Here is a 55478-nt window from a genome sequence, read left to right as displayed (position 1 = left end):
AGCCCCGCCGCGAAGCCCGTCTTCGAGAAGCAGGGCTTCACGGTGCTCAACAAGGCCGCCAGCTCTTCGTGATCGCCGCTTCGTGACCGACTGGCTATCCCTTTCGCCTGAAGAATGGACGGCGGTGAGGCTCAGCCTCATCGTCGCAACGACCGCCATGATCGCGAGCCTCCCGCTGGGGCTCGTGGTTGGCTTGTTGCTGGCGCGCGGGCGCTTCTGGGGCAAGTCCCTGCTCGACGCCATCGTCCATATGCCGCTGATCCTGCCGCCGGTGGTGACAGGTTATCTGCTGCTCGTCGGCTTCGGCCGGCGCGGACCGATCGGCGAGTTCCTCTATGACTGGTTCGGGATCGTGCTGTCCTTCCGCTGGACCGGCGCGGCGCTGGCCTGCGCCGTGATGGGCTTCCCGCTGATGGTCCGTGCCATCCGCCTCTCGATCGAGGCGGTCGACCGAAAGCTCGAATCCGCCGCCGGCACATTGGGTGCGAGCCCGATCTGGGTTTTCCTGGTCGTCACCCTGCCGCTCTGCCTGCCCGGCATCATCGCCGGCATGATCCTGTGCTTCGCCAAGGCGATGGGAGAGTTCGGCGCGACGATCACCTTCGTCTCCAACATTCCCGGCGAGACGCAGACCCTGCCCTCCGCGATCTACACCTTCACGCAGGTTCCGGGAGGCGATGCCGGCGCAATGCGCCTGACGCTGATCTCGATCGTGATCTCGGTCGCGGCGCTCTTCCTGTCCGAACTGATGGCCCGCATCGTCGGCCGCAGGATCAACGTCGAATGACGGATGTCCTCGACATTGCCGTCCGCCACAGGCTCGGCGACTTCACGCTCGATTCGAGCTTCATCTCCGATGGGCGCCTCACCGCCCTGTTCGGCAGCTCGGGCTCGGGCAAGACCTCGCTGGTCAATGTGATCGGCGGGCTGATCCGCCCCGATTCCGGTCATGTCCGCGTCGATGGCGAGACGCTGGTCGATACCGGGCGCGGCGTCTTCCTGCCGAAGCATCGTCGGCGCATCGGCTATGTCTTCCAGGAGGCGCGGCTCTTTCCGCATCTGACCGTGCGGCAGAACCTGCTCTTCGGACACTGGTTCGTGCCGCGCAGCCAACGCAAGCCGGCCGAGCTCGACAAGGTGCTGGAACTGCTGGGGATCGGCCATCTGCTGCGCCGGAGACCGGGCGGCCTTTCCGGCGGCGAGAAGCAGCGCGTCGCCATCGGCCGTGCCTTGCTGGCGCAGCCCCGCCTCTTGCTGATGGACGAGCCGTTGGCGGCGCTCGACGAAGCCCGCAAGGCCGAGATCCTGCCGCATATCGAGCGCCTGCGCGACGAGGCCGGCATTCCCATCGTCTATGTCTCGCATGCGCTGGCCGAGGTCGCGCGCCTCGCCACCACCGTCGCGATAGTCGAGAACGGGCGTGTTGCGGCTTGCGGCCCGACGGCCGACATCCTGTCCCGGCCCGATCTGGCCGCACGGCCGGGCGCACCGGAAGCGAGCACGCTGCTATCCGCCGAAGTGGCCGGTTTCGAGGAGGCTTTCGGGCTGGCGCGGCTGACGACACCAGCCGGACCGCTGACGATCGCGCGTGGCACGCTGCGGCAGGGCCAGCGGATCAAGATTAGCATCCTCGCCAGCGACGTCATGCTCAGCCTCGGCCAGCCGGCCGAGATCAGCGCGCTCAACGTGCTGTCGGGAAAGGTCTCCGAGATCGGCGAGCGCAGCGGCACCGGCGGCAGCACCGTGCATCTGCTCATCGCTTGCGGCGAGGCGAAGCTGGCGGCGCGCATCACTGCGAAATCTCTCGCCCTGCTCGGCCTTGCGCCCGGCAAACCGGTCCATGCGGTGATCAAGAGCGTCTCCGTCGAGATGCCCTGAACCGGGCGCCGTGCCACCCTCTCAAAAACTCATGGGACCAACCTTGACCTTCCCATAATGGGAAACCTTATATCGCCTGTCATCACCATGAAGGAGACGGCGATGACGGTCATCGACAGAAGCTGGAACGACCTCGAAACCCTCGATCTGGGCGTCGAGGGCATGACCTGCGCGAGCTGCGTCGCCCATGTCGAGCGCGCCATCGCGGCGGTGCCGGGCGTCGATGCGGTCTCGGTCAATCTCGCGACCGAACGGGCGCATGTCAGCTTCGCCAAGGGCGGCACCGACCTGAAGCAGGTCGAGGCGGCGGTCCGCCAGAGCGGCTACACCCCGGTCGAGAATACAATCGAACTGTCGGTTTCGGGCATGACCTGCGCCTCCTGCGTCGGCCATGTCGAGAAGGCCCTGCGCGCCGTGCCGGGCGTGGTCGAGGCCACCGTGAACCTCGCGACCGAGCGCGCCAGTGTAAAGACACTCGCCGGCAACGAGATCGTCCCGGCCCTGGTCAAGGCCGTCGCCGGCGCCGGCTATGAAGCGAGCCCGATCGCCGCGGCCGATGACGATGCCGACACGCGCCGGCAGGCTGCCAAGGACGAGGAGCAGGGCAAGCTGCTGCGCTCCGTCATCCTCGCCGGCCTGCTGACGCTGCCGTTGCTCGTGGTCGAGATGGGCAGCCACATGTTTCCCTCCCTGCACCATTGGCTCGCCGGCACCTTCGGCGAGTGGAACGTGCGCGTCTTCTCCTTCGCGCTGGCGACCATCGTCCAGTTCGGGCCGGGACTCGTCTTCCTGCGCAAGGGTTTCCCGGCGCTGCTGCGGCTGGCGCCCGACATGAACTCGCTGGTCATGCTCGGCACCGGCGCGGCCTATCTCTATTCGAGCGTCGCGACCTTCCTGCCGGACCTGCTGCCAGCGGGCACGGAAGGCACCTATTTCGAATCCGGCGCGGTGATCGTGACGCTGATCCTGCTCGGGCGCTGGTTCGAGACCCGCGCCAAAGGCCGCACCGGCGCTGCCATCCGCAGCCTGATCGCGCTCCAGCCCAAGACCGCCCGCGTGCTGCGCGACGGCGCCGAGAGCGATGTCGCGGTCGACAGCGTCCGTCCCGGCGATATCGTGATCCTCAGGCCGGGCGAGCGCGTCCCGGTCGATGGCGAGGTCACCGACGGCTCTTCCTTCGTCGATGAATCGATGATCACCGGCGAGCCGGCCCCTGTCCGCAAGGAAGCCGGCAGCACCGTCACGGGCGGTACCGTCAACGGCTCGGGCGCCCTGCGCTTCACCGCGCAGAAGGTCGGCTCCGACACGCTGCTCGCCCAGATCGTGCGCACCGTTCAGGCGGCGCAGGGCGCCAAGCTGCCGATTCAGGCATTGGTCGACCGCGTCACGCTCTGGTTCGTGCCGGTGGTGATCGTGCTGGCGATCCTGACCTTCGCCGTCTGGCTGAGCTTCGGCCCGAGCCCGGCTTTGTCGCATGCGCTGGTCAATGCCGTCGCGCTGCTGATCATCGCGTGCCCCTGCGCCATGGGCCTGGCGACCCCGACCTCGATCATGGTCGGCACCGGCCGGGGCGCCGAGCTCGGCATCCTGTTTCGCCAGGGCGACGCCCTGCAGGCGCTGAAGGACGTCCAGATCGTCGCGCTCGACAAGACGGGCACGCTGACCAAGGGCAAGCCCGAGCTCACCGATATCGAGCCGGCGAACGGCTTTGCCGCCGACGATGTGCTGCGCCTCGTCGGCTCGGCCGAGAACCGCTCGGAGCATCCGCTGGCGCTGGCGCTCGTCGCAGCCGCCAAGGTGCGGAACCTCGAGCTCGCCGAGCCGGCCGATTTCACCAGCGACCCCGGCCGTGGCGTCACCGCGACGGTCGAGGGCCGCAAGGTCGCGATCGGCGGCCACCGGTTGATGGAAGAGGCCAAGCTCGACATCGCGCCCTTCGCCGCCCGCGCCAAGGCGCTGGCCGAGGCCGGCAAGACGCCGCTCTATGCCGCGATCGACGGCAAGATCGCAGCCGTCATCGCGGTCGCCGACGCGGTGAAGGAGACCACGCCCGCGGCCATCGCAGCATTGCACAAGCTCGGCCTCAAGGTCGCGATGGTGACCGGCGACGACCGGCGCACGGCGGAAGCGGTCGCGCGCGGCCTCGGCATCGACGAGGTCTGGGCCGAGGTGCTGCCAACCGACAAGGCCGAGGTGGTGAAGCGCCTGCAGGGCCGCGGCGCCAAGGTCGCGTTCGTCGGCGACGGCATCAACGACGCCCCTGCCCTCGCTCAGGCCGATGTCGGCATTGCCATCGGCACCGGCACGGATATCGCGATCGAAAGCGCCGATGTCGTGCTGATGTCCGGCGACGTCATGGGTGTGCCCCGTGCGATCGCGCTGTCGCAGGCGGTGATTTCCAACATCCGCCAGAATCTCGCCTGGGCCTTCGGCTACAACGCCCTGCTGATCCCGGTGGCGGCCGGCGTGCTCTATCCGGCTTTCGGCATCCTGCTCTCGCCGGTCTTCGCCGGGCTCGCCATGGCGCTGTCGAGCGTCAGCGTCGTCAGCAATGCGCTCAGGTTGAAGCGCTTCCAAGTTCCGACCTCGCATGGACAGGAGGCCTGAGATGAATATCGGCGAAGCCGCAACCCGCTCCGGCGTCAGCGCCAAGATGATCCGTTATTACGAGAGCATCGGCCTGATCACCGCACCGGCCCGCACCGCCGCGCAGTACCGGGTCTATGCCGCCGAGGACGTGCATACCTTGCGCTTCGTGCGCCGCTCGCGCGATCTCGGCTTCTCGCTGGAGGAAACGCGGGAGCTGCTCGCGCTCTGGCGCGACAAGAGCCGGGCCAGCGCCGATGTGAAGAACCTCGCCATGGCGCATGTCCGCGAGCTTGAGGAAAAGGCGGCCGAGCTCAAGGCGATGGCCGACACGCTGCGGCATCTGGCGACGCATTGCCATGGCGACCACCGGCCGGATTGCCCGATCCTGGCGGACTTCGCCGCCACACCATCGGCGCAGGCCAAAGCCTGAGACGCTGCTCCGCCATGCACTGAATGTCTGGACGGGGCGGTATGAGATTGCTCATATGCCGCTGCCCACCAGAGGCGGGTCCGGCCCGGCCGCATCGGCCCCGTCGGGGAATCCGCCTCTCAACGAAAGACGGGGAGCGCCAAGGCGTTCTCCAGGCGGAACGACAATGGACAATCGAAACGATCTCTGGCGGCATGTCGATGCGAACAAGGAGCGCCTGATCGCGCTCTCCGACCGGGTCTGGGGCATGCCGGAGGTGTGCTACACCGAGAAGCGCTCCGTCGCCGAGCATATCGCCGAATTGAAGCACCAGGGCTTCAAGATCACCGAGAATGTCGCCGATATCCCGACCGCCGTGATCGGCGAGGCCGGCGAAGGCGGCCCGGTCATCGCCTTCCTCGGCGAATACGACGCCCTGCCCGGCCTGTCGCAGGAAGCCGGCGCTTCCGAGCACAAGGAAATCGAGACCGGCGGCCACGGCCATGGCTGCGGCCATAACCTGCTCGGCTCCGCCGCGATGCTCGCAGCGGTGGCGATGAAGGAATGGCTCGCCGAGAACAAGATTCCCGGTCGCGTGCGCTACTATGGCTGCCCGGCCGAGGAAGGCGGCGCCGCCAAGGCCTTCATGGTCCGCGCTGGCGCCTTCGACGACGCCGATGTCGCCATTAGCTGGCACCCGTCGAGCTTCTGGGAGGTCGCTCCGGCCCTCGCGCTCGCCAATACCCGCGCCGATTTCGTCTTCACCGGCCGGGCCTCGCATGCCGCTGCCGCGCCGCATCTCGGCCGCTCGGCGCTCGACGCCGTCGAATTGATGAATGTCGGCGTCAACTACATGCGCGAGCACATGCCCTCCGACGCACGCGTCCATTACGCGCTGCTCGATACCGGCGGCATCGCGCCGAACGTCGTCCAGGCCCATGCCCGAGTGCGCTACTCGATCCGCGCCCGTGATCTGCGCGGCATGCTGGAGCTCGTCCAACGCGTGAAGAAGATCGCCGAAGGCGCGGCGCTGATGACGGAAACCAAGATGGAGATGCGCATCGTCAGCGCCGTCTCCGACCTCGTCGCCAACACGCCGCTCGAAGAGGCCATGCACAAGGTGATGGGCGAACTCGGCGCGCCGCATTTCGACGAGACCGACAAGGCCTATGCCGAGAAGATCCGCGGCACGCTCTCCCCGCAGGAGATCGCCTCGATCTGGCGCACCATCGGCATGCCGGACAGCGGCGCGCCGCTCGCCGACTTCCTCGTGCCGCGCGACGCCCGGCGCAACCCGGCGATCGGCTCGACCGATATCGGCGATGTGAGCTGGGCGGTGCCGACCGTGCAGGCCCATGCGCCGACGGTCGCGATGGGCACGCCGTTCCACACCTGGCAGGTGGTGGCGCAAGGCAAGTCCCCCGCCGCGCACAAGGCTATGGTCCATGTCGCCAAGGCGATGGCCGCGACCGGCGCCGCGGTGCTGAGCGACCCGGCCCTGATGGCGGCCGCCAAGGCCGACCATAAGGCCCGCCTCGGCAAGGAAGGCTACACCTCGCCGCTGCCGCCCGAAGTGAAGCCGCCGCTGACGATGTCGCTGGGCTGATCGCGACGGCTTGCCGTCATTCTCGGGCGCCGCAGCGCGGTGACCCGAGAATGACGCGCCGACAGAGGCGCGCTTCCTTCCTGAGATGCTCGGGTCAAGCCCGAGCATGACGGCTGCGGCTGCGTTGCCTTGCCGATTGAATGAACACATATGATCCGGGAGAATGAGCCTCTGCCGACAGCGGCAGAATCGCCACCCGGAGCCAGCATGGATCGCGCAGAGGAATCGGAAGACGGGCTCGGCCGGCATCACCGCTCGGCCAGCGGCCCGGCCGATTCCGCGATGCCTGAACCCATCGACCTCGCCGGCTATGCGCTGGACGAGCAGTTCGGCTTCCTGCTGCGGCAGATGCAGCAGCGCTATGTCGCGATGTTCCTGGAGATGATGGGCGCAGACGGGCCGACGCCGCCGCAATTCGCGGTCCTCTGCCGGCTCGCCGTCGACGGACGGATTTCCCAGAACCAGCTCGGCCGCATGACGGCGATGGACCCGGCCACGATCCGGGGCGTGGTGACGCGCCTCGCCGAGCGCGGGCTGGTCGAGCGCCTGCACGATCCCGACGACAAGCGCCGCGTGCTGGTACAGCTCGGCCAGCGCGGCCGCGAGCTGTTGCCGGATTATGTCGTCCGCGCCAAGGCGATTACCATCGCGGCGCTGGACCCGATGGCGGAGCGCGAGGTCGAGCCGCTGCTCGACGTGATGCGGCGCCTGCTCTCAGGCTTCAGACCGCCAGATACTGGCTCCGCGCCGCCTCGTCGGCCTTGAGCGCGGCCATCGTATCGTCGAAGCGGATCAGCCCCTTCTCGATGATGACGGCGCGGTCGGCGATGCTGCCGGCGAAATGCAGGTTCTGCTCGGAGAGCAGCACGGACAGCCCCTCGCCTTTCAGCACGCGGATCGTCTCCGCCATCGCCTCGACGATCACGGGCGCAAGCCCTTCCGAGGGTTCGTCGAGCAGCAACAGGCGCGGATTGCCCATCAGCGTGCGGGCGATGGTCAGCATCTGCTGCTCGCCACCGGACATGGCCCCGCCCGGCCGGTCGCGCATGCGGCCGAGATTGGGGAAGAGGTCGAAGAGCCGCTCCGGCGTCCAGTGAGGCGCGCCGTGACGGGGCGGCTGGCGGCCGACTTCGAGGTTGTCCATCACGGTCAGTTCGGAGAAGACGCGCCGATCTTCGGGGACATAGCCGATGCCGAGCCGGGCGATCTGGAAAGGCTCGCGGCCGGCGATCTCCTTGCCCTCGAAGCGGATGGAGCCTTGCGGCTCAGGCACCAGCCCCATCACCGTCTTCATGGTCGTCGACTTGCCGGCGCCGTTGCGGCCCATCAGCGCGACGACCTCGCCCTGTCCGACCGAGAAGCCGACGCCATGCAGGATCTTGGCGCGGCCATACCAGGCCTCGACGCCGGAGAGTTGGAGGAGCGCCGTCATCAATGCCCTCCCGAGGTCGCGCCGGAGCCGAGATAGACCGCGCGCACCTGCGGGTCGTTGCGGACTTCGGCACTGGTGCCGGCGGCGATCAGGCGACCCCGGTCGAGCACCAGAACACGGTCGGCATGGGCGAAGACGACATCCATGTCGTGCTCGGTGAAGAGCACGGCGATACCGCGCTTCCGTGCGATGCGGGCCGTCAGCGCCATCAGGGCGATGCGCTCCTGCGGCGCCATGCCGGCGGTGGGTTCGTCCATCAGCAGCAGCTTCGGCGCGTTGGCGAGCGCCACCGCAAGCTCGACGCGCTTGAGATCACCATAGGCGAGCACGCCGCAGGCACGCTCGGCCTGCTGGGCCATGCCGACTTGAGCGAGCAGCGCATCGGCCGGTTCGAGGCGGCGCTGGTCGGCGCGTCCGAACGGGCGCCAGCTCTTCCCGGCATGGGAGATCAGCGCCATCTGGACGTTCTCGCGCACGGTCATCGAGGCAAAGGTTGCAGTGATCTGGAAGGTGCGGCCGACGCCGAGGCGCCAGATCTTGCGCGGTTCGAGCCCGGTGATCGGCTTGCCTTCGAGCAGAACCTCGCCGCGATCGGGCTTGAGTTGCCCGTTCAGCATGTTGAAGCAGGTCGTCTTGCCTGCCCCATTGGGGCCGATCAGCGCGACCAGCTTGCCGGCCTCGACCGAGAAGGACACGCCATCGACCGCCTTCACGCCGCCGAAGGATTTGGCGAGATCGCGGGCTTCCAGCACGGGAGGCATGGACGCACTCATGCCACGGCCGTCGCCTGCGCGGCGCTCTCGCGCCGGGCGCGCCAGTACAGCCAGGTGCCGACGAGGCCGCGCGGGAACAGCACGACCAGGAGCACGATCGACAGCCCCAGCCCGAAGCGCCAATAGGCCGTCATCTTCGCGAGCTGTTCGTTCAAACCCATATAGGCGAAGGCGCCGACGACCGGCCCGGCGACCGTCTGGACGCCGCCGAGCAGCACCATCAGCAAGGCATCGACCGAGCGCGGGATCGCCATATAGGTCGGGAAGACCGAGCCCTTCGAGAAGGCGAAGAGCCCGCCGGCGATGCCGGCTGCGACCGCGGCGATGGTGAAGGCCGCCCATTGCAGGCGCCCGACATCGAGCCCGATCGCCTCGGCCCGCAACGGGCTGTCGCGGCCGGCGCGCAAGGCGTAGCCGAAGGGTGCGAAAATGATCACGCGCAGCGCCACGATGACCAGCACGGCGATGGTGAGCGCGAGATAGTAGAATACCGTCTTGGGCACCGCCCAGGCCGAGGGCCAGACGCCGAGGATACCATTGTCGCCGCCGGTGAGATCGACCCACTGGAAGGCTGTGGCCCAGGCGATCTGGGCGAAGGCGAGCGTCAGCATCGCGAGATAGACGCCGGAGAGCCGGACGCAGAACCAGCCGAAGATCGCGCCCGCGATGCCGGCCATGAGCGGCGCCAGCATCAAGGCCTCCTCCATCGGGCTGCCCAGCCATTTCACCGCCAGCGCCGCGCCATAGGCGCCGAGCCCGAAATAGGCGGCATGGCCGAAGGAGGTGATGCCGCCCGGCCCCATCAAGAGATGCAGCGAGGCGGCGAAGACTGCGAAGATCACGAGATCGGTCAACGTCAGGACGACATGATCCGGCACGACCAGCGGCGCGAGGATCAGCAGGCTGAGCGCGACGGCTCCGAACAGCTTCGCCGCGCCGTCTGCGGGACTCAGCAGGAAGAGCTGGCCGGCATGGCCGCGTGGCTCGACGGAGGCCTTGCCGAGTAGGCCGTGCGGCCGGACGATCAGCACCGCCGCCATCACCAGGAAGACAAGCACCAGCGTGATCTTGGGCAGGATCAGGATGCCGAAGGCGTGGAGCACGCCAATCAGCACGGCCGCGAGATAGGCGCCGGTCACGCTGCCGAGCCCGCCGACCACCACGACCACGAAGGCCTCGGCGATCATCGACAGGTCCATGTGAAGGTTGATCGCCTCGCGCGGGAGCTGGAGCGCGCCGCCGAGCCCCGCCAGCGCTGCGCCGAAGGCGAAGACCGAGGTGAAGAGCAGGCGCTGGTTGACGCCAAGCGCGCTCACCATCTCGCGGTCCTGCGTCGCCGCCCGGATCAGCACGCCCCAGCGCGTCCGGTGGAACAAGAGCCAGATCAGGCCGAGCACGACCGGCCCGACGGCAATCAGGAACAGCTCGTAGCTCGGGAAGCGGTTGTCGAACAGGATGACGAAGCTGCGGAAGCCCGGCGCGCGCGGGCCGAGCTTGTCCTCCGGCCCCCAGGTCGCCAGCGCAATGTCCTGCAGCATCAGCACGACGCCGAAAGTCGCGAGCAACTGGAACAGCTCCGGCGCCTGATAGATTCGCCGGAGGATCAGGACCTCGATCAGCACGCCGGCGAGGCCGGTCAGAAGCACGGCGAGGATGACGCCGCCCCAGAACCCGAGCGGATCGGCCGGGCCGAGCCAGGTCACCAGCGTGAAGGCCAGATAGCCGCCCAGCATGTAGAGCGAGCCATGGGCGAAGTTCACGATGCGCGTGACGCCGAAGATGATCGACAACCCGCACGCCACCAGAAACAGCGACGACGCCGAGGCCAGGCCGTTCAGGGTCTGGGTGAGGACGAGATCAAGCATGTCGTTTCGGGCGCAAAGCTACGACCTTCAGGCCGTAGCGCCGTGCTCCATCTCAGGCAAGGTCAGACGGCTGGGCGCAGCTTGCGGACCTCGTCGTCGCTCGGCAGGTATTTGGCGCCGTCGCGGTAGCTCCAGTCGACCATCATGCCCTTGCCGTCCTTCTGCGCGCTCTTGCCGACATAGGCGCCGAGCGTCGACTGGTGGTCGATCTTGCGGAACTCGATCGGACCGAAGGCCGAGCCGAACTTCAGCCCCTCGAAGGCATCGACCAGTTTCTCGTTATCGGTCGATCCGGCCTTCGCGAGTGCCGCGGCGATGGCCTGCACCGTCTCGTAGCCGACGACCGAGCCCAGCCGCGGATAGTCGTTGTACTTCGCCTTGTAGGCGTCGCGGAACTTGACGTGCTCCGGCGTCTGCAGGTCGGCATGGGGATAGCCGGTGATGATCCAGCCCTCCGGCGTCTCGGCGCCGAGCGTGTCGAGATATTCCGGCTCGCCGGTCAGCATCGAGACGACCTGGCGCCCCTCGAACAGGCCGCGCGTGTTGCCGGCGCGGACGAAATTGGCGAGGTCGACGGCGAAGGTGACGTTGAAGATCGCCTCCGGCTTGGCCGCTTCCAGCGCCTGCACGGTGGCGCCGGCGTCGATGCGGCCGAGCGCCGGGAACTGCTCGGCGACGAAGGTCACGTCGGGGCGTGCCTTCAACAGCAATTCCTTGAACCATTTCACGGCCGATTGGCCGTATTCGTAGTTCGGCGCGACGATCGCCCATTTCTTCGCCGGAAGCTTCGCCGCTTCCTCGACCAGCATCGCGGCCTGCATGTAGGTCGAGGGCCGCAGGCGGAAGGTGTAGCGGTTGCCCTTCGACCAGACGAGCGCATCGGCCAGCGGCTCGGAGGCGACATAGAGCCGCTTGTTCTGGTTGGCGTAGTCGGCGAGCGCCAGTCCCACATTGGAAAGGAAGCCGCCGGCGATGATGTCGACCTTTTCGGCCGTGGCGAGATCGGCGGCATGGCGCACCGCATCCTCCGGCTTGCCGGCATCGTCGCGGAACACCGTTTCGAGCTTGCGGCCGAGCACGCCGCCCGCCGCGTTGATCTGCTCCTGCGCCAGTTCCCAGGCCTGCCGATAGGGTTTCAGGAAGGCCGGCTGCGCGGTATAGGAGTTGATCTCGCCGATGCGGATCGGCCCCGCGCCCTGGGCGCGCGCCAGCGAGGGAACGCCGAGGGCAAGCGTGCCCGCGACGAAGCTGCGACGATCGATCTGCATCGGGTTTAAGTCCTTCGCCCTGCTGCGGCTGCAATCCGCGCCGATACCGCTCGCGCCGGGTCGGGCGAAGCGGAATTCATTTGCATGCATATGAATGAATAGATCCGGGCGCCTGTCAATCTGCCATTCTTGCAATGCAGCAGATGAGCAGGCGACTGACGGCAGCTCGCACGATCTTGCGGGAATCGCCCGAAATCCTTTGATTTCATTTGAGAAACGAGGCGCCTAAAAATAAGACAGCGATGCTGCCCTTTTGGCCTTGCAGGCGTCACCTGAGCTTACTATTTAAAGTGCAGCGCAGCAGAGATGTTGCGCCGCCCTCCTTGGGCGTTTCCTCCCTAGACTTGGGCTGCGCTTCTGGCGTGGCCCTTTTTTCTTGTCGGGATGCGCCCTTACCAGCGCCGGCCGTAGCCCCAGGGCCCGCCGACGGAGGCGTCGAAGCGGTCGAAGCGATAGCGCCGCTCGGCCGCGCGATCGAGATCGAGCTGCATCAGGCAGTTCGAGAACGCCTCGCCCGGCGCGCGAAAACCATAGGAGCGGCAGCGCTCCTCGTCGATCGCGCGATACTGCGCCTCCGTGGTCACGCAGCCGCTCAATGCGAGGGCCAGCATCGCGCCGGCGGCAAGCCTGATGATCGTCATCGCGCTTCTCCTCTCGCTCATAACCATCCTACGCGCAGACGATAGCTCCGGTTCCCGGGCCAGCCTAGCGCGAGAACTTGATCGGCACGCTCAGCGAAATCGCTCCGCCGCCGAGCCCATCCGGCGGTGCCGGGACGGGGCTGGCGCGACGGATCATCGCGACCGCCTCCCCGTCCAGCGCCGCATCGCCCGAGCCCCGGACGAGACGGGCCGAGAGCACACGGCCGCCGCGGTCGATGCTGAAGGCGACCTGGACCGTGCCGGGGCTGGCGCCTCCGGGGAAGCGCTTGTAGCGGTTGAGATGTGCCATCAGCGACCCGCGCCAGCTCGCGGTCGCGGCCGGAGACGGCGATGAAGCGCCGGAATTGGGAGCCGCGGCGCGCGGAGCGGCCTGCGCCTGCGCCACCGGCGCCGAGGTCTGCTCGGCCTTCGGCTTGTCCGGGCGGATAGGCTTCTTCTTCTCGACGACCTTGGGTTTCGGCTTCGGCTTCTTGGGCGGCGGCGGCTTCGGAGCCTCCTTCGGCGGCGGCGTCAGGATCGCCGCAGCATCGGGCAGCGGCGGCAATTCGGGAATCCTGATCTCGGGCTCGGGGATCGCGACGGGCTCCGGTTCCGGCGGAGGCGGCTCGACTTCCTTGGGCGGCTCGACCGGCTCGGGTGGCGGCGGTTCGGGCTCGGGCTGCGCTTCGGCCATCTCGGGGCCGGGCGCAACCTCCTGCGGCGGCGCCTCGGGGGCGACGGCGAGCGGCGCGAGTTCGATCATCACGGCGGCCGGAGGCGCGCCCATCGCCGCCTCGGCGCGCTGCCAGTTGGCGATGACCCAGCCGGCCGTGCCATGGGCGCTCGCGACCACCAGGGCCGCAAGACTCCAGCGCAGGGCCGCCGGCGCGAAACGCGACAATGACGGGCGCTCGAGGCTCATGGCTTCGGCCCCGCAGCAGCCCCCTGCCCGGTGTCCTCAAGGCCGACCAGCGCGATCTTGAGATAACCGGCGTTGCGCAGCAGGTTCATCACGTTCATCAGCTCGCTATAGGCGACGCTGCCGTCGGCCCGCAGGAAGACCCGCTGCTCGCGATCGCTGTTCGTCTTCTGGTCGAGTGCCGTCTGCAGGGCCTCGCGCGGCACGGGATCATTGCCGAGCGCGAGCGTGAGATCGCCCTTCACCGTCAGGAACATCGGCGTGTCCGGCCGCGGCTGCGGCTGCGCGTTCGAGACCGGCAGGTCGACCGCGACATCGACGGTCGAGAGCGGCGCCGCCACCATGAAGATGATCAGCAGGACGAGGATGACGTCGATGAACGGCGTCACGTTGATGTCGCTGACCTCGCCGAGGTCGCCGTCCTGCGGCTCCTTGAGGGAAACGCCCATGATTCACTCCGCCGGAACGAGCGGCGCGGCCGCCACCGCCGCGGCTGAAGCCGAGGACGAATAGGCCGAACGCGGGGCCGGTGCGACGGCGCGCTGGCGGCGTTCCAGGTCGCGCGAGAGATGGCGCAGGATCTCGCCCGACGCATCGGAAAGCGTGGCGCGGTAGCCGGTGATCGCGCGGGCGAAGACGTTGTAGATGATGACGGCGGGGATGGCGGCGACGAGGCCGATCGCGGTCGCCAGCAGCGCCTCGGCGATGCCGGGCGCGACGACGGCGAGATTGGTCGTCTTGGCCTGGCTGATGCCGATGAAGGAATTCATGATGCCCCAGACCGTGCCGAACAGGCCGACGAAGGGGGCGGTCGAGCCGATCGTGGCGAGCAGGCCGGTTCCGCGCGCCATCGAGCGGCCGGCGCGCGCCTCGATCCGCGAGAGCGCGATGGCGACGCGCTCCTTGATACCGTCCTCGCCGAGGTCGGCCGAGCGGCGGGTCTCGGACAGGGCAGCGGACAGCAACAAGCCGACGGCGCCGCGCAGCTTGCCGTTCCTGCCCGCCGCAGCTCCGGCTGCCTCGCCCAGGTTCTCGGCCGCCTCGATGCGGCGCAGCGCCCGGCCGGCCGAACGCTTGGCAGCGGCCAGCTCCATCGCCTTGGCGAGCCAGATCGTCCAGGTCACCAGCGAGGCGAAGGCAAGCCCGAGCATCACGCCCTTCACGACGATATCCGCCGCCATGAACATGCCCCAGGGCGACAGGTCATGCGGCAAGGTCGCCGTCGCGGCCGGGGCCGGAGCCATCACAGGTGTCGCGGCCTCGCTGGTGGTCAGCGGCGGGTGAGCGGCGCTCGGCGGATTGATGCCGAGCTGAGGCAGCGCAGACGGCAGCGGATTGGTCGGCGTCGCGGGCTGGGTCGCGGGCGCCGGCTGAACCGGCTGGGTCTGTGCCGCAGGCGGGGCCGTTTCGGTGGGGGCCTGTGGGGCGGACTGCCCCGGCGCCTGGGCCTGGGCCGCGACCACGGACAGGCTCATCGCAACAAGAGCCAGACGAAACGCACGCATCATCACAAATCCAGCCTTCTCCGGAGGAGCGCCGCCCCGGCTCCAGCCGGTTCCAGCACCTGCTGCCGGGCACCAAGGGCCGGCAGCTTCCTCATTGGAATCATTACAAAAAAAGACTTGCAGCGGCGTTGCTGCATATGCGATACGCCTGTTCGAATCGGGCGGGCATGTCAAGGAAAAGCGGCTCGCCGGCTCTGCCCTCCGATGGGCCTCGGCCACGCGAAATCAGGCCAGCCCGCGCTTCCGGACGACCCTCACATATCCGCTATTCGATGAATGCAGGGCGCTGCCGACGCGGTGCGCGCGACAGCGATTCAGCCGCGCTCGGGCCGGTCGATCTCGGCCTGTAGCGCCGCGAGATGAGTCGCGGCAGCCTCGGTCGCAGCCTGCTCGACCGCGCGGAAGCGCAGGATGAGCGCTTCGCCGAGCGGAGTCAGTCGTGCCCCACCGCCATTGCGCCCGCCGACCTGGCGCTCGACCACCGGCTTGCCGAAAAGCACGTTCAGTTCCTCGACCAGTTCCCAGGCGCGCCGGTAGGACATCTCCATCGCCCGGCCGGCCGCCGAGATCGAGCCATGCGTCGCGATGTTCTCGAGCAGCGCGATCTTGCCGGGGCCGATCCTGCCTTCGGGGTCGAGCTGTATCCGCAGGCTGAGCGAGGGCACCGCCGCCTCAGGACGCTCTGGCCAGGGCAGCCTTGACGCCCTCGCCGCAGGCCGCGAGCCAGATCGCCGCGATGCGCTCGATGCCGGCCTGGTCGTCGGCATCGAAGCGCGCCGGTGACGGGCTGTCGAGGTCGATCACGCCGATGACGTCATCGCGTCCGATAAGCGGCACGACGAGTTCCGAGCGCGAGGCCGCATCGCAGGCGATATGGCCGGGAAAGGCATGGACGTCCTCGACCAGCATCGATTTCCGCTGCGCCACGGCCGCGCCGCAGACGCCCCTGCCGACGGGAATGCGGACGCAGGCCGGCTTGCCCTGGAAGGGGCCGAGGACGAGTTCGCCTGATCGCATGATGTAGAAGCCGGCCCAGTTCAGGTCCGGCATCATCTGGAACAGCAGCGCGGAGGTGTTGGCGGCGTTCGCGATCGGGTCGCGTTCGCCCATGAGCAGCGCTTCGAGCTGCGCCGCGAGCTCGCGATAGAACTCCGGCTTGCTGCCGGCGGCGATGCTGCGTGCCTCGAACATGATCCTGACGCCTTGCTTGCGTTCGCTCTCGAAATCCAGCGCCGGTTCCTACCACCATCCTCCCGGCCGCGCCATCGAAGAGGCCCCTTCCCCGTTCCCTGCGGATCGTGCCAATCCTCCCCTGCACCAGCCTGAGAGGAGTCGGTCGTGAGCGAGGATACCCGGCAAATCCGCATCGCGGCCGCGCTGCTGACCGACGCGCGCCAGCGCCTCCTTCTGGTCCGCAAGCGCGGCACCGCCTGGTTCATGCAGCCGGGCGGCAAGATCGAGCCCGGCGAAGGGCCTTTCGACGCGCTCACCCGCGAACTCCGGGAGGAGCTGGGACTTACTGCTTCGCTGGAGGCTGCACGCCATTGCGGACGCTTCGCGGCACCGGCCGCCAATGAGCCGGGCTTCACCGTCGATGCCGAGCTTTACGCCCTGCGTCTCGATGGAAAGCCAGCGCCCGCAGCGGAGATCGCGGAGATCGCCTGGCTCGAACCCAACACGGCCTCCACGCTTCCACTCGCCCCGCTGACACGCGACCACGCCCTGCCGCTCTGGCGCTCCATGCTGACGGAGATATCCCGATGAACGACATGAGTTCGAGCCCGCGCCGCGCCGATGGCAGCGCCGGCGATGCCGATTACGGCCGCATCGGACAGGGCTATGCCTCCTATCGCCAGCCCGAGCCCGCCATCGCCGCGCTGATCGAGGCCGCGCTCGGCCCGGCCCGGCGGGTGCTCAATGTCGGCGCCGGCGCCGGCTCCTACGAGCCGCGCGGCCGCGACATGATTGCGGTCGAACCCTCTGCCTCGATGCGGGCGCAGCGCCCGGCGGATATCGTCGCGGCGATCGACGCCACCGCGGAAGCCCTGCCCTTTCCCGACGGGTATTTCGACGCGAGCATGGCGACCTTCACCGTGCATCAATGGCAGCATCTCGATGCGGGCCTGCGCGAGATGCGCCGGGTGACGCGCGGGCCGGTCGTGATCCTGTCCTGTGATCCCGATCTGGTGCAGGCCTTCTGGCTCAACCACTATGCGCCGGAGGTGCTGGCGACCGAGGCGCGGCGCTATCCCTCGCTCGGTCATATCGGCACGGTTCTGGGCGGCGATGTCGAGATCGTCGCGGTGCCGATCCCGCTCGCCTGCCGCGACGGCTTCAACGAGGCCTATTACGGCCGGCCGGAACTCTTCCTCGATCCGGGCGCGCGCTCGGCATGCTCGGCCTGGAGCTTCGTCGGCGAGACCCAGAACGCCGCCTCGATCGAGAAGCTGCGCCAGGACCTGGACTGTGGCGCCTGGGACGATTGCTACGGCTTCCTGCGCAACCAGCCGAATTTCGACGGCTCGCTGCGCCTGGTCATCGCGCGGCCTTGAACCGAAAACGGAAGGGCCGGCCCCCTTGCGAGAACCGGCCCTTCTGAAAACATCGATACCATTCCGGCCTGAAGCCGGAACCAGGCCCTAGAACGGGATGTCGTCGTCGAGATGGCTGGAGGACGAACGCCCGCCGCCGCTACCACCGCCCGACATGGCCGGCTGGCGCGAGCCGCCGCCACCGCCGCTGCCCATCGCGCTGGAGCGGCCGAACGAGCCGCCGCCGCCTGAGCGGTCATCCGCGTAGCCGCCGCTGCTGCCACCGCCCTCGCCATATTCGTCGGAGCCGCCCTGGCGGCTGTCGAGGATGGTGAGCTCGCCGCGGAAGCGCTGCAGCACGATCTCGGTGGTGTATTTCTCGACGCCGGACTGGTCCTGCCATTTCCGGGTCTGGAGCTGGCCCTCGATATAGATCTTCGAGCCCTTCTTCAGATACTGCTCGGCGACCTTCGCCAGGTTCTCGTTGAAGATCACGACCGAGTGCCACTCGGTGCGCTCCTTGCGCTCCCCGCTCTGCTTGTCGCGCCAGGTCTCGGAGGTGGCGATACGCAGATTGACGACAGGCTCGCCGCTGCCGAGGCGGCGCACTTCGGGATCGCGCCCGAGATTGCCGACCAGAATGACCTTGTTGACGCTACCAGCCATGACAGGCTCCATTTCCTGCGCACTTCACACAAACCGGCCGCTCGACCGGAGCCGAACCTTATCGGCCGATGAAGGCATTATCAAGAATGTTCTTGTTTTGTTCAAGTGCCTGTTTCGAGGTTGTCCCCTGCTGATACGGTGGTGTCTCACCGCGGCGTCTGCCTTGCCCCGAGGATCGCCTGCGCCATCCGGTCGAGCAGCACCGCGAGCAGCACGATGCCGAGCCCGCCGACGAAGCCGAGGCCGGGATCGGCCCGCTGCAGGCCGAGCAGCACGACCTCGCCCAGCCCCTTGGCGCCGATCATCGAGGCGACCACGACCATGGCCAGCGCCATCATGATCGCCTGGTTCAGCCCCTGCAGGATCACCGGCCGGGCAAGCGGCAGTTCGATCAGCCAGAAGGCTTGCCGAGGCCTGAGGCCCAGTGCCCGCGAGGCCTCGACCAGTCCTGCATCGACGCCACGCAGGCCGAGTTCGGTCAAGCGTGCGAAGGGCGGCAGCGCGTAGACCAGCGTCGCGACGAGAGCCGGCGCGCGGCCGAGCCCGAGCAGCATCGCCACCGGGATCAGGTAGACGAAGCTCGGGATGGTCTGCATCAGGTCGTAGAGCGGCGCCACCGCCCGGCCGAGCCGCGGAATCCGGGCGGCTGCGACGCCGAGCGGCAAGCCCAGCAACCCGACGAACAGCACGGCGACAGTGACGAGGGCGAGCGACTGCATCGCCTCGCCCCAGATGCCGAGCCCGGCCAGCGCCAGCGGCAGGGTTGCCATCGCGAGCGCGAAGCCGATCCGCCGCGTCGCGAGCCACGCCCCTGCAGCGACTGCGAGGACAAAGGCGGGCACCGGGACATGCTGAAGCAGCGTCTCGACAAGGCGCACCGGCGCCGTCAGCACGGCACTAAAGCCGTCGAGCCTGTCGCCATAGCCGGTGACGAGCGCATCGACCGCCCGGTTGACGGCGCCCTGCAACGCCTTGCCGAAATCCGGCACCAAGGCAGTGGTCACAGGCTCGACGCGACCTTGCTGGCGACATCGGCCGGCAGCCACTTCTTCCAGATATCGCCTTGAGTCTTCAGGAAGACGAGCGCCTGCTGCTCGGGCGTGACGCCCTTCTCGCGCGCCTCGGCCAGCATCTTCGAGGTCACGTCGCTGGTCGTGCCATAGCTCTTGAAGAAGGTCGCGAGCTGCGGCGCCTTCTTGGCGAAATCGATATTCGCGCCGATCACGACCTTGCTCATCGGATAGGCGGTGGCGCGCTTTGGATTGTCGCTGGCCTTGAGATCGGCCCAGACCGCCGCATCGAAGGGCGCTTCCTCCAGCTTGACGAGGTCATAGGCGCCTAGCAGCCAGCTCGGCCCCCAATAGTAGAACACCACCGGGCGCTTGCGCTTGAGCGCAGCCTCGATCGCGGCGACCAGCGCCTCGCCCGAGCCGCCGCGCGTATTGGTGAAATCCTCAGCGAGCCCGTAGATCGCGAGCTTCTTGGTGTTGATGCCCTCGCAGACCCAGCCGGCGACGCAATTGTAGAAACGCCCCTTCGCCGGCTCCTCGGGATCGGCGAACAGCGCCTTGTAGCGCTTGAGATCCTCCGGCTTCTTGAGGTCCGGCGCCTTGGCATCCGGCCCGGAAACGAGATATCGCGGCACGAACCAGCCCTCACTCGCATCGGGGAATGTGGTGCCCAGCGGCTCGACCTTGCCGGCATCAGTCGCCTTCACCCAGGCATCGACCGGGTTGGCCATCCAGATCTCCATGACGATGTCGACATCGCCGCGCGCCAGGCCGTTGACCAGCGGGGCGATCACGCCCGGCACGCGCTCGACCTTGCAGCCGAAGCCGCGCTCGGCGATCGCGCTGGCGAGGGCGGTGTGGAAGGCGGCGGAATCATAGTCGAGCCCGGCCATCTTCAAGGGGCGGTCGAGCTCGCAGGCCATGGCCGGTGCACCGAACCCGAGGCCGAGCGCGAGGGTTGCTGCTCCAAGAAGGGCCTTCATCATCGTCGCTCCCCAAACCGATCATGGCAGAAGCCGCCGGGGCCGATCGCGCCGGCGGTTCGCGCTGTAACGCAGGGCCGGACGAATTGATCCGTTCTTCCGGGCTCCTTGTGCGGCAGCATCGCTCAATCGCGGCGGCGAGGCGAGGCCGATCCTGTCATCGCCGGTCAGCAGCCATGCAGGGCGATGCATCGGGGCCGATGTCGAAGCGGCGCCGGCCCGGACGATTCCGATCGCCCCGGCAGAGGCCATGAGCTAGGCTGGCGGCCGGCAGACGGCCCCGGCATAATGGACGACTTCCCCGTGACAGACAGCAATCGCATCGTCCTCTCCAGCGATCACGCCGCCATCCCGCTGCGGCAGGCCATCGCCAGGCATGTCGCCGCGCAGGGCTGGGACGTGGTCGATATCGGCCCGACGACGCCGGAGAGCACGCCCTATCCCCGGCATGGCGAAGCGGCGGCGCGGCTCGTCGCTGCCGGCGATTGCCGGCTCGGCATCATCCTGTGCGGCACCGGCCAGGGCATCATGATGGCGGCGAACAAGGTCAAGGGCATTCGCTGCGGGGTCTGCGCCGACACCTTCTCGGCCCGCATGATCCGTGAGCATAACGACGCCAACATGCTCTCGATCGGCGCGCGCGTGGTCGGCGAAGGGCTGGCGCTCGCGATCGCCGATGCGTTCCTGACCGCCGAATTCGAAGGCGGCCGGCATGCGACGCGGGTGGAGATGATCGCGGCGCTGGAGGGGTAGCCCGGGTCCGCTAATCCAGGGTTCCGGTTCCGACCCGTTGCCGAACTCTGATCCGGCTGTCAGGCTGCACCCCGGAGGTTCCCATGAGCGAAGACGGCAGTCGGGTTGAGCAGCGCATCCGAGCCAGCTTTGCGAAACAGGGCCTGATGACGACCCTCGGCGCAACCATCGCAACCGTGGAGCCCGGCGCTGTCGCCATCGAACTGGCGCCTGCTCCGACAATCTCTCAACAGCACGGTTTCGTTCATGCCGGCGCGGTAAGTGCCATTGCCGATAGCGCAGCAGGATATGCCGCCCTCTCTATGATGCCTATGGACCGCGGGGTGCTGACTACAGAGTTCAAGATCAACCTCTTGGCTCCAGCCGCTGGCGACCGGATCATCGCCCGAGGGAAGGTCGTGAAAGCGGGACGCACTCTGACTCTGGCCCAAACCGAGGTGTTCGCGGAGAAGGATGGTCGATCGCGATTGATCGCCCTGCTTACCGCAACGCTGATGGCCGTCGAGGGGCGGGACGGCATTGCCGACTGATGTCGGCTTCCGCCCCTTGGTCGACGCTTCGGGAGAAAATTCTCCCCAAGCGCTGGGATGTTGGACCGCGAAAATCCGGCGCGCCGACCGGAGGTTCACCCAACGGTAACCATCCAAGCCGATGTATCTCCTCAGCCTTGTCCGAGAGATACCCGATGCTGACCCGCCGATCGTTTACGTTTCCCGCCCTCTCCTTCGCCGCCGCAGGCCTGGCTGGATGCGGATCGAGAAGCATCGTCGCGCTGCCCGAGATCGACGCCGGCCAAAGCCCGAGAGGCCTGGTGACGCGCACGCTCTCCCGGCCGAACTATGCCGCGGTCTATGCCGAGTATCCCGGCGAGAAATTTCCGATCGCCGCCATCGACTATCAGCGGATCGATACCCGCTATCTCCGCCAGACCGTCGCGTTTCCGCGCGACGATAAGCCCGGCTCGATCGTGGTCGATCCCGCCGGCTATCACCTCTACTTCGTCGAATCCCCGCGCGTCGCGACGCGTTACGGCGTCGGCGTCGGGCGCGAGGGCTTCGGCTGGTCCGGTGCGGCCCGCATCAACATGAAGCGGGACTGGGCCGACTGGGTCCCGCCTCCGGAAATGATCGAGCGTGACCCCTCGATCCGATCCCAGCTCGAGATGACGCCGCGCGGACTGGGCGTGCGCGGTGGATCGAAAAGCCCGCTGGGCGCACGGACCCTGTATCTGTTCGGCGAGGGGCGAGACCTCGGCTATCGAATCCATGGCACGTTCGAGCCCTACACGGTGGGTACGAACGTTTCGTCGGGCTGCATCCGGATGATCAACCAGGACATCGCCCATCTCTATGCGCGCGTGGCGCCCGGCACTCCCGTGACGGTGCTGCCTGCGTGACTTCGGCCACCTGAACGGCAGCCAACGGATCGGTTCATGTTCTGTTGAGGCGCCGCGTGATCTGATCAGCGTCGAAAGGAGTTTGCCATGCGCAAGCTGTTGATCTTCACTGCGATTGCACTCGGCAGCGGGCTGGCCGTGCCAGCCATGGCCTCCGAGGCCGTGCCGAGGGAGCTCGCCCAGCGTCTCGACAAGGCGACGGTCGCGTATTCATGGTCGGCTGCAGCCGAGCGGCGGCACATGATCATCGAAGAGACCATGCGCCAGCAACGCTACGGTCGCGGCTATGGTTATGGTCGGGGCTACGGCCCGCCGCGCGGCTACGGCCCGCCTCCGGGTTACGGCTACGGTCGCGGGCCGGGCTGGGGGCCGCCACGTTATGCCCCGCCGCCTCCCGACTGGTGGTAATCTGTTTGGTGGTAACTCTGAGAGCGACGGGCAACCGTCGCTCTTTTCTGTTGCGTGGGCCTGCCTGCGCCACCGAGTGTCGGCGACCGGTCCAGATAGACGTGAAAACCCGACGAGATGACGTTTGGCATCTTGTCGAGCGACCGCCCCCCGCACGTCAACCCGATGCCGCGGATTGTCCCGGGGACGGTTTCCAGCTTCAATGTCATGCGAATAACGGAAGGCGAAAGCGGAGCTGTCCGAAGCTGCCTCTCGCACCGATTCCGGAATGCAGCGAGGAAGTCAGCCGTGTTGAAGCGATATGTCGCCGTGATCTTCATCCTTCTCGTGCCAACCGGCTGCGTCACACAAGATTCCGTTCCCAGAGCGCGAGCCGATGGGCCGGCCTATACGCAGCCAGGCATCGGCGCGCCTGCCCATCAGACGGATATGTTCGGGAGCGGCGTTCGCTGAGAATCGCCTCGGCCTCCTGACTCCCATCCGCAGCGTCGAGAACGCCGCATCCCGGCGACCAACAAAAAACCCGACAGGCCGAAGCCTGCCGGGTCGCTGCTGCGAGAGTGTCAGATCGCGTCAACCGCGCGGCGCAAAGGCCTTGAGCGCGGCGGCGGCCAGCGCCGATTTGAGGATGGCGCCGAGGATGAAGGGCGTCGCGCCGAGCGCAATCGCCTTGGACAGGCCGATCAGGGTGCCGAGCCAGGCGACGCCGATCACCAGGCAGAGCGCGTTGCCGGCGAGCATCGCGGCGAAGGCGAGGCCGACGCGGCTGCCGTTCCAACCGCGCTGCGCCAGCCAGCCGGCCAGCGCCGCAGCGAAGGGGAAGGCCAGCAGGTAGCCGCCGGTCGGGCCGGCGAAATAGGCCGCGCCGCCGACCGCACCGGCGAAGACCGGCAGGCCCATCGCGCCCTGCGCCAGCCAGGCGATGACGGTGACCGCGCCGAGGCGCCAGCCATAGAGCGCGCCGATCAGCGTCACCGCGAAGGTCTGCATCGTCATCGGCACCGGGTACATCGGCACCTTGATCTGCGAGGACAGCGCCAGCAGCAGGCTGCCGACGATCACGGCGCCGGCCTGCCAGGCGAGCGAGCGGCTTTCCAGCCGCAGCGGGCTGAACGGGCGGCTGAGGGCAAGATCGGTCATGGTCACTCCTTGGTCGCGATCAAGATTATCTATAATTTTGATCTTTGATCTATGAGGAAGTCCATATCTCGCCGGAAAAGGCAAGCGCACCTTTCGTGCGAAACCTCCCACGCCGGGGAAGGACAATGCTCAGCCGACGATGGCGAAGGCCTCTCGCGTCGCACCGGAGGCGGTGCGGACCGGGCGCTCGCCGATCCATTGGGCATGCCGCGCCAGCGTCGCGATCGCGGTTTCCAGATCGCCGTTGCGCAGGGCGCTCAGGATCGCGCGGTGGTCGTGGTCGGTCCGGGATTCCCATTCCGAGCGCCAGGCCGAGAACAGGAAACGCGCGCTCGCGGCATGGAGATCGTCGATCGTCGCAAGCAGCCGCTTCATGCCGCAGGGCGCGACCAGGATGCGATGAAAGCGGCGATTCGCCTCCTCCCAGGCCCGGACATCGGTGGCGGCGTCGCAATCGCGTCGCGCCTGTTCGGCCTTGTCGAGGATGGCGGCGGTGAGATGCGGCGCGGCATGGCGCAAGGCCAGCACCTCCAGCGCCGCCCGCATCGCGGCGACCTCCTTCACCTCCGACAGGTCGAAGGAAGCGACGCGGACGCCGCGACGCGGCTCGCTGATCGCCAGCCCCTGCGCCTCCAGCCGGCGGAAGGCCTCGCGCACCGGGACATGGCTGGTCTCGAATTCCTCTGCGATATGATCCTGCCGCAGGCGCGAGCCGGGCTCGATCGTTCCGGCGATGATCCGCTCGGCCAAAACTTTGGCGATGCGGACGGCGATGGTGTCTTCGGCAGGCTTCGTCATGATTTATAGATAATTCGAATGCGCCCCGAAGTCGATTGCGATCGGTGCGATGATCCCCACATGAGAGCCTCGCCGATCCTGACGTTTCCTGTCAGGAAGACGGCAGCAGCCGGGACGGCTGCGTGCTATTCATGCCGGGCAGATCGCCGCGAGGCTGGAAAGGCCCGGCATTTGCCCTACATCTAGCGCTTCACCGCAACGGACGCCCCGATGGCCCGCAAGACCGAATCCGCCGCTGCCCAGGCTGCTGCGCTGGAAGACATGTTCGACCGCAACCGTGCGGCCGACCCGAACAGCCGCGCCATCACTGTGCGCGGCGCGCGCGAGCACAACCTCAAGAATGTCGATCTCGCCATTCCGCGCGACAAGCTCGTGGTCTTCACCGGCCTCTCCGGCTCGGGCAAGTCCTCGCTCGCTTTCGACACGATCTATGCGGAAGGCCAGCGCCGCTATGTCGAGTCGCTCTCGGCCTATGCCCGCCAGTTCCTCGAGATGATGCAGAAGCCCGATGTCGACCAGATCGACGGGCTCTCGCCGGCGATCTCGATCGAGCAGAAGACGACTTCGAAGAACCCGCGCTCGACCGTCGGCACGGTCACCGAGATCCACGACTATATGCGCCTGCTCTGGGCGCGCGTCGGCATCCCCTATTCGCCCGCGACCGGCCTGCCGATCGAGAGCCAGACCGTGCAGCAGATGGTCGACCGCATGGTCGAGCTGCCGGAGAAGACGCGCGGCTACCTGCTCGCGCCTGTCGTGCGCGGCCGCAAGGGCGAGTTCAGGAAGGAGATGGCCGACTGGCTGAAGCGCGGCTTCCAGCGCGTCAAGGTCAATGGCGAGTTCTACGAGATCCCGGACGCGCCGCCGCTCGACAAGAAGTTCAAGCACGACATCGACGTGGTCGTGGACCGCATCGTGATCCGACCCGATCTCGGCGCGCGGCTGGCTGATTCGCTGGAGCAGGCGCTGGAGCTGACCGACGGCATCGCCGTCTTCGAATATGCCGACGAGAAGGAGGAGAACGGCGAGGCCAGGCGCGTCACCTTCTCCTCGAAATTCGCCTGCCCGGTCTCCGGCTTCACTATCCCTGAGATCGAGCCCCGGCTGTTCTCGTTCAACAACCCGTTCGGCGCCTGCCCGGTCTGCGACGGCCTCGGCCACGAGATGCGGATCGACCCGGACATGATCGTCCCTGACCATTCGCTGACGCTGAAGAAGGGCGCGATCGCGCCCTGGGCCAAGTCGACCTCGCCCTATTACGGCCAGACGCTGGAATCGCTCGCGAAGCATTTCGGCTTCTCGATGACAAAACCCTGGTCCGAACTGCCGGAGAGCGCCCGCAAGGCGATCCTGTTCGGCACGGGCACCGAGCCCGTGCGCATGGCCTATAATGACGGCCTGCGCAGCTACGAGGTGAAGAAGCCCTTCGAGGGCGTCATCACCAATATGGAGCGGCGCTGGAAGGAGACGGAGTCGGACTGGGCGCGCGAGGAGATCGGCCGTTTCATGTCCGAGACGCCCTGCGCCGCCTGCAACGGCTATCGCCTGAAGCCCGAGGCGCTGGCGGTGAAGATCGACATGCGCCATATCGGCGAGGTCTCGAAGCTCTCGGTCAAGGACGCGCTGGACTGGGTCACCGCCCTGCCCGCTAGGCTTTCGAAGAAGCAGAACGAGATCGCCCCGCGCATCCTCAAGGAAATCCGCGATCGCCTGACCTTCCTGCTCGATGTCGGCCTGGAATACCTCACCCTCGCCCGCGCCTCCGGCACGCTCTCCGGCGGCGAGAGCCAGCGCATCCGCCTCGCCAGCCAGATCGGCTCGGGCCTCACCGGCGTGCTCTATGTGCTGGACGAGCCTTCGATCGGCCTGCACCAGCGCGACAACGAGCGCCTGCTCGGTACGCTGCGCCGGCTAAGAGACCTCGGCAATACGGTGATCGTGGTCGAGCATGACGAGGACGCGATCCTGACGGCCGACTACGTCGTCGATGTCGGCCCCGGCGCCGGCATCCATGGCGGCGAGATCGTCGCCAAGGGCACGCCGCAGGACATTCTCGACGACCCGAATTCGCTCACCGGCAAATACCTCACCGGCGAGATGTCGGTCGCGGTACCGGCCAAGCGCCGCAAGGCCACGAGCGGCCGCAGCCTCAAGATCGTCGGCGCGCGCGGCAACAACCTGCGCAATGTCGATGTCGAGATCCCCTTGGGGATGTTCACCTGCATCACCGGCGTCTCCGGCGGCGGCAAGTCGACGCTGGTGATCGACACGCTCTACAAGGCGGTGGCGCGCAAGCTGAACGGCTCGATCGACCATCCGGCGCCGCATGACCGCATCGAGGGCATCGAGCATCTCGACAAGGTCATCGACATCGACCAGTCGCCGATCGGCCGCACGCCGCGCTCGAACCCGGCGACCTATACCGGCGCCTTCACGCCGATCCGCGAATGGTTCGCCGGCCTGCCGGAGGCGAAGGCGCGCGGCTATCAGGCCGGGCGCTTCTCGTTCAACGTCAAGGGCGGCCGCTGCGAGGCCTGCCAGGGCGACGGCCTCATCAAGATCGAAATGCACTTCCTGCCGGATGTCTACGTCACCTGCGACGTCTGCAAGGGCAAGCGCTACGACCGCGAGACGCTGGAAGTGAAATACCGCGACAAATCGATCGCCGACGTGCTCGACATGTCGGTCGAGGAGGCGAAGGGCCTGTTCAAGGCGGTGCCCTCGATCCGCGACAAGATGGAGACGCTGGCGCGCGTCGGCCTCGACTATGTCAAGGTCGGCCAGCAGGCGACGACGCTCTCGGGCGGCGAGGCGCAGCGCGTCAAGCTCTCCAAGGAACTGTCGAAGCGCGCCACCGGCCGCACGCTCTACATCTTGGACGAGCCGACCACGGGCCTGCATTTCCATGACGTCGCCAAGCTCATGGAGGTGCTGCACGAGCTGGTCGACCAGGGCAATTCGGTGGTGGTGATCGAGCACAATCTCGAGGTGGTGAAGACCGCCGACTGGGTGATCGACATGGGCCCCGAAGGCGGCGACGGCGGCGGCCAGGTGGTGGCCGAGGGCACGCCGGAGGACATCGTCCGCATCGGCAAGGGCCACACCGCGCGCTTCCTGAAGGAGGTGCTCGACCGCCGGCCGATCAAGAAGGGCAAGGTGCAGCGGCAGGCGGCGGAGTGAGGGCATTGAGCGCTGTCGCTTAACTTCAGTTCCTCACATACATGCAGACCTTTGTCTTCAGCCGGACTGACGTCATTGCAATGACGTTCACCAGTTTTCCGTCGCAATCAGTGGACACCTCACAGGCATCCCGGAACCCGCGCTTCCCCGCTAGACATTAAAATTCATTATCTGCAATTTGAGACGAGACTGAGCGCCGCATCCCGCGCTACCTCAGCGCGAAAAATGAGCCGAAATGATCGGGGTTCAGAAAGACCATTTTCTTCGGGCCGCGCTTGAGATCGGTCATAGCGGCGACAACGACACGTTGCCTTACGACCTAGATGCCGCCTTTATTAAAGATAGGGCGAGTGATCTCGCTTCGCTTTGCCTAGCTTTGTTTCAACGCGTTGAGACTGGCGCAGGAGGCAAACCGCGACCATTCATGAACGGACTTGCGATTGTGGCGGAACGACTGCTCGTTCCGTCAGGGCCGCAAGGCTTTCGAATTACAACTAAGATTCATCCATTCTGGAACCTTTATTTGAACGGCTTGGGCCTCGCGATTGCGGAGGCAAACGAAGGGCAGCGGAGTGCCCGCGCGCACTCCTATCGGCTTTCGCAGCAGGGCCCCGGCTTTTTCGACCGAACAAGATCGTGGCGCGCCTATAAGCTCGCCACGTTGAACGAGCCCACTCTGAGCGAGGAGCACGCGGTCGTTATCCAGACAGATGTCGCTAGCTTTTACGAGCACATCTACCACCATCGGCTAGAAAATGTGCTCAAGGATCTCGCTCCAGGATCTACTCTTGCGATGCAAATTGACCGCATCCTGAGCAAGTTAGCGGCGGGTCGCTCTTTCGGGCTTCCGGTCGGCGGTCAATGTGCGCGAATTTTAGCCGAAGTGATGATGACGCCGATCGACCGGTCTTTAACCGATGTTGGACTTGTCTGGCACCGTTATGTTGATGACTATACTTTGATTTGTCGCTCGCAGCAGGACGCCTACAAGGCGCTTTCAGAGCTGTCTCATGCGTTGGCTGACTACGGCCTATCACTCAATCGTAGCAAAACGACATTCCTGAGCGCTAAACATTATAAGGACTTCATTTCGGCACAGCTGGGAGAGAGCGAAGATTCGAGCCTTGCGCTACGGGAGCTCGACCTACATTTCGATCCTTACTCAGACAATGCAAGTGTCGAATATGAAAAACTCAAAGATTCGTTTGAGAAGATTGACATCTCTTTTTTGCTCGATCTTGAGAGAGAAAAATCCCAGCCTGACGCCTTTGTACTTGCGCAGATTGGTCGTGCACTAAAATTTCAGGAGCCTGCTGTCGCTGTCCAGCTTTGCGCCACGCTCCTCGCCCCCGACAATTTGGACTCGTTTCGGGCCTCTTGGTCAAAAATCATGCGCGGCGTATATGCCGTCAGGTCGAACCAAGAGTTCGCATCGATCTTCGTAACGATTGACGCTTTGCTAGATCGAATTCCTGCCGCGGGCGGCCATCTACTCGTTCCCGAAGCTAATATGCTGCATTTCCTGCGAGCGATCCGGTTCGTAAGAACCGATCTCCGCGGCGCGTTCGTCCGTAAGACGTATGATGAGACAGCATCCGCATCTGTTCGACGTGCCTGTATCGACTGCTGGAGGCATTGGGCTGACCGGTCGAATTTCACGCGTTTGCGCAACCAATGGCAGAACTTGGGCGCTGGGGAGCAACGGATGCTTTGGCTGGCGGCAGGTGCTTTCGGCGACGAAGGGGAGAAGACAAGGGACCAACTGCGCGGTTCACTGCCGCAGGCTTGGCAGTTGGGAATTGAGACCGGTGCGCCCGGCAGCTTTGCAGCCTGCTATGAAGATTGGGTCAAGCATGCTGTCTAGCAGGCTGCCCGCCCGCGACCCACGGACTGTCGCGCGAGACATTCCCGGCGTTATGGACATTCTGTTCCCGCGACTGACTGGCGGTCTCGTTAATGCCCTTAACGCAAAGATGTTCTCATTCCCTGGTATCAGTCCTGTTCCTATAAAAATAATCAATCAGAGCCGGCTCCAGAAGGCGATGATGTTTGAATTGTCCATGGCGCGCGCCGAAAGCGAGCTCCGAGGCGGGGTGGTCGCTTCGTGGGATGAATGTCTAGTTGTCGCATCGAAGCGCCAAAGACGCCATTTCGATGCGCGCATTCCACAAAAGCTTGAGCAAGTCGATATTCTGGTTGCAGACCACGCGGCTCGCAATTTGATTGCGATGCTAAACAGCGTCCAGGCTCAGCGGCCAACTGCGGTTTTGGAACATGCGCCGCTCATTCCCGGCCTCGGCTGGGTGGCGTCTGGCAACGGCGATTTCGCGATAGGCTCTACACTCATCGAAGTTAAGCACACCGAGCGTAACTTTGGCGCGGGCGATTTCCGCCAGATTTTGATGTATTGGCTCTTGCGCTATGCCCGAGCCGTTGAGAATGACAATGCTATCTGGGCGGACGTCCTATTGCTAAATCCGCGACGCAACGGAGCACTCCTGATTAACTTCGATCACCTGTCGCGGTCGGCGTCCGCATCATCGAACCGTGTCGAACTGGTCGAGTTACTACGGCATGCGGTCGGTCAAGATTTCGATCGGCGTTGAAAGAAGCGTACGCCTAACCCGATGCTTTGCTCTCCATTGATCTGGCCGCTAAGCGATTGAGACCGGTTCCAAGATTAGATGCGGCCCGGCTTTTCTAATATCGCTTTTGCAGGCTTAGGACGCAAAAGTCGTGGCCTGACTTATCCCCGCCCCTCATTACCCGCCCTATCCTGCCCTCGCCCATCACCCAAACGGGGCGGCCGTCCGGAGGTATGCTGGAGGTTGGGTGAGGGTCGGCGCCTGCGGGCGGGGGTTACGCCCTGCTCCCGGGAGGCTTCGGGAACCGCCCTGGGGACACTACGGTCCCTGTGCGAGGAGCTCGCTGGGAACGGCCGGCCGTTGACGATGGCTATGGCGACGACGCGACGCTCCCGTAAGGGACACTGGCGTCGAAACCCGCCCATCCTGAACCGCCCGGCCCGATAAGCGCGGCCCGGAGCCCAAAATCGCCGAAGGCGGAGCGCCACGGGGCGTGCGACGGGTGGCTCAATCCCGCCGCGCCGCAGCCTGGCTCAACGGTTGCGGATTTCCCTCGCGCCTCGCGGCGCTCCGCCAGCCCTGTCTAGCCACCCTTGCGACCCCGCCGCGCATCCGCGCGGGCGGATGATCCTGCGTGCCCGACCCCAGGGAGACCCGCCATGCCGAAACGCCGGAACACCCCAGCCGCTACCCCGCCGATCACCGATTTCGAGAGCTGCCAGCGGGCGCGATCCGCCCTGTTTCGCCGGCTGACCGACCAGCTCGAAATCTTCCGCGTCTGCCCGAACAGGATCTGCAAGCGGAGGCGCGCCTGCCAGGACGCGCGCGGCGCCTGCTTCCTCGCCGTCTTGCGGGCCATGCCGGACGATACCCGCAGGTCGTTCGCCTACGCGGTGGAGAACCGCGCCAACGGGCTCGACCCCGACGAAGCGATCGCGCAGGCCGAGGCCCGCGTCGCCAAGGAGATCGCCCGGCACGGCGAATAAAGCCCGGCTGAGGGGCGCCTGAGCGGCGGCGCTCCTCAGAACCGGTCGATGATCGTCACGCCCGTGCCCTCGAAGCGGTCCATCGCCATCAGGGCGGGGATCGATTCGGCGAGGTCGATGCGGCGGCCGACGAGTTGCTGCGGGGTGAGCTTGCCGGCGCTGATCATGTCGAGCATCGCGCCATAGCGATGCGCCTGCATGCCATGGCTGCCGAGGATTTCGAGCTCGTGGGCGATGACCTGCGCCATCGGGATCGGCGGCGTCGCCTGCTCCGCCAGCAGGAGCCCGACCTGGATATGCTTGCCGCGCTTGCGCAGGTTCGCCACCGAGTTAAAGCAGGTCTGGGGGTGGCCGAGCGCATCGAGCGAGACATGGGCGCCGCCGCCGGTGGCGTCGCGCACGGCGGCGACGACATCGGGCTGGGTTCTGGCGTTGATCGTCACCGCGGCGCCGACATCGCGGGCGAGGCGCAATTTGTCGTCGGAGATGTCGACCGCGACGACGTTCGCGCCAAGCGCATTGGCGATCATGATCGCGGAAAGGCCGACGCCGCCGCAGCCATGCACCGCGACCCATTCCCCGCCCGAGACCTTGCCCTGGTCGACCACGGCGCGGAACGAGGTCACGAAGCGGCAGCCGAGGCTGGCGGCCGTGGCGAAATCGATCTCCTCGGGCAGGCGCACGAGGTTGAAATCGGCCCGGTCGATGCGGACATATTCGGCGAATGAGCCCCAATGGGTGAAGCCGGGCTGGAACTGGTCGTCGCAGACCTGCTGGTTGCCGGAATGGCATTGCGGGCAGGAGCCGCAGCCCGAGACGAAGGGCACGGTGACGCGGTCGCCCTCGCGGAAGCGCACGACGCTGCGGCCGACCGCGGCGATGACGCCGGCGAGCTCATGGCCTGGCACATGCGGCAGGCGGATATCGGGATCGTGGCCGACCCAGCCATGCCAGTCGCTGCGGCACAGACCCGTCGCCTCGACCTTGATGATGACGCTGTGCGGCTCCGGGGTCGGGTCCGGCAGGATGCGCAGTTCGGGGGCCTGCCCGAAGGCTTCGTAGACGACGGCTTTCATGGGGCGGGCCCTCCTTCGGTCGAGGGCCGTGTCATGCGGCAGCGCTGCGGGAAGCGTCAACCGTGACGTCCTGCGACGGTCAGACGCCCTTAAGATTCCGCGCCTATGCTGCGTTCGCGCTCGGCCTGCCGCGTCGGCGGGCTTTCCGAAGACGGCCGCGAAACATCCATGAGCGACAGCGTCCAGGGCTCGACGATCAGCGACGACCACCGTTCCGCGGCCGGGACCGGCGCGTTCGGCGGCATCCTCGCCGGCTGCGGGCTGTTCATCCTGATGCTGTCGCTGCAGCCCTTCGCCGGGCCGCCGGAACCGACGGCGCCGGGCGAATCGACCGGCAATATCGTCAACCAGATCGGCTATTTCGGGCTCGGGCTGGTCTTTCTCGCGGCGATGCTCGGCCTGACGCGGCGCGACGTGCTGGCGCGGCTGGGCTTCAGCCGCTGGGCTGTCGTCTTCGGCATCGCGGCGCTGTCGGCGCTGCAATCCTTCGATCCGACCGGCTCGCTGCGCGGCTTGCTGCTGACAGCGATCGTGATGATCGTCGTTGCCGGCATCCTCGTCCTGCCCGATGACGAGCACAGCTTCGCCGTGGCGGCAGTGAATGCCTGCCTCGTGCTGCTGCTGCTGGTCTACGCGATGCTGGTGGTGGCGCCGCAGCTTGTCATCCACGGTTCGGAAGGCGCGGAGGGCGTGCATGCCGGCGACTGGCGCGGGCATCTCTCGCACAAGAACTTCGCCGCGCCGGTGTTCTCGATCGTGGCGATGATCGGAATCTATGGCTGGCGCTGCGGCCTGCGCTGGCGCGGGGCCATCATCGTCGCGCTCGGCGTCCTGTTCGCGCTCAACAGCGGCTCCAAGACGACGCTGGGCTTCCTGCCGCTCGCCATCGGCGTGGTGGCGATGGGGCGCGTGACCGGGCGGCCGGGGCTGGCGATATTCGCCCATCTCGTGCTGGTCGGGCTGATCGCGGCGCTGACGATCGGCTCGGTGATGTCGCCTGCGCTCAACGGCATCCTGAAGGCGCTGATCTCGGACCCGACCTTCACCGGGCGCGACGAGATCTGGAAATTCGCCCTGCAACGCATCGCGGAGCGGCCGTGGTCCGGCTACGGCTATGCCAGTTTCTGGCAGACGCCGGCCGTCACCGGCCTCGAGGAGAACTACGAGGCGAGCTGGGACGTGCGCGGCATCGGCTCCGGCCATGACAGCTATCTCGACGCCGCGCTGACCTTCGGCGTGCCCGGCGCCATCATGATGGTCTTCGTGCTGATGGGCCTGCCGCTCGTCGATTATCTGCGCGCCTGCCGCGTCGCGCCGAACCGCCGGCTCGCCGATCTCTTCGTCATGATCGTGATCTTCATGACCTATATCGGGATGCTGGAATCGTTTCTGCTCAACCGGGCCGATCCGCTCTGGGTGCTGTTCGCGCTGGCGGTAACGGGTATCGGCCTGACCGCCCGAATGCGGGCAAAGCCACCGCAATCCTGAGCGGGCGCCAAACCGCTGGACAAGCGGGCCTTGTCCGGGGAAACAGCAGCCGGCCCGAAGATCCGGCGAGCGAGACGCATATGACCGTAAATCCCATTTCCCTTGGCCTGATCGGCGCCGGCATCATGGGCGAGCGCATGCTGCGTGCCGCGCTCGACCAGCCGGCGAGTGCGCTCCGCGTCTCCGGCATCTGGGACCCCTCGGCCGAGGCGATGGAGCGGATCGGTGCTGCATTGCCTGCGGTGGCGCAGCAGCCGGATGCGGCTGCCCTGATCGCTGCAAGCGACTGCGTCTATATCGCTTCGCCGCCCTCCTCCCATCTCGGTCATGCCCGTGCGGCGCTCGCTGCCGGCAAGGCGGTGTTCTGCGAGAAGCCGCTCGCGGTCGATGTCGACGATGCGCGGGCTTTCGTCACTGAGGCCGGCGCGCGCGGCGCGGTGAACTTTCCCTTTGCCTCCTCGCCGGCCGTTGCCCGTTTGCGGGAATGGATCGACTCGGGTGCGGTCGGCACGCTCCAACGCGTCTCGATCGAGGTCGCCTTCGCGACCTGGCCGCGCTCCTGGCAGGTCGACGCGGCGGGCTGGCTCGACCGTACGGCGCAGGGCGGCTTCACCCGCGAGGTCGTCTCGCATTTCCTATTCCTGACCCGCCGCATCGCCGGGCCTTTCGCCAACCTTTCCGCCAAGGCCACCTACCCCGAATCCGGCAAGAGCGAGCGCCGGATCGAGGCGACGCTGACCGCGGGCGCCCTGCCCGTCAGCCTCACCGGCAACGTCGGTACGACCACCAAGGACGACCATAACGTCTGGACGCTGGAGGGGGATAAGGGCGCTGTCCGGCTCTGCGACTGGTCGCGCGCCGAGCGTCGTCTTGCCGACGGCAGTTGGGAGCCCGATCCGGAAGCGCTCTCCCAGAACGAGGCGCGCCCGCTGGCCCTGCGCCGGCAGCTCGAGGGCGTGGCGAAGCTGACCCGTGGCGAACCGCACCATCTCGCGACCCTCAGCGAAGCGTTCGATGTGCAGGACATCGTCGAAACGATCCTGAAAAGCGCCTGACATACGGCCTGCATGCGGGCGGCCTCGCTGCGTGGCGCGCGAAGTTGCCCGAATGGCACAAATTTGCGGCAGATCCGCCGAAAAGCCGCTCCCTGGGATAATTCTACTCTGCTGTCAGGATAATTCGAAAAAACCGCCTACCTGATGTGAATTGAGCCCTACCCCGCCGATAGCGTAAAACTCCTGTTCGAAAGACCGAACGGGGATGGGCGTTATCGTGGCAGTTCTGAACGTCATCGATCGACAGGGCCGGAGCCATGAACTGGAAGCCGTGGAAGGCTGGCGGGTCATGGAGATCCTGCGCGACTACAAGGTCGGCATCGAGGGCGTCTGCGGAGGCTCCTGCGATTGCGGCACCTGCCATGTCATCGTCGCCCAGGAATGGGCCGAGAAGCTGCCCGAGCCGCGCAACGAGGAAATCGATGCGCTCGACGAATTGCCATTGATCGAGGCGACCTCCCGGCTTTCCTGCCAGATCATCTGGGCTGATGATCTCGACGGGCTGACGCTGACGCTCGCGGAGGCCGCGTGATGGCCGCCGCTGCGAAACGCGTTCCCCTGCCGGCGATCCTGCTCGCCAACGACCTGCTCGACGGCGATGTCGTCTTCGCGACGGCCGATGGCGCCGGCACGCTGGCCTGGACGCGCGATCCTGCACTTGCCCTTGTCGCAGCCGACGATGCGGCGGCCGACCAGCTCGAGGCCTTCGCCGCCGCCGAGCTGCGCGGCAACAAGGTGGTCGACGCCTATCTCGTCGATGTCGCCATCGAGAGCGGCAGCCCGGTTCCCCGCCATTTCCGCGAGCGCTTCAAGACGCTCGGCCCCAGCAATCGTCCCGATCTCGGCAAGCAGGCCGGTGAAGGCATCGTCGCCGCGCCGAAGGGCTGACCATGTATCGTTACGACGAATTCGACGAGCGTTTTGTCCGGGAGCGGGTGGCGCAGTTCACCGACCAGGTGACGCGCCGGCTAGACGGCTCTCTGACCGAGGACGAGTTCAAGCCGCTCCGGCTGAAGAACGGCGTCTATCTCCAGCTTCACGCCTATATGCTGCGGATCGCCGTGCCCTATGGCACGCTGAACTCGCGACAACTGCGCCAGCTCGCCCTGATCGGCGAGAAGTATGACCGCGGCTACGGCCATTTCACCACGCGGCAGAACCTGCAGTTCAACTGGCCGAAGCTGCGCGACGTGCCTGAAATCCTCGGGCTGCTCGCCGATGTCGAAATGCACTGCATCCAGACCTCCGGCAACTGCATCCGCAACGTTACCGCCGATCATTTCGCTGGCGTCGCGCAGGACGAGATCGAGGACCCGCGCCCGACCGCCGAATTGATCCGGCAGTGGTCCTCGGCCCATCCCGAGTTCAGCTACCTGCCGCGCAAGTTCAAGATCGCAGTGACCGGCGCCGAAGCCGATCGCGCGGTGATCAAGGCGCACGATATCGGCCTGCGCCTGCGCCGCCATCCCGACACGCATGAGACCTGCTACGAGATCAGCGTCGGCGGCGGGCTCGGCCGCACGCCGATGATCGGCAAGGTGGTGCGCGACTACCTGCCGAAGAAGGACCTGCTCGCCTATCTCGAGGCGATCATGCGCGTCTATAATCTCGAGGGTCGGCGCGACAACAAGTACAAGGCGCGTGTCAAGATCCTCGTCCACGAGATCGGCGCCGAGGAATTCACACGCCGTGTCGAGGCCGAGTTCGCTCAGCTCGACGGCCCTTCGATCAATGCGGATCCGGAAGAAGTGGCGCGCATCGCCGCCTATTTCGCGCCGCCGCGCTACGAGGCGCTGCCGGCCGTCAGCAACACGCTGGAAGCGGCGAAGGCCGCGAACCCGGCCTTCGCCCGCTGGGTCGAGGTCAACACGGTCCCGCACAAGGTGCCCGGCTACACCGCGCTGACGATCTCGCTGAAACCGATCGGACAGGCGCCGGGCGATGCGACCAGCGAGCAGATGCGCCGCGTCGCCGATCTCGCCGAACGCTATTCCTTCGACGAATTGCGCGTCACCCACGCGCAGAACCTCGTGCTGCCGCATGTGCGCCAGCGCGACCTCTTCGCCATCTGGCAGAAGCTCGGCGAGGCCGGGCTCGCCACTGCCAATGTCGGGCTGGTCACCGACATCATCTCCTGCCCCGGCCTCGATTATTGCGCGCTGGCGACGGCGCGCTCGATCCCGATCGCACAGGCGATCCAGAGCCGCTTCGCCGACGAGGCGCGCCAGCGCGAGATCGGACCGCTCGGCATCAAGATCTCCGGCTGCATCAATGCCTGCGGCCATCATCATGTCGGCCATATCGGCATTCTCGGCCTGGAGAAGCGCGGCATCGAATCCTACCAGATCACGCTCGGCGGCGACGCCACCGAGAATGCCGCGATCGGCGAAATTCTCGGGCCCGGCCTCGCCGCCGAGGAGGTGCCGGACGCAATCGAGCGGATCGTTTCCGTCTACCTCGCCGCGCGCAGCGAGGGCGAGAGCTTTATCGACAATGTCCGCCGCATCGGGCTCAGCCCCTTCAAGGCCGCATTCCAGGAGACCGCCCGTGCCGCTGCTTGACCGGACCGGAAGTGCCGAGGACCGCTGGACCCGCAGCGAAGGCGCAGCGATCGGCAATATCCCGGCGGCGATCGTGCCCTGGGAGGTTCTCGCCGCGGCGCTCGACGCGCAGGAGCCCGAGCAGGTGATCGGCGTGATCCTGCCCAATTCCGTGCCCTTCGCCGCGCTCGAACCCTTCCTGCCGCGGCTGGCGCTCGTCGCCATCGCCTTTCCCGCCTATTCCGACGGGCGCGGCTTCAGCCTCGCCCGCCAGATCCGGCGCGCCGGCTTCGCCGGTGAGGTTCGCGCTAGCGGCCCGCTGATCGCCGACCAGTTCGCCTATGCGCTGTCCTGCGGGTTCGACACCATCGAATTGCCCGAGGCGAGTGCCGCCCGCCAGCCGGTGCCGCAATGGCTGCGGGCCCGGGACACGTTCAGCGCCACCTACCAGCGCGGCTATAGCGAAAGCGGCCGCAACGTCCTCGACCAGCGCCGGGCGGCGAGAGCCGCAGCGCCCATCGCAGCGGAGTGAGGTATGACGATCTCGACCGCGACACAGGGTTCCATCGAGCGCTCCCGCACCGCTGCGAGCATCGACGAGAGTGATCCTGATGCCGTGTTCGAGACGCAGCTGCTGCTCCAGCCTGCAAGCGGAGCACGCAGGCGCTGGTTCGATCTTTGCTTTCGCCTTATCATCCTGACACTGGCCGCGCTGTGGCTGCTGACGCCACCGGCGGGCAACGAGCGCAATGCGGCAGACGCAAAGGCCGTGGCGACGACCCGATGACCGACAGACAGCCCGAATCCACAGCGGCCCGCATCGAGCCGCTGGCGACGCTGCCGCTCTTCCATAAGCTGGACGGGCGCAAGGTTGTGCTCGCCGGCGGGACCGAGGGTGCCCTGTGGAAGGCGGAGTTGCTCGCGGCGACCGGAGCGGAGCTACATGTCTTCGCCGATGGCGAGGAGGCGCTGTTCGCCGGCTTGGTGCGGAGCGAGGTTGGCAGCCGCATCCATGTCCACAGCCGGGCCTGGCAGGCGGACGATCTCACCGATGCCGCGATCGCCGTCGCCGATCTCGACGATGCCGATGCGGTCCGCGCCTTCGTCGCAGCGGCGCGGCAGGCGGGCGTGCCGGTCAACATCGTCGACAAGCCCGAGCATTGCGATTTCGCCTTCGGCGCGCTGGTCAACCGCTCTCCGCTGATCGTTGCGGTCTCGACCGATGGCGCGGCGCCGGTATTCGGACAGGCAATCCGGACCAAGATCGAGGCCTTGCTGCCGCCCGGGCTGAAGAACTGGGCACAAGCTGCCGCCGATTGGCGCCCGGCGGTGCAGGCGCGCGAACTGCCCTTCGCCCTGCGCCGCAGCTTCTGGGAGCTTTTCGCCGGCAAGGCCATGGCCGAACCGGAACGCACGCCGAACCTCGATGACGAGGCCGAGCTTTTCGCGAAGCTCTCCCGGATCGAGGCTGCCCACGACGGCAAAGGCCGCGTCACGCTGGTCGGCGCTGGTCCGGGCGACCCGGAATTGCTGACGCTGAAGGCGATCCGGGCGCTGCAGAGCGCCGATATCATCCTCTATGACGACCTCGTCTCGCCCGGCGTGCTCGAACTCGCCCGGCGCGAGGCCAAGCGCATGCTGGTCGGCAAGACCGGCTATGGCCCCTCGGTGAAGCAGGGCGACATCAACGCGCTGATCGTCTCGCTGGCTACGCAGGGTAAGCATGTCGTGCGCCTCAAAGGCGGCGACCCCGGTATTTTCGGCCGTGCCGGCGAGGAGATCGAAGCCTGCCAGGCGGCTGGCGTGCCCGTAGCGATCGTGCCGGGCATCTCGGCGGCGCAGGGTGCGGCCGCCTCGCTCGGCCTGTCGCTGACCCATCGCGACCATGCGCGGCGCCTGCAATTCGTCACCGGCCATTCGCGCAAGGGCGAACTGCCGGATGATCTCGACTGGCGCGCCATGGCCGACCCCGCCGCCTCGACCGTGATCTACATGGCCCGCGCCACCCTGCCCGGCTTCCGCGAGCGTGCCATTGCCGCCGGGCTCGACCCGCAGACGCCGGCCGTCGCCGTGCTGGCCGCCACGCGACCGGACGAGCAACGCATCGCCGCGACCATCGTGGACCTGCCGGAGCGGCTTGGCGAGTTGCCGGCGAACGGCCCCGTGCTCGTCCTGCTCGGCCATGCCTTCGGCCCGGCGCTTTCCGCTGCGAATCCGGCGGAAGATCGCCGCCGGGCCTGACAGCGGCCCGGCTTCGTCGCCGGGTGGAACGCGATCGCCGGAGATGCGTTTTCTCCTCCGGTGCCGCAATTTGGAAGGCGCTGTTTGCGCCAAGTCATTGAGGCAAAGCCGATAATTCAGTACGTTTCGTTTGTTATTCAGAACGGATCGAGGCTTCTTCAAACCTCGCCGCGAACCAACGGAGCCCTGACATGACGCGACCTGCTTATAGCCGCCTCCTTCGGGCCGGACTGGTACTGGGAGCCTTCAGCCTGTGCTTCGGCGTCGTTGCCGGCGCGCGCGCCCAGACCGAGCTCCTCAACGTTTCCTACGACCCGACCCGCGAGCTCTATCGCGACATCAACGCGGCCTTCCTCGCCGAATGGAACGCGAAGCACCCCGACAAGAAGATCGCGACGATCCGCCAGTCGCATGGCGGCTCCGGCGCGCAGGCCCGCACCGTGATCGACGGGCTCAATGCCGATGTCGTGACGCTGGCGCTGGCCGGCGATATCGACGCCGTGGCCGAGCGCTCGAAGAAGCTGCCGCTCGACTGGCAGAAGCGCCTGCCGCACAATTCCTCGCCCTATACCTCGACGATCGTCTTCCTCGTCCGCAAGGGCAATCCGAAGGCGATCAAGGACTGGGGCGACCTGGTGAAGCCGGGCGTGCAGATCATCACGCCGAATCCGAAGACCTCAGGCGGGGCGCGCTGGAACTATCTCGCCGCCTGGGCCTATGCCGAGAAGGCCTTCAACAAGGACGACGCGAAGATCCGCGACTATATCGGCAAGCTGCTCGCCAATGTCCCGGTGCTCGACACCGGCGCGCGCGGCGCGACCACGACCTTCACCCAGCGCGGCATCGGCGACGTCTTCCTGTCCTGGGAGAACGAGGCCTTCCTCGCCCTGAAGGAGTTCGGCACCGACAAGTTCGACATCGTCGTGCCCAGCCTGTCGATCCTGGCCGAGCCGCCGGTCGCCCTGGTCGATGGCAATGTCGATGCCAAGAAGACCCGCGAACAGGCGCAGGCCTATCTCGAATTCCTCTACACCCCGAAGGCGCAGGCGATCATCGCCCGGAACTTCTATCGCCCGCGCAACCCGGAAGCCGCCGACGCCAAGGACATCGCCAATTTCCCGAAAGTCGAGCTGGTGACGATCGACGACGTGTTCGGCGGGTGGAAGAAGGCGCAGCCGACCCATTTCGGCGATGGCGGCACCTTCGACCAGCTCTACAAGCCGGCCCGCTGAGGACCTGTCCATGACGGCGGCGACGACGACCTTCCGCTGGCGCGAGCCGAGCATCCTGCCCGGCTTCGGGCTGGCGCTCGGGATCACCGTGACGGCGTTGTCGCTGATCGTGCTGATCCCGCTGGCGGCGCTGTTCCTCAAGGCCGCCAGCGCCGGCCCAGCCGATATCTGGGCGGTGGCGACCTCGCCGCGGACGCTCGCTGCGCTGAAGCTTTCCTTCACCGCCGCCTTGTTCGCTGCGCTTGTCAACGCCGTGTTCGGGCTGATCCTGGCCTGGGTTCTGGTGCGCTACGAATTTCCCGGCCGGCGCCTGATCGATGCGGCGGTCGACCTGCCCTTCGCCCTGCCGACGGCCGTCGCCGGCATCTCGCTCGCCGCGATCTATGCCCCGAATGGCTGGGTCGGCTCGCTGCTGGCGCCGCTCGCCTTCAAGCTGACCATTCCCTTCACCGATCTCTCCTTCGGCTTCGACGGCAAGGTCGCCTATACGCCGCTCGGCGTGATGGTGGCGCTGATCTTCATCGGCCTGCCCTTCGTGGTGCGGACCGTGCAGCCGGTGCTGGAGGAACTGCAGAGCGATGTCGAGGAGGCCGCCGCGCTGCTCGGCGCCAGCCGCTTCCGGACGATCTTCCGGGTGATCCTGCCACAGGTCCTGCCGGCGCTGATGACCGGCTTCGTGCTCGCCTTCGCGCGGGCGGTCGGCGAATACGGCTCGGTGATCTTCATCGCCGGCAATGTGCCGATGATCTCGGAGATCGCCCCGCTGCTGATCGTGATCCGGCTCGAGCAGTTCGATTATGCCGGCGCAGCGGTGGTGGCGACGATGATGCTGCTGATCTCGTTTGCGCTCATCCTCGCCGGCAACCTGATCCAGGCCCGCGCCCGCCGGAGGTTCGGCGATGTCTGACGCGACCCTGCCCTCCGCTGCGGCCACGCCGCCTCGCAGCGCCAGCCGGGCGCGCGGTGAAAGTGCTGCCGTGCAGGTCGCGCTGATCGCGATATCGCTCGCCTTCCTGCTACTCTTCCTGCTGCTGCCTCTGGTCACGGTCTTTGTCGAGGCTGCCGCCAAAGGCTGGGAGGCCTATCGCGCCGCGATCACCGAGCCGGATGCGCTGGCGGCGATCCGGTTGACTTTGCTGGTCGCCGCGATCGCCGTGCCGATCAACATCATCGTCGGCATCGCCGCCGCCTGGGCCATCGCCAAGTTCGAATTCCGTGGCAAGGACCTGCTGATCAGCCTGATCGACCTGCCCTTCTCGGTCTCGCCGGTGATCTCGGGCCTCGTCTTCGTGCTGCTCTTCGGGGCGCAGGGCTATTTCGGGCCGTGGCTACAGGCCAATGACCTCAAGATCGTCTTCGCCCTGCCCGGCCTGATCCTGGCGACGGTCTTCGTCACCTTCCCCTTCGTGGCGCGCGAATTGATTCCGCATATGCAGTCGCTCGGCTCGGCCGACGAGGAAGCGGCGCTGACGCTCGGCGCCTCGCCCTGGCGCGTCTTCTTCTCGGTGACGCTGCCGAACGTGAAATGGAGCCTGTTCTACGGCGTCCTGCTCTGCAACGCCCGCGCGATGGGCGAATTCGGCGCGGTCGCGGTGGTCTCGGGCAAGATCCGCGGCCTGACCAACACCATGCCGCTGCATATCGAGATTCTCTACAACGAATACATGGGCGCGGCCGCCTTCGCGGTGGCCTCGCTGCTGGCGGGGCTGGCGCTGGTCACCCTCGTGCTGAAGACCCTGCTGGAATGGCACTACGGCGATGTGATCGCCGCCAGTCGCCGCCATTGACCCACAGACGAAGGATTTCTCGCCATGTCGGTCGCCGTCACCATCGAGACCATCGAAAAGCGCTTCGAGAACTTCCCGGCGCTGCGCGGCGTCTCGCTCGATATCCAGCCGGGGGAGCTCGTCGCGCTGCTCGGCCCGTCCGGCTCGGGCAAGACCACGCTCTTACGCCTGATCGCCGGGCTGGAGGAAGCCGATCGCGGCCGCGTGCTGTTCGGCGAGACCGATACACGCGAGCTCTCGCTGCGCGACCGCCGCATCGGCTTCGTCTTCCAGCAATACGCCTTGTTCAAGACGATGAACGTCGCCGAGAATATCGGCTTCGGCTTGAAGTCCCGGCCGCGCCGCGAGCGCCCGAGCAATGAGGACATCCGCAAGCGTGTCGGCGATCTGCTCGACCTCGTTCAGTTGCCGGGGCTGGAGAAGCGCTATCCCAGCCAGCTCTCCGGCGGCCAGCGCCAGCGCGTCGCTCTGGCCCGCGCGCTCGCCATCGAGCCGCGTGTTCTGCTGCTGGACGAGCCCTTCGGCGCGCTCGATGCCAAGGTCCGCAAGGATCTGCGCGCCTGGTTGCGCGAGCTGCACGGGCGCACCGGCCACACCACCGTCTTCGTCACCCACGACCAGGAGGAGGCGCTGGAGCTGGCCGACCGCGTCGCGATCCTCAACGAGGGTCGCATCGAGCAGGTCGGCTCGGCCGACGACGTCTACGACCATCCGGCCACACCCTTCATCTGCGAGTTTTTGGGCGAGGTGAACAAGTTGCCGGTCAAGGTCGTCGGCAGCCAGGCCTTCTTCGGCGACCGGCCGGTGCTGGGCGGATTGTCGCAGAACCAGGGCGGCCCGGCCTCGCTCTATGTCCGCCCGCAGCATCTGCGCATCGTCGACGAGACGCCGCTGGCGCTTCCCGGCACGGTCGAGCACTTGCGCCGCAACGGCCCGATCCGCCGGGCGGAGGTCGCGGTCGAGGGGCTGAAGAAGCGGCTGGAGGTCGATCTCGCCAGCCAGGTCGCCCCGGCGATCGGTGAGCGGATCAGGCTCCGCATCGCCCATGGCAACCTGTTCGCTGCCGCCTGATCGGAAATCTCGCGCATCGGGCGGTCGCTAAAAGCGGATTCCCCTTTCCAGCGCGATGCCCTAGCCTCCCGGGCGAATCCGGCAGCCATTCTCGGCTCTCTCGATCCGGACAGGAGATCGCGATGAAAGCACGCGCGAAATGGGTTGATGGCATGGCCTTCATGGGCGAGTCCGGCAGCGGGCACGCCATGATCATGGACGGTGCGCCTGAATATGGCGGGCGCAATCTCGGCATCCGGCCGATGGAGATGCTGCTGATCGGGCTTGCCGGCTGCACGGCTTTCGATGTCGTCGGGATGATCAAGAAGGGCCGGGAGGACATCACCGGCTGCGAGGTCGATGTCGAAGCCGAGCGCGCCACGACCGACCCCAAGGTCTTCACCAAGATCCACCTCGCCTACCGCATTACCGGCAGGGGCCTGTCCCAGGCCAAGGCGGAACGCGCCGTCACATTGTCGAAGGAAAAATACTGTTCGGCTTCGATCATGCTCGGGGCGACCGCCGAGATGAGCTACAGCCTCGAAGTGATCGATGAATTGCACAAGGAGGCCGCTGAATGAGCAGGGCTGAATTCGCAGGACTGATCTCGCCGGACGCGCTGGCCGCCCGGCTCGGCGACGAGAACCTCGTCATCGTCGATATCCGCACCGTTGCCGACGGCGCGAAGGCCGCCTTCGAGGCCGCGCATATTCCCGGTGCCGTCCATTCCGACTATGCCGCCGATGGCTGGCGGGCGAAGATCGGCAATGCGCCGGGCATGTTGCCGCCGCTCGCCCATCTCGCTGCGCTGGCAGGCCGGCTCGGCATCAAGCCGCAGGATGATGTCGTGATCGTCCCGGCCGGCACCGCCGCGACCGATTTCGCCGCGGCGGCGCGGGTCTACTGGACGCTGAAATTCATCGGCCACGGCCAGCAGGCGATCCTCGATGGCGGCTTCAAGGGCTGGACCAACGATCCGCAACGCCCGGTCGCGACCGGCGCCTCCGCGCCGAAGAGCGCTGGCGCCTATCCGGTCGTGGCGCAGCAGGGCCTGCGCAGCACGGCGGATTCCACGCTCGTCGCATCGCGCAGCAAGCAGGCGAGCCTCGTCGATGCGCGCGGGCCGAGCTATTTCGAAGGCCGCGAGAAATCGGCCGAGGCCGCGCGCGCCGGCCATATCCCCGGCGCGATCCAGCGCGACTATGCCGGCGCCTTCGAGGGCGGCAAGCTCAAGGCGCCGGGCGAGCTGCAGCAGCTCTTCTCCGCGGTGCCTCAGGGGCCGGTGATCTCCTATTGCAACACCGGCCATTCGGCCGCGGCGAACTGGTTCGTGCTGTCGGAGGTGCTCGGCCGCGACGAGGTCGCGCTCTATGACGGCTCGATGACCGATTGGACGCAGGACCCTGACCGCCCCGTCGCGACCGGCAAGGCGGCCTGATCGCGCTTCCGATTGCAAAACAGGTTGAAACCGTTCAAAGGAAGCGCCGATCGCGTGCCGTGACGCGCGGCGCTTCCTGACATTCTGAACCGAGCCATCAGCCGATGAACGCCGTCGCGCCGAAAATCTCCTTCGTTTCGCTGGGCTGCCCGAAGGCGCTCGTCGATTCCGAGCGGATCATCACCTCGCTGCGCTCCGAGGGCTACGAGCTCTCGAAGAGCCATTCCGGTGCCGATCTCGTCATCGTCAACACCTGCGGCTTCCTCGATTCCGCCAAGGCGGAATCGCTTGAGGCGATCGGCGCGGCCATGGCCGAGAACGGCAAGGTCATCGTCACCGGTTGCATGGGCGCCGAGCCCGAGCAGATCCGCGACGCCTTCCCGAACGTGCTCGCGATCACCGGCCCGCAGGCCTATGAGAGCGTCGTCTCGGCCGTGCACCAGGCGGTGCCGCCGAAGCATGACCCCTTCGTCGATCTCGTGCCCGATCAGGGTATCAAGCTGACGCCGCGGCACTACGCCTATCTCAAGATTTCAGAGGGTTGCAACAATCGCTGCACTTTCTGCATCATCCCGAAACTGCGCGGCGATCTCGTCTCGCGGCCGATCGGCGACGTGCTGCGCGAGGCCGAGAAGCTCGCCAAGGCCGGCGTCAAGGAATTGCTGGTGATCTCGCAGGACACCAGCGCCTACGGCCTCGACATCAAGTATGCGCCCTCGATGTTCAAGGATCGCGAGATCCGCACCCGCTTCTTCGAGCTTGCCCGCGAGCTCGGGCAGATGGGGATGTGGGTGCGCCTGCACTATGTCTACCCCTACCCGCATGTCGACGAGGTCATCCCGCTGATGCAGGAGGGAATCGTCCTTCCCTATCTCGACATCCCCTTCCAGCACGCCTCGCCGAACGTCCTCAAGGCAATGAAGCGCCCGGCCCATCAGGACCGCACGCTGGACCGCATCCGCAAGTGGCGCGAGATCTGCCCGGACCTTGCGATCCGCTCGACCTTCATCGTCGGCTTCCCCGGCGAGACCGAGGAGGACATGGATATCCTCGTCGACTGGCTGAAGGAAGCGAAGCTGGAGCGCGTCGGCGCCTTCAAATACGAGCCGGTGAAGGGTGCGCCCGCCAATGACCTCGGCCTCGACCTCATCCCCGAGGAGGTGAAGGAGGCGCGCTGGCACCGCTTCATGAAGGCGCAGGCCGAGATTTCCGCCCGCATCGTCAAGGGCCGCGTCGGCAAGCGCATTCAGGTCATCATCGACGAGGCCGGCCCGACCGTCGCCAAGGGCCGCTCGAAATGGGACGCGCCCGAGATCGACGGCAATGTCTATGTCGCGAGCCGCCGACCCCTGCGGGCCGGCGATATCGTCACCGTGAAGATCGAACGGGCCGACGCTTACGATCTTCACGGCATCGCGGTCTGAACCGGCTCGCGCGTCAGCTTCCGAACCCGCAAACCTGACGAACGGCGCGGCCCCGGCGATCCTGCGCGACCCTCAGGTCGCCGCCGCAGCCTTCCGAGGCCAGGACCGGAGGAGGCTCGCGGCCAGGCCGCTCATTGCAGGCGACGGTGGTGCAATTGGTCCCGGCGGTCCGCGCCCGTCCTGCGCCCGGCACCCGGAGGCGTTCGTGATCCTGCAGGCGGATGGCGATGACGGAATTGTGGTCGCCGCCCTGGCCGCCCTGGCCGCCGCCGCCATTGCCGCCACCACCACCGCCACCGCCGCCGCCGCCCTGCTGGGCCATGGCAGCGGTCGAAAGCGTCAGGGTCGCAAACAGAAGGCCGACGATCTTGATCTTGTTGGGCATGACATCACCTCGAATGATTGTCAGCACATCCTGCTGATGTCGTTTGGTCGCGGCACCTGATCGCCGGGTTCACACCGCGCATAAAAAATGCGCCCGGATGACCGGGCGCATGTTCTTTCCGACGTCATGCTCGGGCCTGACCCGAGCATGACGTCCCGGATCAGGGAATCAGCACCGTCGAGCCCGTGGTACCGCGCGACTCCAGAAGGCGGTGCGCATCGGCTGCATCCTTCAGCGGGAAGGTCGCGTTGACCGGCACCTTGACCTTGCCGCTCGTCACCGCCCCGAACAGGTTCTTCGCCATCGCGATCATGGTCTCGCGCTTGGCCGTGTGGGTGTTGAGCGTCGGACGCGTGACATAGAGCGAGCCCTTGGCGGCGAGGATGCCGAGATTGAACGCTTCGACCGCGCCGGAGGCGTTGCCGAAGCTCGCCAGCAGGCCGAAGGGCTTCAGGGTGTCCAGCGACTTCATGAAGGTGTCCTTGCCGACGCCGTCATAGACCACGTCGCAGAGCGCCCCGCCGGTGATCTCCTTCACCCGCGCCGCGAAATCCTCCTCGCGGTAGTTGATGACATGGTCGGCGCCATGCGCTTTGGCGAGCTCCGCCTTCTCCTTCGAGCCGACAGTGCCGATCACGGTGGCGCCCAGCGCCTTGCCCCATTGGCAGAGGATGAGGCCGGTAGCGCCAGCCGCGGCATGGACCAGGATCGTGTCGCCCGGCTTCACCTTGTAGGTCCGGTGCAGCAGGTATTCGGCCGTCAGCCCCTTCAGCAGCATGCTGGCGGCGGCCTCGTAGGAAATGCCCTCCGGCAGTGCCACGACGGAGGCCGCCGGAACGATGCGCTCCTCGGCATAGGCGCCGAGCGCCGAGACGACCGCGACGCGATCTCCGGGCTTGAACTCGGTGACGTTCGCGCCGACGGCGAGCACATCGCCGGCGCTCTCGTTGCCCAGCGTGAAAGGCAGTTGCGGCGCCGGATAGAGGCCCGAGCGGAAATAGGTGTCGATGAAGTTCAGGCCGATCGCCCGGTTGCGGATCAGGATTTCGCCGGGACCCGGCTGCGGCAGCGTGACGTCCTCGAACTGCAGGACCTCGGGACCGCCGGTCTTGTGGGCACGAATGGCTTTGACCATGAAAGGCATCTCCTACGGGATGGATGCCCCGACCATAGTTCATCGGGCCGGAAAGGCATCCGTGCCCAACGCAGAACGCACCTTGCGACTTTGCGGCCCGTGGCCAAGATGCCGCGCATCGGCTAGCCATGGGCGATGAGCAAACAGACTGCCGATCAGGTCGATATCGCGATCGTGGGCGCCGGCGCCGTTGGTCTTGCGGCCGCGCTGGCTCTCAGTCGTGAAGGGCGCAGCGTCGCCCTGCTCGGCCCGGTCGCGACACCGCGCGACGGGCGCACGGTCGCGCTGCTCGACGGCTCCTGGCGGATGCTGGCCGAGCTCGGCGTGCAGGAGGCCTTGCTGGAGAAGGCGGCGCCGCTCGAGGTCATGCGCCTCGTCGACGACAGCGGCAGCCTGTTCCGCCAGCCGCCGGTCGAGTTCCGGGCGTCCGAGATCGGGCTGGAGGCCTTCGGCTGGAATATCGAGAATGCCGACCTGACCGCACTCCTTGCCGAGAAAGCCGCTGGTCTCTCCGGTCTGCGCATGATCCCCGGCTTCGTCCGGGCGATCGAGCCGGAGACGGACGGCGTGAGCCTCTCCGGCGAGGGTTTCGCACCGTTGAAGGCCCGGCTCATCGTCGGCGCGGATGGCCGCAATTCGCAGGTGCGTGCGGCGGCCGGCATCGAAAGCCGCGACTGGCGCTATCCGCAGATCGCCCTGACCGCGATCTTCGAGCACCGCCGCGACCATCAGGAAACCTCGACCGAGTTCCATACGCGGAAAGGGCCTTGCACGATCGTGCCCCTGCCCGGCCGACGCTCCTCGCTGGTCTGGCTGGTCGATCCAGAAGAGGCTCCGGCCCTCACCGCTCTCGACGATGCGGCCTTCGCCCTGCGTGTCGAGCGGCAGGTGCAGTCGCTGCTCGGGGCGATGACGGTCTCGGGTCCGCGCGGCAAGGTGCCGATGGGCGGGCTCTCGGTCGAGCGCTTCGGTGCCGGGCGCATGGCGCTGATCGGCGAGGCCGCGCATGTCTTCCCGCCGATCGGAGCGCAGGGGCTCAACCTCGGCCTGCGGGATGTTGCAGCGTTGAGCGAGGCGCTCGCCGGCGTCACGGATGCCGGAGCGGAAAGCGTCATCGCCGATTATGACGGGGCCCGGCGAACGGATGTTCGGCTGCGAACCGGCGCGGTCGATGTGCTCAATCGCACGCTGCTGACCGATCTGATGCCGGCCGACCTGATGCGCGGTGCTGGCCTGCTGGCACTGTCACGGATCGGTCCGCTGCGGCGCCTCGTGATGCGTCAGGGGCTGGCTGGCGGAGCGGCGCGATAGGAAACTCCGTCATGCTCGGGCTTGCACCGAGCATCTCAGGCTGAAAGAGGCGCTCCATTCTGCAAGAGATTCTCGGGTCTGCGCTTCGCTCCGTCCGAGAATGACGGCTGGGTCAGATCAGCCTTCCCCCAAAATCCTACGCGTGTCGGCCCCGCTCGCCGCGACCTTTCGCAATCCGGCCGCCTGCTCGCGGAAGACCGGCGCCAGCGGCAACGGCGTCGAGACGAGGCGGCGGCCGCCGGGCTCCTCGACCTGCGCATCGAGCAGGCCGCGCGCCGACATCTGCGGATCGGAGACCGCCTCCTCCAGCGTCCGGACCACCGTACAGCAGCAATCGAGCGGCTCGATCAGCGCGCGCCAATAGGCGGCGCTCTCGCTGGCGATGTTGGCGGCGATGCCAGCGCGCGTCGCTTCGGGGTCGCGGCGGTCGTCGCGTAGTCTCTCGTCGAGGCCGATACCCTCGCAGAAGCCCTGCCAGAATTTCGGCTCGATCGCGCCGACCGCGAGGAACCAGCCATCGGCGGTGGCATAGAGCCCATAGCGTGGGCTCGCGCCGGTCAGAAGCCCCTCGCCGCCATCGGGGAAGGAGCCTGTGACCTGCCCCTGCGCCAGCCCGTACCACGCGAAGGTCGGCATCGCATCGGCCATGGCGATGTCGAGATGGCAGCCCTGCCCGGTGCGGTCGCGCTGGCGCAAGGCCAGCAGGATGTTGAGCACGGCCGGCATGGTGCCGCCGGCGATGTCGGCGACGAGCGGCGGCGGCAGGGGCGGCGGCTCGCCGCGCTTCAAGGACTGGCCGAGCAGGCCGCCGAGCGCCTGGTAGTTGATGTCGTGCCCGGCTTCCTGGGCGCGCGGGCCGTGCTGGCCATAGCCGCTGATCGAGCAATAGATCAGACGCGGGTTGATCGCTTTCAGCGCCTCATGGCCGAAGCCGAGCCGGTCCATCACGCCCGGCCGGAACTGCTCGATCAGGATATCGGCCTTCGCGATCAGGGGGGTGAGGCGCGCCACCGCATCGGGCGCCTTGAGGTCGAGTTCGACCGAATCCTTGCCGCGGTTGAGCACCGCGAAAGGCGCCGCCGTCTCGCCGAAGCGCGGTGGAAAACCGCGCATGTCCTCGCCGCCCGGCCGCTCGACCTTGATGACGCGCGCCCCGGCCTCGGAGAGGAAGAGGCTCGCCAGCGGCCCGGGCAGGAGCGTCGAGAAATCGAGGACCAGCAGATCGTCCAGCGGCAGCATCGGTGTCCCTGATTCTTTGCTTCATCGCATTTTCTTCACGCGAACCGGCGGCCACTTCGCTTGAAAATGCTTCAGTGAAACAAGTCAGCCGCTATCCTGCCCGTCTTCACCAGCCACAGGAAGCCCGACAGCGTGACCATCGACACGATGGTGCCGACGAGGATGCAGGCCGAGGCGCGCTCGATCCCGACCTTGTACTGCGTCGAGATGACGAAGATGTTCAGGGCCGGCGGCAGCGCCGCCATGATGATCGCAGCATAGATCCAGTTGGTCGGGATGCCGCCGATGGCCGAGAGCAGCACCCAGACCAGGAGCGGATGCAGCAGGAGCTTGATGAAGACCAGCGCAGGGACGCCTGCCGGCATCGTCTTCATCGGACGCAGCGCCACGGTGACGCCGAGCAGGAAGAGCGCGCAGGGCGCGGCTGCCTGCGACAGCCACAAAACCATCCGGTCGAGCGCCACCGGCAGTTCGAACTTCAGATAGCTCGCCAGCACGCCGGCCAGTGTCGCGACGTTGAACGGGTGGGTCAGCACCCGCCAGACCACCTCGCCGGCGGTCGCGAGCAGGCTTTTCTTCTCGACGCCCGCGACCGCCATGAGCAAGGGAACGAGCGAGAACAGCAGCACGCTGTCGAAGACGAAGATCAGTACGACCGGCGCGCTCGCCTCCGGCCCCAGCGCCGCCAGGATCAGGGGCGGGCCCATATAGCCGATATTGGAATAGGCCCCGGCGACGCCCTGCATCACCGCCTGCGGCAGGTCGCCCTTGGCGGCCTTCAGCCCGATCGCCAGCGACAGGCTGAAGGCGCAGAAGGTGGCGAAGGTCGTGCCGGCGATGAACTTCCAGTTGGCGAGCTCGCTCAGCGGCTTGTCGGCGATCAGGCGGTAGAACAGCGGCGGCAGCGCGACATAGATCAGGAAGAACTGCAGCCAGGCCAGCCCCTCCTCCGGCAACTGCTTGTAGCGGCCGATGGCGAAGCCGAGCAGGATCAGCCCGAAGAACGGTGCGACCAGATTGAAGATGCTGAGAAGGTCGGCCATCGGGAAGCGAGCGATCCTGGCGTCAGGGTGGCCCATGAGGCCGGGTGATCCATGAACGACCAGATTTCCTGCACGAAACAATCCAACCGATCGACCAGAGCCTAAATCCCGACCGTGATCAGTTGGCAATCCCTTCCTTCCGCTTCGCGCCATTCCCTGACAGCAAGGCGAGAGCCCCGTTCACCAGCCCGGTCAACGCAGATTTCGTCCAGCTCTGCGCGGCGCGCTCGAAGAAGCGCCAGATCAGCCAGGAGAAGGCGATCAGCCCCAGCGTGACGAGGATCACCAGAGGCAGGGGCTGGAGCATGGCACCGGCCAGATTGAAGACGACGTAGCCGATATGCTGGTGGAGCAGGTAGAGCGGATAGGTCAGGCCGCCGATCGCCAGCATCAGACGCGAAGGCAGGGGCAGGCGCGGGAACCGGATGGAAGCGGCAACGGTCGCGATGATCACGATACAGGACGACGCCACCACGAGATCGCTATAGGCGACGTGGTAATTCTCCCGGTTCCACTGCGCGAGTTGTAGCGACTGGAAGATCGCGACCGCCGTGCACAGGGCCAGCAGCGCGAGAATCCTGCGATCATAGCCATCGCGGAAGGCGGCATAGAGGATGAGGCCGGCGCAGAAGAAGGCGCTCTGATCGGTGAGGAGCAGATAGCGCATCACGCCACTGGAGATCGTCGCCCGGTCGATGACCGAGATCAGCAGCCAGCCGACGACGATCGCAGGGTAGTTCGCGCGCTTGAACCGGCCTGCCGCCATGAAGGCGAAGACCCAGGCGTAGAAGATCACCTCGTAGAAGATCGACCAGTAGGAGCCATCGAGCGCCGGCTTCCCGATCAGCTCCGGCTTGATCAGGAGGTTCGCGGCCCATTGGCCGGTCGTCGCGTGCAGGCGCGGAGCACCGAAGGCCACCACGACCAGGAAGGTGATGGTCATGCACAGGACGAAGGTCGGATAGATCCGCGCGAAACGGGCGATGCCGAACTGAAGCGGCGTGCGCACTTCCGCGGAATAGGCGATCACGAAGCCGCTGATCACGAAGAACAACTGCACGCCGAGATAGCCGTATTTCAGGACGGGCTCATAGGCCGGCAGCGCGATATCGGTCACGCCGAGCGACAGACCCCGAAAGCCGAAATGGAACAGCAACACGGCCAGGGCCGCCAGCAGGCGCAGCGCGTCGAGGGTTTCGAGCCGCAGGCTCGGGGCGGCGGTTTCCGGCTTGGTCATGAAACTCGCATGTCGCTCGCTGCAAGGGCGGCGCCGGACCCCTCCAGCGTCGGACACCGGGCACTATAGCGGATAACCGCCGTTCGACCGGGACAAAGCCCGGCGATGGTTACCCGTCCGGAATGGCACCGGAGCGCCGGCCACGCTCGGCTTCATCAAAGTAAGATAAAATGCCTAGGAAATTATACTTACCTAAGCGCAAAGGAATAATAGCCTAGGCACATTATCCGCTTGCTCCCAAAAGCATCATGGACGGGCCGTCGCGATCTGGTTCACAATGCTGCAACGCAAAACGGAGCCGCCGATGACGACCAGGACGCCGCGTCAGTTCTTCCGCCCGCTCGCGATCGGCGCGCCGGAACCCTTCCGCGAATTGCCGCAGCGGCTCGAGCGGATGATCCATTTCGTGCCGCCGCATCTGGAGAAGGTCCGCGCCAAGGTAGGCGAACTCGCCGGACAGGTCGATATCGTGCTCGGCAATCTCGAGGATGCGATTCCCGTCGAGGCCAAGCAGGCGGCGCGCGACGGCTTCATCGCCATGGGCAAGACGGTCGATTTCGACAGGACCGGCTTGTGGACCCGCGTCAATGCATTGAATTCGCCGTGGTTTCTCGACGACATCAGCGCGATCATGGCCGAGATCGGCGGCAAGCTCGACGTCGTGATGGTGCCGAAGGTCGAGGGCCCCTGGGACATCCACTATGTCGACCAGCTGCTGGCGCAGTTCGAGGCGCGGCACCAATTGCGCAAGCCGATCCTGATCCACGCCATCCTGGAGACGGCGGAGGGCGTGAAGAATGTCGAGGCGATCGCGACCGCCTCGCCGCGCATGCACGGCATGAGCCTCGGCCCCGCCGACCTCGCCGCCTCGCGCGCGATGAAGACGACACGCGTCGGCGGCGGGCACCCCGAATACAAGGTGATCGCCGACCCCTCCCCCGATGGCGGATCGCGGGCCGTCGCACAGCAGGACCTCTGGCACTATACGCTGGCCAAGATGGTCGATGCCTGCGCTGCGGCCGGGATCAAGCCGTTCTACGGCCCGTTCGGCGATTTCAGTGACGAAGCCGCCTGCGAGGCGCAGTTCCGCAACGCCTTCCTGCTTGGCTGCGCCGGCGCCTGGACGCTGCATCCCTCGCAGATCGCCATCGCCAAGCGCGTCTTCAGCCCGGACCCCACGGAAGTCGCCTTCGCCAGGCGCATTCTGGAAGCGATGCCGGACGGCTCCGGCGCCGTGATGATCGACGGCAAGATGCAGGACGACGCCACCTGGAAACAGGCGAAGGTGATCGTCGACCTTGCCCGGCAGGTCGCTGCGCGCGATCCCGATCTGGCTGAGCGCTACGGAATGTGATGGGACAAACGGTCCCGATCGATTGATTTCGACGCATTTACGACGCATTGCTTGCGCAAGGCGGCAAGACCTAGAGGTTGTTAGGGGTTATGGGACAGGTTTGATGAGGTCAAAACGCCGGAGATGGGAGGAGCATCGCGCAGCCGATACCGCTGGTATCGGCAAGCGGTGCGACGCTGCAGTTCCGGCGTTTTCACCTCACCCACAGGGCGCGGCGCTTTTGCGCGACTGCTGTGTCGTTCTTCGTAGCAAGCCGGAAGGCTTGCGTCCTCGAACTCCTGGCATTCGCGCAAAATCGCTCGCGTCAAACCAGCCCCATAACCCCTAACAACCTCCAGCCGGCGGCGCATCGGCCGGCTCACGATGGATCAGTCATGGAAGCGCGTTCGGCCAAATTCAGGATCGGGCAGGTGGTCAAGCACCGCATCTACCCGTTCCGCGGCGTGATCTTCGACGTCGACCCGGTCTTCTCGAATACCGAGGAGTGGTGGATGGCGATCCCGGAGGCCATGCGCCCGTCGAAGGACCAGCCCTTCTACCATCTCTTCGCCGAGAACCAGGAGGCGGAATACGTCGCCTATGTCTCCGAGCAGAATCTCGTCGACGACGATTCCGGCGAACCCGTGCGCCATCCCCGCGCCCGGGAGTTCTTCCGGCGTGATCGCAAGGGCCGCTACAAGCTGGACCGTGCCGATTTGAACTGAGGCCGGCTGCCTTTCGTAACCTACGGTTGTCATTCCGGGGCGCGCCGCAGGTGCGAACCCGGAACGACAAAGGGCTGACCAAAACCACCCCGCAACTATCCGCAGACTCCAGCGCCCCAAGAAAAAGGCCGACCCCGCGAGGGACCGGCCTTTTCTGTTTCAGGCGGTACGCCGTGGCTCAGGGCTTCGGCGGGGTCGCGGGCACGGCAGGCGCGGCGCCGGGGGCCGGGGCAGCACCCGGAGCGGCAGCGCCGCCGGCGCCGAGGCGCTGGCGCAGCTCTTCCTGGCGCTTGCCAAGTTCGTCCTGCAACTGCTTCTGCTGCTCCTCGAGCACCTTGGGGTCGATCGCCGCGCCATCGAAGCCCTTGGCGAAATCGGCGAGCGGGATGGTGAAGGTCAGCTCGCGAGCGCCCTGGTT

General features: G+C 66.6%; 57 protein-coding genes (2 of these 57 only partly in view). 36 read left to right on the top strand and 21 right to left on the bottom strand.

Annotated features, from left to right (window positions below; translation table 11 throughout):
* The 7 genes from modA to FHT98_RS23995 all read left to right on the top strand — a co-directional run.
* Nucleotides 1-72 carry the 3' portion of a molybdate ABC transporter substrate-binding protein gene (modA, locus tag FHT98_RS24025; protein ID WP_142115537.1) on the top strand. The gene continues 732 nt to the left of window position 1, outside the view, so the window shows 72 of its 804 coding nt (coding positions 733-804); its start codon lies off the left edge, out of view; the stop codon is at nucleotides 70-72.
* Nucleotides 73-82: 10 nt separating this feature from the next.
* On the top strand, nucleotides 83-787 hold the full coding sequence (gene modB, locus FHT98_RS24020) for a molybdate ABC transporter permease subunit (RefSeq protein WP_142115536.1): 705 nt from the start codon (nucleotides 83-85) through the stop codon (nucleotides 785-787).
* Complete coding sequence (modC, locus tag FHT98_RS24015) at nucleotides 784-1878, top strand: molybdenum ABC transporter ATP-binding protein (RefSeq protein WP_142115535.1); 1095 nt, start codon at nucleotides 784-786, stop codon at nucleotides 1876-1878. The genes modB and modC overlap by 4 nt, the downstream gene beginning before the upstream one ends.
* A 102-nt stretch (nucleotides 1879-1980) precedes the next feature.
* Complete coding sequence (locus FHT98_RS24010) at nucleotides 1981-4485, top strand: heavy metal translocating P-type ATPase (protein ID WP_185745257.1); 2505 nt, start codon at nucleotides 1981-1983, stop codon at nucleotides 4483-4485.
* 1 nt (nucleotide 4486) lies between these two features.
* Complete coding sequence (cueR, locus tag FHT98_RS24005) at nucleotides 4487-4897, top strand: Cu(I)-responsive transcriptional regulator (protein ID WP_142115534.1); 411 nt, start codon at nucleotides 4487-4489, stop codon at nucleotides 4895-4897.
* A gap of 166 nt (nucleotides 4898-5063) precedes the next feature.
* A complete protein-coding gene (locus FHT98_RS24000; protein ID WP_142115533.1) occupies nucleotides 5064-6482 on the top strand; it encodes a M20 family metallopeptidase in 1419 nt (472 codons plus the stop codon).
* 207 nt (nucleotides 6483-6689) lie between these two features.
* The gene (locus FHT98_RS23995; RefSeq protein WP_210244401.1) at nucleotides 6690-7247 is read left to right on the top strand and encodes a MarR family winged helix-turn-helix transcriptional regulator; all 558 of its coding nucleotides are present in this window, start codon (nucleotides 6690-6692) and stop codon (nucleotides 7245-7247) included.
* Here the strand turns inward: FHT98_RS23995 and FHT98_RS23990 are convergent.
* From FHT98_RS23990 to FHT98_RS23945, 10 genes are all read right to left on the bottom strand, one after another.
* Nucleotides 7204-7914: an ABC transporter ATP-binding protein gene (locus FHT98_RS23990; protein WP_142115532.1), complete on the bottom strand. Its 711-nt coding sequence runs from the start codon at nucleotides 7912-7914 to the stop codon at nucleotides 7204-7206. The genes FHT98_RS23995 and FHT98_RS23990 overlap by 44 nt on opposite strands.
* The gene (locus FHT98_RS23985) at nucleotides 7914-8687 is read right to left on the bottom strand and encodes an ABC transporter ATP-binding protein (RefSeq protein WP_142115531.1); all 774 of its coding nucleotides are present in this window, start codon (nucleotides 8685-8687) and stop codon (nucleotides 7914-7916) included. The genes FHT98_RS23990 and FHT98_RS23985 overlap by 1 nt, the downstream gene beginning before the upstream one ends.
* A complete protein-coding gene (locus FHT98_RS23980; RefSeq protein WP_142115530.1) occupies nucleotides 8684-10552 on the bottom strand; it encodes an ABC transporter permease in 1869 nt (622 codons plus the stop codon). Before FHT98_RS23980 ends, FHT98_RS23985 begins: the two co-directional genes overlap by 4 nt.
* A 62-nt stretch (nucleotides 10553-10614) precedes the next feature.
* Nucleotides 10615-11820 carry an ABC transporter substrate-binding protein gene (locus FHT98_RS23975; RefSeq protein ID WP_142115529.1) on the bottom strand — a complete coding sequence of 402 codons (1206 nt, stop codon included), beginning with the start codon at nucleotides 11818-11820 and terminating at the stop codon, nucleotides 10615-10617.
* 392 nt (nucleotides 11821-12212) lie between these two features.
* Nucleotides 12213-12461 carry a hypothetical protein gene (locus FHT98_RS23970; protein WP_142115528.1) on the bottom strand — a complete coding sequence of 83 codons (249 nt, stop codon included), beginning with the start codon at nucleotides 12459-12461 and terminating at the stop codon, nucleotides 12213-12215.
* Nucleotides 12462-12525: 64 nt separating this feature from the next.
* Nucleotides 12526-13383 (bottom strand): energy transducer TonB family protein, encoded by an 858-nt coding sequence (locus tag FHT98_RS23965; RefSeq protein ID WP_142115527.1) that lies wholly within the window; start codon nucleotides 13381-13383, stop codon nucleotides 12526-12528.
* The gene (gene exbD, locus FHT98_RS23960) at nucleotides 13380-13829 is read right to left on the bottom strand and encodes a TonB system transport protein ExbD (RefSeq protein ID WP_061967971.1); all 450 of its coding nucleotides are present in this window, start codon (nucleotides 13827-13829) and stop codon (nucleotides 13380-13382) included. Before exbD ends, FHT98_RS23965 begins: the two co-directional genes overlap by 4 nt.
* A gap of 3 nt (nucleotides 13830-13832) precedes the next feature.
* Nucleotides 13833-14855 (bottom strand): tonB-system energizer ExbB, encoded by a 1023-nt coding sequence (gene exbB / locus FHT98_RS23955; protein WP_248309299.1) that lies wholly within the window; start codon nucleotides 14853-14855, stop codon nucleotides 13833-13835.
* A 344-nt stretch (nucleotides 14856-15199) separates the two neighbouring features.
* Complete coding sequence (locus tag FHT98_RS23950; RefSeq protein WP_061967973.1) at nucleotides 15200-15550, bottom strand: winged helix-turn-helix domain-containing protein; 351 nt, start codon at nucleotides 15548-15550, stop codon at nucleotides 15200-15202.
* Nucleotides 15551-15557: 7 nt separating this feature from the next.
* Complete coding sequence (locus FHT98_RS23945; RefSeq protein WP_142115526.1) at nucleotides 15558-16076, bottom strand: GAF domain-containing protein; 519 nt, start codon at nucleotides 16074-16076, stop codon at nucleotides 15558-15560.
* 147 nt (nucleotides 16077-16223) lie between these two features.
* Between FHT98_RS23945 and FHT98_RS23940 the strand changes: the two genes are divergently transcribed.
* Together FHT98_RS23940 and FHT98_RS23935 are read left to right on the top strand one after the other, a co-directional pair.
* A complete protein-coding gene (locus FHT98_RS23940; protein ID WP_142115525.1) occupies nucleotides 16224-16649 on the top strand; it encodes an NUDIX hydrolase in 426 nt (141 codons plus the stop codon).
* Complete coding sequence (locus tag FHT98_RS23935) at nucleotides 16646-17437, top strand: class I SAM-dependent methyltransferase (RefSeq protein WP_210184318.1); 792 nt, start codon at nucleotides 16646-16648, stop codon at nucleotides 17435-17437. The genes FHT98_RS23940 and FHT98_RS23935 overlap by 4 nt, the downstream gene beginning before the upstream one ends.
* Nucleotides 17438-17524: 87 nt before the next feature.
* Here the strand turns inward: FHT98_RS23935 and ssb are convergent, their stop codons facing one another.
* The 3 genes from ssb to FHT98_RS23920 all read right to left on the bottom strand — a co-directional run bounded on the left by ssb (nucleotide 17525) and on the right by FHT98_RS23920 (nucleotide 20078).
* Nucleotides 17525-18082, bottom strand: a complete 558-nt coding sequence (gene ssb / locus FHT98_RS23930) for a single-stranded DNA-binding protein (RefSeq protein ID WP_142115524.1) — start codon at nucleotides 18080-18082, stop codon at nucleotides 17525-17527.
* Between the two features lie 146 nt (nucleotides 18083-18228).
* A complete protein-coding gene (locus FHT98_RS23925; protein WP_142115523.1) occupies nucleotides 18229-19086 on the bottom strand; it encodes an ABC transporter permease in 858 nt (285 codons plus the stop codon).
* Complete coding sequence (locus tag FHT98_RS23920; RefSeq protein ID WP_210244400.1) at nucleotides 19083-20078, bottom strand: ABC transporter substrate-binding protein; 996 nt, start codon at nucleotides 20076-20078, stop codon at nucleotides 19083-19085. The genes FHT98_RS23925 and FHT98_RS23920 overlap by 4 nt, the downstream gene beginning before the upstream one ends.
* A 300-nt stretch (nucleotides 20079-20378) precedes the next feature.
* On the opposite strand from FHT98_RS23920, the gene rpiB reads away from it, so the two are divergent.
* The 4 genes from rpiB to FHT98_RS23900 all read left to right on the top strand — a co-directional run bounded on the left by rpiB (nucleotide 20379) and on the right by FHT98_RS23900 (nucleotide 22632).
* On the top strand, nucleotides 20379-20828 hold the full coding sequence (rpiB, locus tag FHT98_RS23915; protein ID WP_061968338.1) for a ribose 5-phosphate isomerase B: 450 nt from the start codon (nucleotides 20379-20381) through the stop codon (nucleotides 20826-20828).
* An 83-nt stretch (nucleotides 20829-20911) separates the two neighbouring features.
* Nucleotides 20912-21358, top strand: a complete 447-nt coding sequence (locus FHT98_RS23910) for a PaaI family thioesterase (RefSeq protein WP_091859263.1) — start codon at nucleotides 20912-20914, stop codon at nucleotides 21356-21358.
* Nucleotides 21359-21639: 281 nt separating this feature from the next.
* Nucleotides 21640-22224, top strand: coding sequence for a L,D-transpeptidase (locus tag FHT98_RS23905; protein WP_248309298.1), 585 nt, complete (start codon nucleotides 21640-21642; stop codon nucleotides 22222-22224).
* A gap of 87 nt (nucleotides 22225-22311) precedes the next feature.
* On the top strand, nucleotides 22312-22632 hold the full coding sequence (locus FHT98_RS23900) for a hypothetical protein (protein WP_142115521.1): 321 nt from the start codon (nucleotides 22312-22314) through the stop codon (nucleotides 22630-22632).
* 573 nt (nucleotides 22633-23205) lie between these two features.
* Here FHT98_RS23900 and FHT98_RS23895 read toward each other — a convergent pair.
* Nucleotides 23206-23772, bottom strand: coding sequence for a biotin transporter BioY (locus FHT98_RS23895; protein ID WP_061967986.1), 567 nt, complete (start codon nucleotides 23770-23772; stop codon nucleotides 23206-23208).
* Between the two features lie 129 nt (nucleotides 23773-23901).
* Nucleotides 23902-24570, bottom strand: a complete 669-nt coding sequence (locus tag FHT98_RS23890; RefSeq protein ID WP_113585400.1) for a GntR family transcriptional regulator — start codon at nucleotides 24568-24570, stop codon at nucleotides 23902-23904.
* A gap of 210 nt (nucleotides 24571-24780) precedes the next feature.
* On the opposite strand from FHT98_RS23890, the gene uvrA reads away from it, so the two are divergent.
* The 4 genes from uvrA (at nucleotide 24781) to FHT98_RS23870 (ending at nucleotide 31321) form a co-directional block, all read left to right on the top strand.
* Nucleotides 24781-27750 (top strand): excinuclease ABC subunit UvrA, encoded by a 2970-nt coding sequence (gene uvrA, locus FHT98_RS23885; RefSeq protein WP_142115520.1) that lies wholly within the window; start codon nucleotides 24781-24783, stop codon nucleotides 27748-27750.
* 235 nt (nucleotides 27751-27985) lie between these two features.
* A complete protein-coding gene (locus FHT98_RS23880; protein ID WP_142115519.1) occupies nucleotides 27986-29614 on the top strand; it encodes an RNA-directed DNA polymerase in 1629 nt (542 codons plus the stop codon).
* Between the two features lie 52 nt (nucleotides 29615-29666).
* Nucleotides 29667-30356: a hypothetical protein gene (locus tag FHT98_RS23875; protein ID WP_248309297.1), complete on the top strand. Its 690-nt coding sequence runs from the start codon at nucleotides 29667-29669 to the stop codon at nucleotides 30354-30356.
* A gap of 638 nt (nucleotides 30357-30994) precedes the next feature.
* Nucleotides 30995-31321, top strand: coding sequence for a hypothetical protein (locus FHT98_RS23870; RefSeq protein WP_142115517.1), 327 nt, complete (start codon nucleotides 30995-30997; stop codon nucleotides 31319-31321).
* A gap of 35 nt (nucleotides 31322-31356) precedes the next feature.
* On the opposite strand, the gene FHT98_RS23865 is transcribed toward FHT98_RS23870, so the two are convergent.
* Nucleotides 31357-32397 carry a zinc-dependent alcohol dehydrogenase family protein gene (locus FHT98_RS23865; RefSeq protein ID WP_142115516.1) on the bottom strand — a complete coding sequence of 347 codons (1041 nt, stop codon included), beginning with the start codon at nucleotides 32395-32397 and terminating at the stop codon, nucleotides 31357-31359.
* A gap of 168 nt (nucleotides 32398-32565) precedes the next feature.
* Here FHT98_RS23865 and FHT98_RS23860 point away from each other — a divergent pair, with 168 nt between their 5' ends.
* The 16 genes from FHT98_RS23860 (at nucleotide 32566) to FHT98_RS23785 (ending at nucleotide 47097) form a co-directional block, all read left to right on the top strand.
* A complete protein-coding gene (locus FHT98_RS23860; protein WP_185745256.1) occupies nucleotides 32566-33885 on the top strand; it encodes an O-antigen ligase family protein in 1320 nt (439 codons plus the stop codon).
* An 80-nt stretch (nucleotides 33886-33965) separates the two neighbouring features.
* Complete coding sequence (locus FHT98_RS23855) at nucleotides 33966-34940, top strand: Gfo/Idh/MocA family protein (protein ID WP_142115514.1); 975 nt, start codon at nucleotides 33966-33968, stop codon at nucleotides 34938-34940.
* A 217-nt stretch (nucleotides 34941-35157) separates the two neighbouring features.
* Nucleotides 35158-35472 carry a 2Fe-2S iron-sulfur cluster-binding protein gene (locus FHT98_RS23850; protein ID WP_244492842.1) on the top strand — a complete coding sequence of 105 codons (315 nt, stop codon included), beginning with the start codon at nucleotides 35158-35160 and terminating at the stop codon, nucleotides 35470-35472.
* Nucleotides 35472-35828, top strand: a complete 357-nt coding sequence (locus FHT98_RS23845) for a DUF2849 domain-containing protein (protein WP_142115513.1) — start codon at nucleotides 35472-35474, stop codon at nucleotides 35826-35828. Before FHT98_RS23850 ends, FHT98_RS23845 begins: the two co-directional genes overlap by 1 nt.
* Nucleotides 35829-35830: 2 nt before the next feature.
* Complete coding sequence (locus FHT98_RS23840; protein ID WP_142115512.1) at nucleotides 35831-37501, top strand: nitrite/sulfite reductase; 1671 nt, start codon at nucleotides 35831-35833, stop codon at nucleotides 37499-37501.
* Complete coding sequence (locus FHT98_RS23835; protein WP_248309296.1) at nucleotides 37488-38012, top strand: DUF934 domain-containing protein; 525 nt, start codon at nucleotides 37488-37490, stop codon at nucleotides 38010-38012. The genes FHT98_RS23840 and FHT98_RS23835 overlap by 14 nt, the downstream gene beginning before the upstream one ends.
* 3 nt (nucleotides 38013-38015) lie before the next feature.
* Nucleotides 38016-38267, top strand: coding sequence for a hypothetical protein (locus tag FHT98_RS23830; RefSeq protein ID WP_061968004.1), 252 nt, complete (start codon nucleotides 38016-38018; stop codon nucleotides 38265-38267).
* Nucleotides 38264-39721: a siroheme synthase CysG gene (gene cysG, locus FHT98_RS23825; RefSeq protein WP_142115510.1), complete on the top strand. Its 1458-nt coding sequence runs from the start codon at nucleotides 38264-38266 to the stop codon at nucleotides 39719-39721. Before FHT98_RS23830 ends, cysG begins: the two co-directional genes overlap by 4 nt.
* Before the next feature lie 191 nt (nucleotides 39722-39912).
* The gene (locus FHT98_RS23820) at nucleotides 39913-40953 is read left to right on the top strand and encodes a sulfate ABC transporter substrate-binding protein (RefSeq protein WP_113585388.1); all 1041 of its coding nucleotides are present in this window, start codon (nucleotides 39913-39915) and stop codon (nucleotides 40951-40953) included.
* Between the two features lie 10 nt (nucleotides 40954-40963).
* Nucleotides 40964-41860, top strand: coding sequence for a sulfate ABC transporter permease subunit CysT (gene cysT / locus FHT98_RS23815; protein WP_061968009.1), 897 nt, complete (start codon nucleotides 40964-40966; stop codon nucleotides 41858-41860).
* Nucleotides 41853-42740, top strand: a complete 888-nt coding sequence (gene cysW / locus FHT98_RS23810; protein WP_142115509.1) for a sulfate ABC transporter permease subunit CysW — start codon at nucleotides 41853-41855, stop codon at nucleotides 42738-42740. Before cysT ends, cysW begins: the two co-directional genes overlap by 8 nt.
* Nucleotides 42741-42764: 24 nt before the next feature.
* The gene (locus FHT98_RS23805) at nucleotides 42765-43811 is read left to right on the top strand and encodes a sulfate/molybdate ABC transporter ATP-binding protein (RefSeq protein WP_113585386.1); all 1047 of its coding nucleotides are present in this window, start codon (nucleotides 42765-42767) and stop codon (nucleotides 43809-43811) included.
* A 122-nt stretch (nucleotides 43812-43933) separates the two neighbouring features.
* A complete protein-coding gene (locus FHT98_RS23800; protein WP_113585385.1) occupies nucleotides 43934-44371 on the top strand; it encodes an OsmC family protein in 438 nt (145 codons plus the stop codon).
* On the top strand, nucleotides 44368-45228 hold the full coding sequence (locus FHT98_RS23795) for a sulfurtransferase (RefSeq protein WP_142115508.1): 861 nt from the start codon (nucleotides 44368-44370) through the stop codon (nucleotides 45226-45228). The genes FHT98_RS23800 and FHT98_RS23795 overlap by 4 nt, the downstream gene beginning before the upstream one ends.
* A gap of 104 nt (nucleotides 45229-45332) precedes the next feature.
* On the top strand, nucleotides 45333-46652 hold the full coding sequence (gene rimO / locus FHT98_RS23790) for a 30S ribosomal protein S12 methylthiotransferase RimO (RefSeq protein WP_061968017.1): 1320 nt from the start codon (nucleotides 45333-45335) through the stop codon (nucleotides 46650-46652).
* A 205-nt stretch (nucleotides 46653-46857) separates the two neighbouring features.
* Complete coding sequence (locus FHT98_RS23785) at nucleotides 46858-47097, top strand: hypothetical protein (protein WP_185745255.1); 240 nt, start codon at nucleotides 46858-46860, stop codon at nucleotides 47095-47097.
* A gap of 100 nt (nucleotides 47098-47197) precedes the next feature.
* Here the strand turns inward: FHT98_RS23785 and FHT98_RS23780 are convergent, their stop codons facing one another.
* Nucleotides 47198-48172, bottom strand: a complete 975-nt coding sequence (locus FHT98_RS23780) for a quinone oxidoreductase family protein (protein ID WP_142115506.1) — start codon at nucleotides 48170-48172, stop codon at nucleotides 47198-47200.
* A 135-nt stretch (nucleotides 48173-48307) separates the two neighbouring features.
* Between FHT98_RS23780 and FHT98_RS23775 the strand changes: the two genes are divergently transcribed.
* Nucleotides 48308-49483 (top strand): UbiH/UbiF family hydroxylase, encoded by a 1176-nt coding sequence (locus FHT98_RS23775; RefSeq protein ID WP_142115505.1) that lies wholly within the window; start codon nucleotides 48308-48310, stop codon nucleotides 49481-49483.
* Between the two features lie 117 nt (nucleotides 49484-49600).
* On the opposite strand, the gene FHT98_RS23770 is transcribed toward FHT98_RS23775, so the two are convergent.
* From FHT98_RS23770 to FHT98_RS23760, 3 genes are all read right to left on the bottom strand, one after another.
* Nucleotides 49601-50722 carry a CaiB/BaiF CoA transferase family protein gene (locus FHT98_RS23770; RefSeq protein ID WP_142115504.1) on the bottom strand — a complete coding sequence of 374 codons (1122 nt, stop codon included), beginning with the start codon at nucleotides 50720-50722 and terminating at the stop codon, nucleotides 49601-49603.
* 71 nt (nucleotides 50723-50793) lie between these two features.
* Nucleotides 50794-51765 carry an AEC family transporter gene (locus tag FHT98_RS23765; RefSeq protein WP_142115503.1) on the bottom strand — a complete coding sequence of 324 codons (972 nt, stop codon included), beginning with the start codon at nucleotides 51763-51765 and terminating at the stop codon, nucleotides 50794-50796.
* Nucleotides 51766-51883: 118 nt separating this feature from the next.
* Nucleotides 51884-53002 (bottom strand): acyltransferase family protein, encoded by a 1119-nt coding sequence (locus FHT98_RS23760; RefSeq protein ID WP_142115502.1) that lies wholly within the window; start codon nucleotides 53000-53002, stop codon nucleotides 51884-51886.
* A 304-nt stretch (nucleotides 53003-53306) separates the two neighbouring features.
* Between FHT98_RS23760 and FHT98_RS23755 the strand changes: the two genes are divergently transcribed.
* Together FHT98_RS23755 and hspQ are read left to right on the top strand one after the other, a co-directional pair.
* Nucleotides 53307-54356 (top strand): HpcH/HpaI aldolase/citrate lyase family protein, encoded by a 1050-nt coding sequence (locus FHT98_RS23755; RefSeq protein ID WP_142115501.1) that lies wholly within the window; start codon nucleotides 53307-53309, stop codon nucleotides 54354-54356.
* Between the two features lie 374 nt (nucleotides 54357-54730).
* Nucleotides 54731-55060 (top strand): heat shock protein HspQ, encoded by a 330-nt coding sequence (gene hspQ / locus FHT98_RS23750; RefSeq protein ID WP_061968025.1) that lies wholly within the window; start codon nucleotides 54731-54733, stop codon nucleotides 55058-55060.
* Nucleotides 55061-55238: 178 nt separating this feature from the next.
* On the opposite strand, the gene FHT98_RS23745 is transcribed toward hspQ, so the two are convergent.
* A protein-coding gene (locus FHT98_RS23745) for an invasion associated locus B family protein (protein ID WP_061968027.1) crosses the window boundary here: on the bottom strand, nucleotides 55239-55478 show its end. It continues 546 nt past the right edge of the window; the window shows 240 of its 786 coding nt (coding positions 547-786); its start codon lies beyond the right edge, outside the window; the stop codon is at nucleotides 55239-55241.

It is taken from the genome of Allobosea sp. AK1 (genome assembly GCF_006714945.1).
In the GTDB taxonomy this organism is placed as follows: domain Bacteria; phylum Pseudomonadota; class Alphaproteobacteria; order Rhizobiales; family Beijerinckiaceae; genus Allobosea; species Allobosea robiniae.
Note: the sequence above shows the minus strand (reverse complement) of the source record. Positions and strands in the feature narration are given on the sequence as shown.

Bases quoted from the DNA above. Each gene is read 5' to 3' on its own strand.
- FHT98_RS23845 (WP_142115513.1), top strand. From the start codon at position 35,472: ATGGCCGCCGCTGCGAAACGCGTTCCCCTGCCGGCGATCCTGCTCGCC.
- FHT98_RS23775 (WP_142115505.1), top strand. From the start codon at position 48,308: ATGAGCAAACAGACTGCCGATCAGGTCGATATCGCGATCGTGGGCGCC.
- exbD (WP_061967971.1), bottom strand. From the start codon at position 13,829: ATGGGCGTTTCCCTCAAGGAGCCGCAGGACGGCGACCTCGGCGAGGTC.
- cueR (WP_142115534.1), top strand. From the start codon at position 4,487: ATGAATATCGGCGAAGCCGCAACCCGCTCCGGCGTCAGCGCCAAGATG.
- FHT98_RS23795 (WP_142115508.1), top strand. From the start codon at position 44,368: ATGAGCAGGGCTGAATTCGCAGGACTGATCTCGCCGGACGCGCTGGCC.
- FHT98_RS23805 (WP_113585386.1), top strand. From the start codon at position 42,765: ATGTCGGTCGCCGTCACCATCGAGACCATCGAAAAGCGCTTCGAGAAC.
- FHT98_RS23990 (WP_142115532.1), bottom strand. From the start codon at position 7,914: ATGACGGCGCTCCTCCAACTCTCCGGCGTCGAGGCCTGGTATGGCCGC.
- FHT98_RS23920 (WP_210244400.1), bottom strand. From the start codon at position 20,078: ATGATGAAGGCCCTTCTTGGAGCAGCAACCCTCGCGCTCGGCCTCGGG.
- FHT98_RS23910 (WP_091859263.1), top strand. From the start codon at position 20,912: ATGAGCGAAGACGGCAGTCGGGTTGAGCAGCGCATCCGAGCCAGCTTT.
- FHT98_RS23770 (WP_142115504.1), bottom strand. From the start codon at position 50,722: ATGCTGCCGCTGGACGATCTGCTGGTCCTCGATTTCTCGACGCTCCTG.
- FHT98_RS23895 (WP_061967986.1), bottom strand. From the start codon at position 23,772: ATGACCGATCTTGCCCTCAGCCGCCCGTTCAGCCCGCTGCGGCTGGAA.
- FHT98_RS23865 (WP_142115516.1), bottom strand. From the start codon at position 32,397: ATGAAAGCCGTCGTCTACGAAGCCTTCGGGCAGGCCCCCGAACTGCGC.
- FHT98_RS23935 (WP_210184318.1), top strand. From the start codon at position 16,646: ATGAACGACATGAGTTCGAGCCCGCGCCGCGCCGATGGCAGCGCCGGC.
- FHT98_RS23755 (WP_142115501.1), top strand. From the start codon at position 53,307: ATGACGACCAGGACGCCGCGTCAGTTCTTCCGCCCGCTCGCGATCGGC.
- FHT98_RS23900 (WP_142115521.1), top strand. From the start codon at position 22,312: ATGCGCAAGCTGTTGATCTTCACTGCGATTGCACTCGGCAGCGGGCTG.
- FHT98_RS23855 (WP_142115514.1), top strand. From the start codon at position 33,966: ATGACCGTAAATCCCATTTCCCTTGGCCTGATCGGCGCCGGCATCATG.
- exbB (WP_248309299.1), bottom strand. From the start codon at position 14,855: ATGAGCCTGTCCGTGGTCGCGGCCCAGGCCCAGGCGCCGGGGCAGTCC.
- FHT98_RS23830 (WP_061968004.1), top strand. From the start codon at position 38,016: ATGACGATCTCGACCGCGACACAGGGTTCCATCGAGCGCTCCCGCACC.
- FHT98_RS23760 (WP_142115502.1), bottom strand. From the start codon at position 53,002: ATGACCAAGCCGGAAACCGCCGCCCCGAGCCTGCGGCTCGAAACCCTC.
- hspQ (WP_061968025.1), top strand. From the start codon at position 54,731: ATGGAAGCGCGTTCGGCCAAATTCAGGATCGGGCAGGTGGTCAAGCAC.
- FHT98_RS23820 (WP_113585388.1), top strand. From the start codon at position 39,913: ATGACGCGACCTGCTTATAGCCGCCTCCTTCGGGCCGGACTGGTACTG.
- FHT98_RS23800 (WP_113585385.1), top strand. From the start codon at position 43,934: ATGAAAGCACGCGCGAAATGGGTTGATGGCATGGCCTTCATGGGCGAG.
- FHT98_RS23995 (WP_210244401.1), top strand. From the start codon at position 6,690: ATGGATCGCGCAGAGGAATCGGAAGACGGGCTCGGCCGGCATCACCGC.
- FHT98_RS23965 (WP_142115527.1), bottom strand. From the start codon at position 13,383: ATGAGCCTCGAGCGCCCGTCATTGTCGCGTTTCGCGCCGGCGGCCCTG.
- FHT98_RS23840 (WP_142115512.1), top strand. From the start codon at position 35,831: ATGTATCGTTACGACGAATTCGACGAGCGTTTTGTCCGGGAGCGGGTG.
- FHT98_RS23985 (WP_142115531.1), bottom strand. From the start codon at position 8,687: ATGAGTGCGTCCATGCCTCCCGTGCTGGAAGCCCGCGATCTCGCCAAA.
- FHT98_RS23765 (WP_142115503.1), bottom strand. From the start codon at position 51,765: ATGGCCGACCTTCTCAGCATCTTCAATCTGGTCGCACCGTTCTTCGGG.
- FHT98_RS23890 (WP_113585400.1), bottom strand. From the start codon at position 24,570: ATGACGAAGCCTGCCGAAGACACCATCGCCGTCCGCATCGCCAAAGTT.
- cysW (WP_142115509.1), top strand. From the start codon at position 41,853: ATGTCTGACGCGACCCTGCCCTCCGCTGCGGCCACGCCGCCTCGCAGC.
- FHT98_RS23975 (WP_142115529.1), bottom strand. From the start codon at position 11,820: ATGCAGATCGATCGTCGCAGCTTCGTCGCGGGCACGCTTGCCCTCGGC.
- rimO (WP_061968017.1), top strand. From the start codon at position 45,333: ATGAACGCCGTCGCGCCGAAAATCTCCTTCGTTTCGCTGGGCTGCCCG.
- FHT98_RS23945 (WP_142115526.1), bottom strand. From the start codon at position 16,076: ATGTTCGAGGCACGCAGCATCGCCGCCGGCAGCAAGCCGGAGTTCTAT.
- FHT98_RS23980 (WP_142115530.1), bottom strand. From the start codon at position 10,552: ATGCTTGATCTCGTCCTCACCCAGACCCTGAACGGCCTGGCCTCGGCG.
- FHT98_RS24010 (WP_185745257.1), top strand. From the start codon at position 1,981: ATGACGGTCATCGACAGAAGCTGGAACGACCTCGAAACCCTCGATCTG.
- FHT98_RS23880 (WP_142115519.1), top strand. From the start codon at position 27,986: ATGATCGGGGTTCAGAAAGACCATTTTCTTCGGGCCGCGCTTGAGATC.
- cysT (WP_061968009.1), top strand. From the start codon at position 40,964: ATGACGGCGGCGACGACGACCTTCCGCTGGCGCGAGCCGAGCATCCTG.
- FHT98_RS23970 (WP_142115528.1), bottom strand. From the start codon at position 12,461: ATGACGATCATCAGGCTTGCCGCCGGCGCGATGCTGGCCCTCGCATTG.
- FHT98_RS23875 (WP_248309297.1), top strand. From the start codon at position 29,667: ATGGACATTCTGTTCCCGCGACTGACTGGCGGTCTCGTTAATGCCCTT.
- cysG (WP_142115510.1), top strand. From the start codon at position 38,264: ATGACCGACAGACAGCCCGAATCCACAGCGGCCCGCATCGAGCCGCTG.
- ssb (WP_142115524.1), bottom strand. From the start codon at position 18,082: ATGGCTGGTAGCGTCAACAAGGTCATTCTGGTCGGCAATCTCGGGCGC.
- FHT98_RS23780 (WP_142115506.1), bottom strand. From the start codon at position 48,172: ATGGTCAAAGCCATTCGTGCCCACAAGACCGGCGGTCCCGAGGTCCTG.
- modC (WP_142115535.1), top strand. From the start codon at position 784: ATGACGGATGTCCTCGACATTGCCGTCCGCCACAGGCTCGGCGACTTC.
- uvrA (WP_142115520.1), top strand. From the start codon at position 24,781: ATGGCCCGCAAGACCGAATCCGCCGCTGCCCAGGCTGCTGCGCTGGAA.
- FHT98_RS23860 (WP_185745256.1), top strand. From the start codon at position 32,566: ATGAGCGACAGCGTCCAGGGCTCGACGATCAGCGACGACCACCGTTCC.
- FHT98_RS24000 (WP_142115533.1), top strand. From the start codon at position 5,064: ATGGACAATCGAAACGATCTCTGGCGGCATGTCGATGCGAACAAGGAG.
- FHT98_RS23870 (WP_142115517.1), top strand. From the start codon at position 30,995: ATGCCGAAACGCCGGAACACCCCAGCCGCTACCCCGCCGATCACCGAT.